The sequence below is a fragment of the Acinetobacter sp. UBA991 genome (assembly GCF_002292065.1).
In the GTDB taxonomy this organism is placed as follows: domain Bacteria; phylum Pseudomonadota; class Gammaproteobacteria; order Pseudomonadales; family Moraxellaceae; genus Acinetobacter; species Acinetobacter higginsii.
Window position 1 is genome coordinate 1 of record NZ_DBBF01000010.1, and the last position, 57671, is coordinate 57671.

Sequence of the window (57671 nt, forward strand, 5' to 3'; positions counted from 1 at the left end):
CGAATGATCTATCTGTATTTTGCTTCTGTGATTAGTGAACGGGAATATTATCTTTTTTTTGCTTTGATATAAGGAAGTTACCATACTTTTTATTCTGCTTAACTTCCTAAGCCCCTAAATTATTACGCGCGGAGTCACGTTTCCAAAACCAGTGGAACCATATGAACGAAGTGTCTGCTGATATCAGTATGCAGCAACGTAAGATTGTGGGGGTACTGACTGCGTGGACGCAAAAGATTCAGGGGCTAACTTATGCAGCTGTGATTCTAGTGGGTTGTTTTGCGGTGATGAAAGGCGATATGACCACAGGTGCTTTGGTGGCGTGTTCGATTTTATCTTCACGGATGTTGGCACCAATTTCACAAATCACGGGTATTTTGGGACGTTTGCAACAGGCAAAAGTGGCGAAGAAAAGCTTAGATGAGTTAATGCAGAAACCTGTCGATCAACCAGATCAAGCACATTTGGTACATAAAGAAGTGTTGCATGGCGATTATGAGTTGAAAAAAGTGGTGTTCCAATATACGGAAGATGACCCACGCCCAAGTTTGGTTATTCCACAACTTAAGATTCGTGCAGGTGAGCGTATTGCAATTCTAGGACGCAATGGTGCAGGTAAATCGACCTTATTACAGATTTTATCTGCGATGCAGTTTCCGAATTCTGGCTCAGTGTATTTAGATGATCTGGATATTAGTTTGATTGATCCTGCCGATGTGCGTCGTGATATGGGCTTACTTAATCAAAATGCACATCTATTTTATGGCACCATCCGTGAAAACTTAACCCTTGGCGCACCTCTAGCGCGTGACGAGGATATATTAAAGGTACTAAAAGTGACTGGTGCACTGAGTTTTGTGCATGAAAAGAAAGAAGGCCTAGATCATTTGGTATTAGAAGGTGGCGTTGGTTTCTCTGGGGGACAACGACAAGCCTTATTGTTGGCGCGTTTATTGATTCGTCAGCCGAATATCTTATTGCTAGATGAACCAACTGCTGCCATTGATGATGTGGCCGAAAAGCAATTGATTGATCACTTAAAAACTTGGCTTGGTTATCGAACTTTAGTTGTTGCAACGCATCGACGTGCAGTTTTGGAATTGGTTGACCGAATTATTGTCATGAATGAAGGCAAGATCGTCATGGATGGACCTGTAGATCAAGTTTTACAACAATCATCAATAAAACAAAAAATAGTTTAATACTTTGAGGAAATTTTATGAGTGAACAACAACAGAACAGCAGTCGTCCCATGAACGTAACTTATAATGAACCAAAGTTACCTCGTTCGACGCTTGTTGTTTGGATGATTGGGATTGGTTTACTTTCACTCTTAATCTGGGCATGGTTATTTAATCTAGAAGAGGTTTCAACGGGTACGGGGAAAGTGATTCCCTCTTCAAAAGAGCAGATTATTCAATCACTTGAAGGGGGAATTCTCACTAAACTTGATGTCAATGAAGGTGATGTGGTTGAAAAGGGGCAAATTCTTGCACAACTTGATCCAACCCGATTTGCATCGAATGTTGGAGAGTCAAAGTCTTTACTGACTTCAGCACAGGCAACTGCAGCACGTTTACGTGCTGAAGTGACGGGTTCACCATTAAGTTTTCCTGAAGACGTGCAAAAGAGTCCTAAATTGGTGCAAGAAGAAACAGCGCTATATTTGTCACGACGTGCTAATTTGGAACAGTCAATTGAAGGTTACGAGCAAGCAGCTAAGTTGGTAAGACAAGAACTGGCAATGACAGAACCATTGGTGGCAAAAGGGGCGGCCAGTGAGGTTGAAGTATTACGTTTAAAGCGTGAAGCCAATGATTTAAACAATAAAATCAATGATACGCGCAACCAGTACTATGTCAAAGCACGAGAAGAATTGTCTAAGGCGAATACCGATATTCAAACTCAGCAGCAGATTGTGAATGGTCGAAATGACAGTTTAGAACGTGCGGTATTTAAAGCACCTGTACGTGGCGTAGTGAAAGAAATTGATGTTACGACCCTAGGTGGTGTTATTCCTCAGAATGGTAAGTTGATGACCATTGTTCCTTTAGAGGATAAATTGCTGATTGAAGCGCGTATCTCACCGCGTGATATTGCGTTTATTCGCCCGGGGCAAGAAGCTTTAGTCAAAATTACCGCCTATGATTACTCAATTTATGGCGGGTTAGACGGTAAAGTGACTGTGATATCCCCAGATACCATTCGTGATGAGGTCAAGCAAGATCAGTTCTATTATCGTGTATACATTCGTACTGATTCTGACCGTTTATATAACAAAGCGGGTAAGGCATTCAGTATTACTCCAGGGATGGTAGCGACAGTGGATATTCGTACTGGACAAAAAACCATTATGGATTACTTGTTGAAACCGTTTAATAAAGCCAAAGAAGCATTGCGTGAACGCTAACTTGTGCTGATTGAAAACCTCGCTTGATGCGAGGTTTTTTATTTGTGCTGTAAAAAGCTATAATCGCGTTTTAAATTTTTAATCATGTTCTATGCCATTCACCCTTGCCAGTTCGGTAACTTTTGAAGAAGACATTAAAAAAAGTCGTTTCCAAGCGATTGCAGCAGTTGTTGAAAATGAACAACAAGTGAAAATTTTTTTAGAACAAAACAAAGACTTATCCACCACGCATCAATGCTGGGCATGGAAGATCGGCCATCATGTTCGTTTTAATGATGATGGCGAACCTTCAGGAACAGCAGGGCGGCCAATACTTGCCACCATTGAAGGTAATGATTTAACCAATGTGATTGTATTAGTGAATCGTTGGTATGGTGGAATTAAACTGGGTACAGGTGGTTTGGTTCGTGCCTACGGTGGTTGCGCAGGACAATGTTTGCTCTTGGCAGAAAAAATCGAATTGATTGAAAAGCAAGAAATTCGTTTTGCGTGTTTGTTCAATGAATGGGCGATTATGCAATATGAGCTGATGCAGCAGCAGATCGAGTATCAAGAACAATATACCGAAACAGGTGTCGTGATTGAGGCACGAGTTCAAGTGCATCAAATTGAACCATTAAGGTTAAAACTGCAAGATGTGAGTAGAGGACGTGAGCAGCTGAAAGTCCTAGAGGAACACGCACATGATGAATGATCCTTTATTAAAATACCGAGAGCAGCATAAGCATCGTTTGAACTATATGCCATGGTTATATTGGACTTTAAAACCCAAACATCGCGAATGGGCTGAAGCATGGCAAGCCGAGTACCAAGCCTATTTGATGGATATGGAAACGGTTGAAATTGGTCAAAACTGCTTTATTTCACCCTTGGCCCATATCTTTGCTGAACGTGGTCGCAAGATCAGTATCGGAGATAATACCTTTATTGCTGCAGATTGTACTTTGCATGGCCCTTTAGAAATTGGCAATGAAGTGGCAATTAACCATCATTGTATTTTAGATGGCGGTCGTACAGGGATTAAGTTGCATGATCAAGTTCGAATTGCGGCTTATAGTCATCTATATGCATTTGATCATGGCATGGAAATGGATCGTCCGATCTATCAACAACCTGTTACGTCTAAAGGCATTGAGATTGGTCGAGATGTCTGGCTAGGAGCGCACGTCGGAATTAAAGATGGAGTCAAAATTGGCGATCATGCTGTGGTTGGAATGAACAGTATGGTGACCAAAAATGTTGAGGATTATGCAGTGGTTGCAGGGAACCCCGCAAAATTAATTCGTTACCGAAGCGAATAAAAAAGTGTATGAGATTCGATACATAAATTTAACCCACCATGCTTTTATCTATGTTAAGTTAAAAATAAGTAGAAGACCTAAGGTACATACCTAGAGAGAGGCGAAAATGAACCGTGTAATTGCATGTATTGATTCTTCACCCTGCATTGATGCTGTTGCAGAAGCAGCAGTATGGGTTGCGAAACAAACGCAAAGAGAGTTGGTATTGTTGCAAATCCTGGACTATTACCCAGCTAGCTACCATTTAGGTGAAATCAGTGGCGTGATTGGCTTTGAAAGTAATGCCATGCTACTTAAAGAACTCGCAGAGTTGGAACAAAAACAGAGTGAGTTAGCACTCGATTATAGTAATAATTTGCTGAATCACATTTCTGAGTTGATCGAAAAACAGTACGGTCTAAGCAGTACCAAAATTCAGGAAAAAGGCGATTTTCTTGAGCAAAGCTTTAATCTTCTCAATGAAAATGATGTGGTGATTATCGGTCGAGTGGGTGAGCGAGCTGCTGAGAAGAACAAGCCGATTGGAAGTAATGTTGAAAACTTTATTCGTGGTGCAAATTGTACGGTTATTACCGTTGGGGAACATTTCCAGCCACCGAAACGCTTTATCTTTGCTTATGAATATTCACCGACCTGCCAAAAGATGTTGCAACGCATTGCTCAAAGTGACTTGTTGAAAACATTACAATGCCATTTGCTCTATGTAGGTGATCATCCGGAAATGTTGGCCGAACCTGAAAAGTATCTCACTGATGCAGGTCTGGAAGTGGTTTCAGTCTATCGTTATGGTGATGTAGCACAAAATATTCTTGAATATCAAAGAGAACATGATATTCAATTGATTGTATTAGGTGCATTTAGTCACAGTAAAATTCATCAATTCTTCTTGGGCAGTATCACGACGACGATCTTCCGAAATGCCATTGTTCCACTATTAGTTGCTAAGTGATTCATTTTATTCCATATAGTTATCCGCAATTCCTGTGGATAACTGTATGGAAAAGCACTGGAGATAAATATAATTTATTGATATTGCACAACTAAATTAAATAGGTTGTTTTTTAATCTCTATTTTACGATTGCAATGGCAAAACCATCATGGCCTTTTGAACCAACCGTTTGCAAAGCTGTGCAAGAAAGCAGCTGAGGATGATCTTTCAAAGCGGTGAATGCTTCACGGATTCCTTCAATACTTGGTTTCTTGTTATTTTCATCAATGATCGCACCTGCACGAATCACATTATCTAATACAATGATTGTGCCTGGATGAGACAGTTTTAGACTGAGTTCAAAATACTCTCGGTAGCTTTGCTTATCGGCATCAATAAAGATCAAATCAAATGCTTCGCTGTCTTCAGCAATCAGCTGATTCATAATATCGGCACCACGACCTTTTTTGAGTTCGATATTGGTCGGCATATTGGCATAATCAATATTTTCTTGAGCGATAACCACGTGAGTATCGCGTCCTTCAACCGTCAGTAGATAGCCATCTTCAGGAAGGGCCTTGGCTAGCCAAATGGTACTATAGGCACCGAATGTACCGAGTTCTAATACGCGTTTGCATTGATTCATTTGAATCAACATTTGCAAAAACATACCTTGATTAGGTGCAACAGCCAAATGATTAGAAAAGCCTTGAGTATCAGTATTATCTAATGCATGTTGAAGTCTAGGGTCTGTGGGAATTAAATGTGAATTGATATAGTCATCAATCTCGGTCCACATCTGTTGCATAATCAAGTTTACCTACCAATTTGTTAGCTCTGCATTTTAAACGTTTATGCTCAGAGTGCAATTTTATTGCGGCATGAATCCGCATGATTGAAACAAAAAAAGAGATCATTTTGATCTCTTTTTATTCAGATATCTGTTTTAGAAATTACACATTGAACTATTACGGGTCAAGTCAGGTCCCCATGTCCGATAGCCTTGAGTATCGATATGGATTTGACCAGAACTATATAAACCAATGCCTAAATCTAGGCTTTGACCATGCTGGGCCCAGAACTGACATAGCTTAAACTTGGTTTGTTCAATATAGGCATAGTCTTGCGGTTGAGGATATTCAGGTCCAATACGAAAATCGATGGCTGAATTGAATAAGTGTTTCGACGAGCCAGCACCACCTGCACATTGATTGAGTGGCAAGTCTCGATAGACAGAAGTCACCTCAAAATCGGTCAAGATTTTGGCTGCAATTAAGTATTTAAAGACACGTAAGGTCGAAAGGGAGTTGTTCCACAATTCACGGTTAGGCACCATATATTCAGTACGACCGCATTTTTGCCAGTCCCGAGCAGTACGTAATAATTCAAAACTTGGAATAATATGTGCCACATTATTACGGGTTAGAAATTGTTCATATTCTCGAACACGTGCATAGTTTTCACCTTGATTCAGCCATTGGCGATAAGAGGCAGGTTCAACTTTGTTTGGGATGGGGCGGGTAAAAGTGACTTGTTCTTGGGGAATGTAAATTCTTTTACCTTGCTGCTGATTTACTTTTGTCGTTGAGCTGGTACAGCCCGCCATCATCACAGGGATGATAAATAATGATAATAGACCCTGTAATTTATTTCGCATCATAAAAAGGCAGTTCAAAATCTGTAGGCGTACTATTTTAATGCAAAATAGCGCATGAATAATGATGTAATTGCAAAGAAATGTGTGGTTCAGGTATAAAAAAGACCAGTAAAACTGGCCTTTTGAATTATTTTTCTAAATATTGTAGCTTGTCTGGCTTACCATTCCATTCTTCACGGTCTGCTGGCTGTTCACCAATTTGCGTGATGTTATTACCCGCCCATTTTTCTGATAATTCAGCATTGAGTTCGATAAAGACTTCTTGACCTTCTGGTAATTCATCTTCAGAGAAAATTGCATTTGCTGGGCATTCTGGTTCACATAGAGCACAGTCGATACATTCATCTGGATTGATAACAAGGAAGTTAGGACCTTCGTAGAAACAGTCTACAGGGCAAACTTCAACACAATCTTGATATTTACATTTAATACAATTTTCAGTGACAACAAAGGTCATGGCGACAGCTACCTAAAAATACGGTTTTTTGTTTGGAATGAGGTATTGTAGGCAAAAAAGGGGTAAACAAACAATTGCTTTTATTGATATTGTTTATTTATACATATGAAAAATGAATTAATATATTGATAATAAAGAAAATATTATCGGGTGCTAAGATTTTTTGACTAAAAAATAAAGTGATGGTCAGCTCAATTGACCTAATCATTGCAACTGAATCTTATTTTTATTCTCAGTTAAAACAGCTAATTAACGAGGTTGAGCCATCTTCATGCTTTCATTTCTGCTTGGTTAGCACTTAAAGCGTGTAGAGCAAGTGAATGTCTTCTGGTTCTCGTTCAAACAACTGCTGATCAGGTTGTGCTAAAAGTTGGGCACTTTGTTTAAGATAAAAGTCTACAGTGCGCTTACTTGGGGTAGCCGAAATATAGAGTTGTTTTGCATTGAGTTGCTTTGCAGATGCGATAGCAGCTTGCATCAACTGAGTACCGATACCTAAACCTTGGTGATCGGCATCCACATAAAAATATTGCAGTAACTTTGCTTCAGGATAATCAGCAATGTGCTGATTGGAAACGACCTGTACAGCAATCAGTCGATTAGATTCGTCAAATCCACCTACGCATAAAGCTCCTTGTTGATGTAAATTTTTGAGTAAAGGGGGATCATTTTCCAAATGATAGGCATCCCAATTTTGCTCATCATAAAAACAATCAATTAATTGTAAATTTAAACTCTGCTGTATATACATTTGAGTGATCAGTTCACGCCGACTAATCTGTTGCCAGATTAAATCAATTTCTGAGTGTTCGAGTGGCTTAAACAGAATATTAATTGTGCTTTCCCTTAGTTGGATACTGAACAAAAATCTATTCAGTCTTTTTAGGTTGAGTGATATCAGTCAAAAATAAACAGAAAATGGTTCTGGAACAAGCTGTAATGATCAACTTGTTCCAGAAAGTACATTTAAGATTTCAGAGCAGCTTTTAGAGAATAAAGCTGCTCTAATGCCTGACGTGGTGTTAAATCATCGACATCGATTTGATGTAATAATTCTAAAGCAGGTGATGGTTTTTCAACCTCAATAACTCGCTCAATGACTTGAGTTTCGATCTCATGTTCAACTGCACTAAACAAATCATTCTGCACGCTACTTTGCAAATGTTGATGCTGTTGTTTTTCCAAGATCTTCAAACGTTTTTGTGCTTCTTTAATCACGTTGGCAGGGATACCAGCTAATTTGGCAACCTGTAAACCATGACTTTGGCTAGCCGGGCCATGTTGAACTTTATGCAGCAAAATCAAATTGCCATTGAGTTCTTGTGCGGTAACATGATAGTTATCAATGCCCGCTTCACCACCTAATTCTGTTAATTCAAAATAATGTGTTGCGAATAGGCACAGGCATTTCACCCGTTTGGTTAAATCAACCACACATGCCCAGGCCAAAGAAAGACCGTCATAAGTACTGGTACCACGACCAACCTCATCCATCAGCACTAAAGACTGACTGGTGGCATGGTGCAGGATCTGAGAGGTTTCGGTCATTTCCACCATGAAGGTCGATTTACCTGTCGATAAATCATCAGCAGAACCAATACGAGTAAAGATACGGTCAATCGAACCCAGTTTTGCTGATTTAGCTGGTACAAAACTACCGCAATAGGCAAGCAGACTAATCAAGGCGGTCTGACGCATAAAGGTCGATTTCCCCCCCATGTTTGGTCCTGTAATAATCGCCATACGATGTTGGCTATCTAGGAAGGTGTCATTTGGGGTGAATGGGGCTTTATTTAAAGCTTCAACAACAGGGTGGCGACCTGCCTGAATTTTGATACTGGTTTCAGGCGTATATTCAGGTCTAGCCCAATTGTTGAGTCGAGCTTGATGTGCAAAGTTTGCTAGCACATCAATATAGGCAATTGCAGCACTCATCATCTGTAAATGTGCAATATTTTGACGCAATTCATCGAGTAATGATTCAAACAAAAGCTTTTCACGAGCGAGGGCACGTGATTCGCTAGAAAGAACCTTATCTTCAAAACCTTTCAGTTCAGGTGTGATATAACGCTCTGCATTTTTGAGGGTTTGACGACGAATATAGTCCGCTGGAGCTTGTTCTGCCTGCGCACGGGTGAGTTCAATATAATAACCGCTGACACGATTGTATCCGATTTTAAGGGTATTGATCCCAGTACGTTCGCGCTCTTTTATTTCCAAGTCAATCAGGAATTGTCCAGCATGATCACGGATTTTACGTAACTCATCCAGTTCATCATCATAACCTTCTGCAATTACATTGCCATCACGTAGTAATACGGGTGGACTTTCAACAATTGCAGCCATCAAATGTTGATGCAGACTCTTAAAGTCACCAAGCTCTTCATCTAATTGAATTAATAACTTAGATTGCTGGGTCTTTAAAACAGGATCTAAGGCGTGGCGTAGGTAAGGGATTTGTGCACAAGCTTGACGCAGTTGTACTAAATCTCGTGGACGAGCACTGCCGAGTGCAACACGACTTAGCACACGTTCAATATCGCCAATCTCTTTTAAAACTAGACGAAGTGGCGATTCATGATAGCCCTTTAACAGTTGTTCGGTTGCATCAAGACGTGCATCTAAAACTGCCGTGTCACGAATAGGCTGCATTAACGTGCGGCTTAGTAAGCGTCCACCCATGGCAGTTTGGCAGTCATTAATCAATTGGAACAGCGATGTACCATGATCAAACAACGGTTCAATAATTTCTAAATTACGACGCGTGATTGGATCAAGTGCAATGAAGTCTGTGCTTTGTTCAATTTGAATTGAACGAATATGGGGTAAAGCTGTTTTTTGGGTTTCTTTCGCATAGTGAATCAACGCTGCGGCAGCAGCTTTCGCGAGTGGAATCGGATCTAATCCAAACCCAGATAACGTTGAAACACTCAACTGATCGCACAATGTTTTTTGTGCATTATTCAAATTAAAATCAACGTTTGGACGTTTGGTGATTGGACAGTCCAGATTTTTTTTAATCTGTTCAATAATATTCTTATCAATAAGATCTTCGTCAATGAGGATTTCGCTTGGCATTAAACGCGCCAGCTCAATTGCAAGTTGCTCTGGTTTATAGTCTTGTTGCTGAACTTTAAAAATACCTGCGCTCAAGTCGAGCAAAGCAAAACCAATTTGATTTTGTTGAATACACAGTGCGACTAGATTTGACGATTGATAGCTGCCAAGTAAGGCATCATCGGTTAAGGTTCCTGGCGTTAAAATACGGACAACTTTACGTTCTACAGGACCTTTGCCTGTGACTTCACCGACTTGTTCACAGATCGCGACAGTTCGCCCAGCTTTGACTAAACGCGCGAGATAACCTTCTGCTGCATGATAAGGAACGCCAGCCATAGGAATAGGTTGACCACTGGCTTTGCCACGATGAGTCAGGGTAATACCTAAAAGTTTGGCTGCTAGATGCGCATCTTCAAAGAATAGCTCGTAAAAGTCACCCATACGGTAGAACAGCAATGCATGCTGATAGTCTGTTTTGACTTTGAGATACTGCTGCATCATAGGGGTGTGGTTGGAAAAGTCTGCTATGCTATTATTATCTTTCATTGGTGTTAAATCCTTTACTTTCAATGTGTTTGATAGTGTGTAACATAAACAGAGTATCCGAGGGTGTTGGATGGAATCTAAGCAAATACGACCTAAGCCAAAACATTAGTATAGGTTTTAGTGTAGGTTGTTTTAGTTTAAACTAGTCATCATTCCTTATCAATATTGGAAAATGGACAGCTTGAAAGGATAACAAATAATTCAATCTTCTTGTGAGGTTTAAAGTGGTTCGTTCAATAGATCAACAAACGACAATAAAAAAAGCACTTTCAGCAAAAGCTATTGAGAAGATGAAAGTGGGTGATCCTGACAAGGCAGATATTGGGGAATATGTGGGGCTACGGGTACATTGTGGCAAAACTGGAATGAAGACTTTTTTCTACCGTTATCGTAGTCCTGTGGATGATTCCATTAAACAATATAAGATTGGAAATTTTCCCCAAGTTACATTGGCAGAGGCAAGGATAGAACTCACTCGTTTAAAGGCTGAAAGAAATCAGGGGATTTGTCCAAAACATAAAAAAGAGCAGGAAAAGCTTCATCAACAGATTGAGCAAGAGCTTGCACAAAAAGATATTTCTCAACTTACTGTACAAGACATGATTGAGATGTACTTGACCGAAGTGATTGAAGATCACTGGATTACTGACCCTCGAACAGGGGAAAGGAAAAAGGTCTTGGGTATGCGTAAGCCCAAAGGTCAATCTGAAACACGACGAACCCTGTATGGCGATGCGGTACGGGTTTTGGGAAATCGTATTGCTTTGGAAGTGACCAGAAAAGATGTGGTGGCTTTAACCAAGGAAATTATTGATCGAGGTTCTAATGTGCAGGCTGGACGGGTATTGTCCGAGTTGACATTGGCTTATGAATACGCCATTGGTCTAGAGCGATTCCCTGCCAATTTTGCCAATCCTGCCTTATTAGCCAAAATGAGTATTAAGCAGTCAAGGCTGAAAGTAACCTGTAAAAAAGGCACACGAGTTTTAAATGATCAGGAATTAAAACGTGTATTGGCTTGGTTGCCAACATCAGGATTTACAACACATCAAAAACATATCCTTTATTTAACGTTATGGACAGGTTGCCGTACGGGAGAATTGTGCGATGCTCAATGGAGGGATTTTGATTTGGATCAAGGAACATGGCATTTGAAAGCTTCAAAAAATAGCACTGAGCGTTATGTTCAATTATCAAGGCAGTGTGTCAATTTTTTACGGAATCTATATAAAACAGATCAGGAATATTTGTTTGCTTCAAATCGGACAGGGCTGCCTATTCAGCAAAAGTCTTTAAGTGAAATGAAATGGCAACTGAAAAATCCAGATAAAGTTCAAACCAAATATCGTCCTGAGCAACTTTGGTTGGAAAACATGGATGACTGGAATCCACATGATTTACGGCGGACGGTTAGAACAGGTTTATCCAGATTAGGTTGTCCTACAGATATTGCCGAAGCAGTTTTGGGGCATTCTAAAAAAGGGATTGAGGGGACATACAACCTGCATAATTATGAAGCGGAATGTGCAGAGTGGTTGCAGAAGTGGGCAGATTATTTGGATGGAATTATGAATAATAATTGTTGAGAGGAAGCTATTCACTACAGTTTAACTATCACCAATCACAAAAGATTTATCAGAGCCCTTGTTTGTACAAGGGCTTTTTTTGTCTAAAAATAAGCTATATAAATTTGCATGAATTTGGAAAATATTGATCATTTTAATTTGTTAAATATTGGATAAAAAAGATGTTTTAAATTTGATTTTTTTGGAAAAATTTTAAGTTCTAAACTTGTATTTAAAAATAATTGTAATATATTTAAATCAATTACTTATTTGAGTTTTTGTTATGGGATCTAATAAAAATACAGGAATTGAACATTCTAATTTTATTGAACAACTAAAAAATCTCTATGTAGGTACTAATATACTAAGTAGCAATGGTGAGCAATTTTTTAATTTTCATGACGCTCTGAATGTTTATCAGTTATTGGATATAACTATGCCTGTACTGGTTTCGAGTTATGATGGAAGTGATGAGAGCCTGGAGAAATGTTTTGAAGATGAGCGAGTAGAAAAGCTGATCAGTGCTATAAAAAATGTAAAAATCTTCCCAAATACGAATTTGTATAAGATCAATCAAAATTATTTCTATGAATATAAAACTTTTTTAGAATTCGCCTCTCAAGTGCGTTCTAAGAAAACTCTAAAAGTAGCGAATGGTAATATTCTTTTATTTGATGGAACAAAGGAGTGTTGGAATTTTTCGGAAGGAAACTATGCAAAAGAATTTTTAAAAGCATATATTTCTGAGCGGTATAAAAATCATCTTAAAGGATCAAATTCATCCAGCAATAGAAAAAGACTTCGTGATAAACAGGATGAGGAGATTGAAAAACTACAACTTAGATTTGAGCAAGATACTGCTTCACTACTTACCGCTACAGGCATGCTTTATGTTGTAGCTGTCAAAGTTAGCTTTAAAGATTTAACAGGTGATCCTGAAAAATTTAAGATGCTTAGTGAAGTTATAAATATTTTGATAGGAAATTTGGCAAATATAGAAAGTATTGTTCAGATACGCTACTTACCATTCTACAATGCAAATGGTCATTCAGAATATTTTGTGATTTTTTTGGTTCAATCACCAATACCGCTTGATGAAGAATATTTTATAAGACAAATAAAAAGTGACTTAGAAAAAGCGGTTGTGCTACTTGGAAAAAGGAATTTGATGCTAGGTGTAGACTGTCAAAATTTAAATGAAAGATTTCGACAAACCACCTTAACATCATTCAAAGAAAGGCATTTTATTCTTGTGAATGCTTTGTATGATTCAAATGAAATTGTAAAAAAATGGTTCTTTGATTTCCTATATCAATTAGTAAGATTTGGATGTTTATCAAATCAACATATATCCCCTACAAAGTTTGCTGAGTTGTACGTTGATCCAAGTTGTTCAAAAAGCAATTCTTCAGAAATAACATATATTTTGGACTCAAAGAATGATAGGTTTCAAACACTCTTATCTTTGGATCTAACAATCAGAATAAAGCATATCTGGAAGATAGACCATTTGTCTTTACAAGCTCAAGCCTATATTCAACATGTCGCAATGATATATCGAGAGCTGTTTGCTGTGTGGGGTGCGGAATATTATTGTGATTTGGCGATTCAAATTGAAATTTTTATCATGTCTTTACGAGAAAGCCCTTATGATGCTTTCAGCCCAATGCTTGAGGTGACACGGAAAAGAGCTAGGCAGGTGATAGATTTTGAACGAACAGTTACACGCCAACTTTTACAATTTTGTGAGATATTCAAAAATCGAATAGACTTAGATAATTTACAGCAGGGACTGAAAAATCACACTTTAACTCGAACACTGAACTTCTTTCTTAGGATTTATCAAAGCCAAAAACTGGATTATCGTGTTTCAGGAACGCTAGATTTATTTCTTGGGCAAGATATTGAAAATGAAAGATTTAGAGGTAAATTAGATAAGCTTGTAGGGGAATATAAATTTAAAGAACCGATATTTTATGGTTCCGATATTTTTAAACAAAAACTTACAACTAAAAATCAAAGAATGCCAATGGATGTGTTTCAAGATACTCACTTATCAAGTGAGGTATTGGAAAGAATTTCATCTGACCAAGTGATAGATGTTACAGAAGAAAAGCTAAATATTGAAAATCAGGATGATTCATTTGTTGAGCAATTGGATAAACAGAATATTGTTAAGTTACCTGAAAAAAAAGAAACACTTAGAAATTTTGATGATCAAGGTTATAGACTAATTCATATGCAACGTCATGGCAGTCGGCTTACAAAAGTTCAAATGATGCTTAAAAATGCCATGAAAACAGATGTAGTCATCCTACGCTGTATATTTTCTTGTGATTCCTCTAAAACTTTGGAACATGGAGAAATTAGTCGAATTTTCTCAAGTATGCTGCAATCCAATAAAAAGAATGCGCCATTTTCTTCCATAACTGCCTATTTAGGCTACTGGGAGGGAGCCAGAAGAACTTCTGATGGTAACCATATTAAAGACTACGCTGCAAATGTCATGTTCATGTTTAAGGCTCAAGTATTAATTGATTTCCCTGACATATTAAGTGAAATAGCTAATGCTTGGAGAACTGCTTGTAGACAGTACGAACGAGACTCAAATTTATTGGAATCTATTGTTGGGAATGTAGAACCGCATATTTTAGCCTATTCGATTGAGGGGTTGAATTGTGAGCAGTTGTTTGCTGAGACAACTGATAAGAAATTAGTAAAAGACATTATTCATCATTTCTCAAACTTTATGGTTTATCAAGATTTGTTGGATGATGAGATTTATCAACAATTGCCAAAATGGTTAATCAAGAAAACTGGTACAGCCAATAAACCGAAAGCAAGAAAATCAGCAATAAAAATAACTTAACTTTAGCTTCCATTTTCCTCTATAAAATCATGCGGATCAGTGTGATTTTACCCATTTGCTATAGAAGTAGAGATTACTGATTTTTAGGCATGGTGATGGATGTTTTGTAAGCTGGTTTTTACTAGGAATAATTTATAATATATTATTTATTAAATACTTAAATCTATATACACCATCATCATACCCAAGATGATGATGGATTATCATGAAAAGAATAACCTATGAATTGATCTGAATTATAAAAATACAGAACCAAAACTCTTATGAACGTTACCATAGGAGTACTCACATGAACGAAGCACAAACTTTACTTGATATTGAAAACTTCATGTTATCAGTAAGCAGAAGAAATTATCACTGGAAAGACTTTGCATCTGATTATGGACAGTGGCTAGATGATGCACGGTTTGTTTATGATGATGAGCTTGAATATAGCCCTTTGATTCAAGCCTATTTTGATCTGATGCCTGAGCGGATAGATTGGTGTAATCAGGATATTTTTGATGATCGTTGTACCTTCAAGAGTTTTCAGGGTAGTCTTAGAATGCGTCAGCAATATTTCCTCAATGATTTTACAGATAAGGTTGAGGATAATTTAGCTCAGTTCTCGTCCTATTTTGATCAACTGTTTCAGAAACATTGTAAGCTATTACTGGTGCGGGTAGATTTATACTATTTATTTGAACATAGTCCATCTATTCGGGAGTTTGATCGGGATATCAAAAAGCTGATCAATCGTATCCAAAATAAAGATACTATTTTTAAAGATCAAGTTGGCTATGCCTATCGATTGGAGCAAGGTGGCAAGAGCAAAGGATATCATTGCCATTTATTGGTTATTTATAATGGTTCTATTCGTCGTCGGGATAGTTATTATGGGCAGGCGATTGGTGAATTATGGCAGGATCACATTACACAGGGTTGTGGTTATTTTTATAATGGTAATCAAGAATCGCACAAGAAATATTATAAATCACAGGGTAAGTTGGGCATTGGCAAGCTTGAGCGCAAGGATGCAGAGGGTCTAGGGAATGTTCGCTTGACTAATGCCCTGAAAGCCATTCGATACTTGGCAGAGCCAGAAAAGAATCATCAATATCTACGAGTACGTCTGAACAAGATGAGAGCGTTTAGCAAAGCACTGTTCAAACCATCCGCTCGCCATAAATCCAAACACTGATCCCAAAAAATCATAGATATACATCATTAACATGAAGATTGAATGTTTTCTTTTTTCCTTACATTCAAAAACATAGGCTTATTAATCGATAAGCCTTTTTTCATTTAATGAGGATGATCTTATGAATATTACATGTCCATATTGCTATTCAGACAATGTCAGCCGTGCAAGCACACAACCATCTGGCAATAACAATTTTTCATCTATGGCAGGTGCAGGCATTGGTGCAAGCATTGCTAAAAGTTTGCCTACACCATTTTCACCATTGTTGGGTGGATTGGCAGGTGCAGTATTGGGTGAATTGCTAGATAGTCTGGTTCAACCATCTCAACCACAGCAGCCCACTGGCTATTTCCATTGCAACAATTGTCAGTGCAAATTCAACTAGGGACAGGAGAAATCATCATGGCACATCAACTTGAACAAATGGCATTTGTAGGACAAACCCCTTGGCATGGTCTAGGCAATCAACTGAGTCCACATCAACCTATTGAAGTTTGGGCACAGCAGGCAGGCATGGACTGGCGAATTGAATCATCTGATGTCAGTTACATGGCACAGAATGAAAAAGGTCAGAGTATTATTATGCCTTTTGAAGAGCAACGGGTTTTGTATCGATCAGATACCCATGCACCGTTATCTGTGGTTAGCCAACGCTTTCAGGAAGTACAACCGAGTTCTATCTTGGAATTCTATAGAGATTTAACAGAACAATCAGGCTTTGAGCTGGAAACTGCTGGTGTACTCAAAGGTGGTAAGAAATTCTGGGCATTGGCTCGAACAGGGCAAACTACAGCTTTAAAGGGCAAGGATGTCAGTAATGGTTATATCCTATTAGCAACGGCTTGTGACGGAACACTTGCTACAACGGCTCAATTCACTTCAATTCGAGTGGTCTGTAATAACACCTTAGCGATTGCACTGAAAGGACAACAAAGCAATGCTGGAGTAGTGAAAGTTCCACATAGCACCCGATTCGATGCAGAAAAAGTGAAGCAGCAACTGGGTATTTCAGTTCGTACATGGGATGAGCACATGTACGAGATGAAGCAGCTCAGTCAACGGAAAGTGACGCAGCAGGAGGCCGCAGCTTACTTTGATGCGGTGTTTAATAATACCAGTCTGAGTATTGCTGAACAGGATGAAAACATCATTCAGTTTTATCGCAATGTTGCAGTTCCCAATCAAACTAACTCATCTCGATCAGACAATAAAACTGAACCAAACGGACGAGCCATGTCTAAAGTCATGACCATGTTTAACGGACATGGGCGTGGGGCAGAACTCAGTTCAGCTAAAGATACAGCTTACGGTTTACTTTGTGCCATTACGGAGTTCTGTGACCACGAACGACGAGCGATGAGTACCGACCATCGACTGGATTCCGCTTGGTTTGGTATAGGGGCAGCAATTAAGCAACGAGGCTTGGAACAAGCGTTAAGAATGGTAGCTTAAATTCAACTCAGCATAAGTAAGGGGGAGGTTAAGTGAATAAATAGCCTAAGTTGAACTTTCCTAAATTAATCAATTTTAATGAGTCGTTTTTCCTTTTGCCGTACCTCCCCCAGGTGCGGCTTTTTTTATGCCCAAATTTTAATTTTTTACAGATATGGAGAATATGATGAATCCAAATACACAAACCCCGTCAAGTCATGCAGTCACTCATTTACCTTTAACCCTAAATCCACCACAAACAGCTTTGACTGCTAGATCACAGCAAAATTCAGCTAAACGTTTGGCTAAAACCAAAGGTATGAATCGAGAACAATGGTTACAGATAAGAAAACAAGGCATTGGAAGTAGTGATGCCGCAGCAGCATGTGGTTTAAATCCTCATATGTCGATGCTAGAACTGTGGATGATTAAAACAGGTCGGATGCAAGTCCCTCCAGATCAACCGCTTAAGAACCGTTATTCACCGCTGTATTGGGGGAATAAGCTTGAACCACTGATTGCAGACTACTATCGGCAGCGCACAGGTAATAAAGTTCGTCGGGTCAATGCTGTATTACAGCATCCTGATGAAGACAAAGCCTTTATGTTAGCCAATCTGGATTATGCGGTCGTAGGCAGTGATGAAGTACAGCTTCTGGAATGTAAATCTGTAGGAGAGTGGGGAACCAAACATTGGCGTGAAGGCGTACCTTTATACGTGATTATTCAGGTACAGCATCAATTGGCAGTGACAGGTAAACAAGCAGCACATGTCTGTGCCTTAGTCTGCGGACATGAAGCAAAAATATTTAAAGTTGAACGTAATGAAATTGTGATCAATCGACTGATTGCTTCAGAGAAAATCTTCTGGTCCTGTGTAGAAAACGATATACCACCGCATGTCGATGCCAGTGAATCAGCAGCAAAAGCCTTGCAGCTTTTATATCCGCAGCATATCCCTTTACAAACTGTGGATCTGTCTACATTGTCAGGAGCAGATCAACTATTTACTGATCTACTCACTGAGGAAAAGCATCTGGCACATCATCAAACCAAATATGACTATCTCAAACATCGTATTCAGATATTAATGAAGGATGCAGAAAAAGCCATATTTAGTCAGGGCAGTGTGACATGGAAGAAATCCAAGGATAGTGTGGTCTTAGACCAAAAAGCATTGCTCCAAGCGCAGCCCGAATTACTACAACAGTACCCCCAATCTCGTATTGGTAGCCGCAGATTTAACATTAATCCACGTCCCTGAACATCCCTAGTAAAACCCCTTAAACCTAAAAAAGCGCAAAGCCACCCCACTTGCCCTCCCTCCATGTAACAGAGAAAGGGCGTTGGAGCAGCTTTGCGTAAATCTTTGATGCACTCAATCTCTTATGACCGAAGAATAACGATAGGTGATTGATCAGGCTGAACAGAAATAGGTGAAGAGGCGGTGCTTTACGGTAAATACCGTGACTTCGTAAATATTTAACAAAACAAGGATTCATCCCATGATTAAAGGCCTAGCAATCACTCCGCCTGTACTTGGACGTATCAGTATCGGCAAGATCGTTGAAAAGAATGGCAAACGGCTCCCTGAAAAGGATGACCAATTTACCATTACCAGCCAAATCCAAAATAAGGATGGTTGGGTTAAACACCCTCTCGATGAACAACTTCGTGCCAAAGCTCCCAATCAAAACCAGAAATTGAGGACCATTCCAGTACGCATGATCTTTAATGATCCCGATCTAAATCTAAGAGCAGAATACACTTTATTTGACCGACAGACAGGACGACCATTGTGTACAGGCAACGGTGAAACTTGTCAGCGACTTGGGCAGAATGGTATTGAGCAACATCCATGCCCATCTCCTGACTTATGTCCACTGGCACACGGCGGACTATGTAAACCCTATGGCAGACTCTACGTCAACTTAGATGAATCCGATGAATTTGGCACATTTATCTTTAGAACCACAGGTTTTAATAGTATTCGTACTTTGGCGGCACGACTACGTTATTACCATGCAGCTTCGGGTGATCTACTTTCATGTCTGCCAATGCAACTCACTTTGAGAGGCAAGAGCACCACACAAAGTTATCGAACTCCTATCTACTACGTGGACTTAACTTTACGGGATGGTGTGAATTTACAGGATGCCATTACCTCAGCCCATCAGATTGATCAGCAAAGCAAGGCAGCAGGGTTTTATCAAGAAGCTTTAGATCATGTCGCGCGGCAGGGTTATGGTAATGCGAGTTTTGAAGTAGGTGGAGAAGAGGGATTGGATATTGTTGAGGAGTTTTATAATGATCAGCAAAATGCGGTTGAGGTACAGCCCAATGTGGAATCGACCGTCTCAATTGCTCAAACTGCCAATGATATAAAACAAGGGCTTAGACAAAGTGTACGGGCAGTAAATTAGCTCTGAGTCATTGGTAGAAAAATACAGAACTCAAGTTTGTATTGAGAGAACGACCTCTCAATCACAAACTGGGAGTAACAAAATAATGTCATCCAATAAATACCCATATCAGATTTTTAAGATCGAAACAGTGAGTAAAATTATTGATTTAAGTCGTTCAACGATTTATGAGCTGATCAATCCTAAATCCAAATATTACGATCCAAGTTTTCCTAAACCTCTCCATTTGACCCAGAATCGGATTGGTTGGATTTCGCAGGAAATTTACGATTGGTTGGAGCTGAAAATCGCTCAGCGAGAAAAGTAAGGGGAAAATGATCCCCTTATTTTTTGCATGATACTCACTCAACTTAAAGATAGTCAGTCACGATGGTTATTGTTTCTGGTTTTTTAGTGCTCGAGCAAGTTCAGGCAATTCATGGGATTCTAAAATTACAGCAAGTTGTTCCAACACAGATTGTGCTTCTTTTTCATCTAGATTAAACGCATCTCGATATATTTCATTGACGCTATCACCAATATGATTGATAAGTTGCCCAACAATTGAAGGACGCATTGCGCCCAAATGACCGTCTGAATTGAAAATATCTAAAATACTTTTTTCTGGGTTCTGCATAGTTTTATTGGCAGTGATCAATTTTGCTTTTTCAAATAAAGGATTTAATTCAGTCAGTATATGTTCTGGCAAGACATCTCGAAGCTCTTTATTGACCAGATGTAGAATAACTGCTTGGGGAAGGCTTAGACCTTTTATGGTGGTTTCAACTTTTTTCCAACGCCAGTTATGTGGCATACAGTCACGGCGGCACTCTAAAGGAAATAATTTTTCTAGTAAATTTAGATCACGTTGGACAGTACGTTGTGTAGTTTCTATCCCTTGTTGATATAAATGTTCTTCAACTTCGGTAGTAGTGACATAGGTATTACTTAATAGGAATTGAATAATTTTCCATTGCCGAGTGATGACCTTTGATGATTGTTGGCTCATGATTTGCTCAAATAGTTTTTACTAAGTGTAATTATTTTTTTAAATAAGATTAATAGGATAACGTGTTGAGTAGGTCATAGTTTGACGTACTTGAATCATTGAGTTGATCTATAATTATTAAGTGTTGAGAAAAAGCATTATTTTTAAAGTTATTTTGAAATAGGGACACGACCTGTCCCTAGTAGGGGTTAGGATATCGCGGAATCTAATTTTTTTGAGATTGGTTAGCAAGAGAATGTTTAAGAATTAAATCAATACCTAAATGGGGATCAATGCCGAGTTCAGTGCAATACCAGACAAATTCAACAACATCTAATCGACGTTCACCATCTTCAATCCGTTGAATAAATGAATGTGGTTTTTTAATGCGGTGAGCAAGGCTACGCATTGTTAGGTTCTGCGCTTTACGCTGGCTTTTGAGCCAGTCTCGTAAAGCAATCATTTCGTCTGTATGAATGCTTTTAGTCATTGTACCTATTTATGATACATTGACCTTTGTACTCAAATTGGGTACATTGATGTATTGTTTTTGTTGTGTTTGTAAAATGTTCATTTTATGTTAATTTGTGTGCAGTTATACAAATAACTAAAAAATAGACTTTGAAATGAAAAAGGGACATAACCTGTCTATTTGATCAACATAATGATTAAAAGATAGGAAAAGATAGATTTATATATGCAAGTAATCATGCAAAATAAAAATGAGACTTTAGCCAACCGTTTGATCGATATTCTTACAAGGCTAAACTCAGGGGAAAAACTGACCATCAATATGTTGGCAGAAAGCTATGATGCGCATCCTAAAACGATTCGACGTGATCTGGTTCGCCTAGAAAGCTGTAATTTACCTATCCAAAAAGAGGGCAAATATTTTTATTTAGACCCGACTTATTTAGGTAAGTTGAAATTAAAAGATATTCAGTCATTTGCTCGTATATCTGGGATTCGACATCTATATCCTAAGCTTGATGTTTCGTTTATACGTGAGCTTTTGGATAGTCGTGTTTATGATGCCAAAGGTTATTTTGTTGAAGATGCCTCACAGTTTAAAACCTTATTTAAAGTATTTGGTGAAGCTATTCGTAAGCATCAACAAATAGGTTTTATTTATAAAGGTGAACCTCGTGTCGTTGAACCTTATAAATTAGTTCATCATCACGGTTGTTGGTATCTGGCAGCAGTGCGTAAAGATATTTTGCGTGCCTATCGTTTAAGTCGCATTGAATTATCAGCACATCCACATGATCTTTTAGGCTTTGAACCTAATGCAAAAATTTTGACTCAACTAGAAGATGAAGAAAGTATTTGGTTTGGTCAGGAGAAGCAGGAAATTATTTTAACTGTTCATGTCGATGTCGCTTTGCACTTTCAGCAAAGGCAACTTTTGCCTGAACAGCAGATCATTAAAAAACTGGATGATGGTGGATTATTGTTGTCTAGTCGGATTACGCATATTACCCAAATTTTGCCATTAGTTCGTTATTGGATTCCTCATCTTAAAATTGTAAATCCAGAGGGTTTGCAGGATGAGATAGAAATGGGGCTCAAAGAATATTTAGATATTAAATATTAGAAGAATAAGCCTGCACGACCACAAACGATGAAAGTGTTACGGCGATTCTGATAGACCGAAGTTTTGTTTTTGTACCAAGAGGGATGACATTCTATATTTTCCAATATGTAAAAAGTGTGATGTAAAGATGTAAGTTGATGGATTTATGGATATTTTAGACATATTTAAAAATATAAAGAGATGATTTTAATGAAGATCAGATTTTTTAAAGGATTCTGGAAAATGAGCAATAATAAAGTTGAGCTATTGACTGTTGTTGATGAACAAACAGATTTGGAAAAAGCTAGACAGCGTTTAAAACAGTTTCAATCTGAACGTGAGCAAAAGGTGGATCAAAATATAGAAAATGTTGTCTCAGAAGATAAAATTCAAGACTTTTTTGCAATAACAGAACCTACTGTAACCTTAGATAATGACGTGATTTTATCGGCTACAACTCGTGTTCAGTTGGATGAGGGTATTGCTAAATTAAAATTTCATAAAACTATATATGAAGAATGGAACTTTGGTTCAGTTGATAAGCAAGGCCGCAGTGTTATTTTAAACTTTTTTGGTGCGCCAGGGACAGGAAAAACTCTAACAGCAGAAGCCTTTGCTGGAAGTTTAAAGCAAAATATTATTAAGTTGGGAATAGCTGAACTCGAAAGTAAGTTTATGGGCGAAACTTCAAAAAATATTCAAGCTGTTTTCAAGGCTGCAACAGAAGCAAATGCGGTTCTATTTTTTGATGAAGCTGATACGTTATTAGGAAAGCGGTTATCTGCGGTAACGCAAGGGATTGACAATGAGGTGAATGCTATGCGTTCAACTTTATTAATTGAATTGGAGAAATTTAACGGAATCGCTATTTTTGCTACTAACTTTGCTAAAAATTATGATGAAGCTTTCAGAAGTAGAATTAGTCATCATATACATTTTGATTTACCTGATTTAGATGCACGTAAACATTTATGGTCAAAAATGCTAGTGGAACAAATTCCATTAGATGGAACACGAGAAGAACTTATTAGTTGGGCAGCTGAATTATCAGAAGGTTTTTCTGGTCGTGAGATTCGTACTTGTATGCGATTGGTATTACCAAAAGCACTGTTAGAAGCAGAGCTTGGACAAGAAGAGCCTAGGTTAAAGCTGGGACAGTTAAAAGAAGTCATCCATCGTGTTAATCATGCTAAGTCAGAAGTTGCAAGTAAAAATAATGCAATAAGTGGTGATGAAGTACGGTCAGCAAAATCGTTACTAGGTATTAAAAATTAATTTTATAGAAATAGAAGGGGGTAATTATGGGGTTCTTTAGTTCTATTGGTTCAGCATTTTCTTCGGTTGCTTCAAGTGTTAGTTCAGCAGTTTCGTCTGTAGGACGGGGTATAACATCAGTTGCAAGTAAGGTTTGGGATACAGCCAAAAGTGCTGCTAGTAGTGCGGTAGGTTGGCTCGCTGATAAAGCTGAGAATTTCGTTGGTACAGTTAAAGATATCTGGAAAACTGCAAAACCTTGGGTCGAAATGCTAGCGCCTTATATTGCTAAAGGGATTGCCTTATTACCTTTTCCTTGGGCTGAAGGAGTTGCAAAGGCTGTCGAAAAAGGCATTCAAGATTTACTAGCTTTAGAAAATAGCCCAATTCTAAAAAAAGTCGAACAAGCGATCATATGGGCATCTAAGGCCGCTCAAAATTTTCGTGAGAAATTCTTAGTTAAAGAAGAAGTTGAAGAAGCAGAACAACGTAAACGTGACATGCAAGAAGCAATGGATGCAATGACTAACGAAGAGCAACGACAGTCTATTCGGTTTGCTGCGGTCATTAATGATTATATTTTAGTCCAAACGCGCATTCAGGGTATTTTAGCTCAAGATGGAATTAGTGATTTTGAACATTATCTACGGTTACGTGCAACCCAAAAATTACTTAAAGCAGCGGAAAAAACTTTAAGTACTGCACAAAATTTAAGTGAAATTACAGCTGATGATTCATTTTTACTAACTGTTGGGGCAGATCTGCTAGCAGATAATCCACAATTATCGGATGCAAATGCCGAACGCCTAGACAAGATTATTAAGCGACGTTTTAATGGTAAGTCATTAATTCCTTTTGTCTTTGAGGAGTTAATCCGTGCATGGGAAACCAAATATCAAAACATGGAAGCCAAATGGGAGAAACTTAATAGGGATACAGCGGCTTTAAAACGAGAAATGAAACAATTGGAAGTAAAACTGAAAATTGAACCGTTGACTTCTGAAGAGGAAATTAAATTAACTGACTTTAAAAATGATCTTGCAATAGCAAACAATAATTTAAAGTATCAAGCCCAAGAAAACCGTGCTATGCAAAGCTATGTGCATGCTGCTGAAGGGTTTTTACAAGTCTTAGAAAAATCAGTAGAGGAATTTGAAGCTGAAGGAAGGGATTACATTGTTGAAGATGTTGCAGAGGTAGGTAAATTATTAATCGACTGTGCTCAAAATAATAAACAGTGGGATGAATTAACAGAAGATGAGCAAATGCTAATTACTGATTATGCTAATATTTTTGCAGAAGATAGTAAAAAACGTAATCAAGATTTGATAGAAGCTGAGGTTGCGTAATGGATATTCTAAGTATTTTAAATTTTTTATTACCAATTCATGTATCACCAATAAAAGTAGAAACTTTACCTATTTTATTTTTTATCATAATTTGGTCTTTGTTTATTTGGACCGTATTCCATGTCTATAAAAAGGCTAAACCTGAGAACTGGGAAAATAACTGGTATGGCGGAAATAAAGGTGATAAAGGGAAAAAACTAGATGCTGAACATAGTTCGGTAATGGAAATCAGTGAAGCAGTAGCGACTTCTTCAGAAAAATTGGCTGATATTATGCCTGGTATGATTTTAATTATTGGTTTGCTTGGAACTTTTTTAGGCCTAGGTTTAGCCCTTGATAAGGCATCTTCAATTTTAACAAATGCTAATGCCATTAGTAATATGGATGCATCAATGGCACAGCTGATGGGTATGCTTGAAGGCCTGGGAACAAAATTTAAAACATCAACATGGGGGCTGTTAGCTTTTATTTTATTAAAAGTCATCTTATCTAAAAATGGCTATGAAGAGCGCAGATTGCGCTGGTCAATTGAAAAAGTTAAAAGCGAACTAGACGTTGTTCGTGAGCAAAAAGTACAAGAAGATAGGGCAAATAATCAAAAAATTATTGATTGTATGCAAACACTTGCTATGCAATTTGAAAAAACGGTGGAAATTAATCAGGATTCCAATAAAGAGCAACTGAAACAGTTATCACAGTTTAGCCAAGATACTGTTTCGGCTATTCGATTAAGCCATGAAGATCAATCAAAATTACTTAATCAGACTCAGAGCAATCAGATTGAACATATTAAGCTTATTAAATATCAAGCATTATCATTTGAAAAAATTCTAAATAGTTTATCTGAAAAATATGATCAAATGATTAAAAGTATAGATTTACAACATCACGAAAATAAATGCTTTTTTAAGGATTTAGTTCAACAAGGTAAAGATACTCGAGATGCTATGGTGGGATTTATTGAAAAAAATGAATTGACTGTTGATAAGTTGGGATTGGCAGCATCAGGTATGTCTAAGGCAGCATCAGACATGGGCGTTTCTGCAACACATCTACAGGATGTGATTAGTTCTTTCCGTACTAATATGGAAGATGTAGTTGACCTAATGAAAAAAGACCTAAATGCAACTATTGCAGGCATGAATACGAGTTTTAGTAAAAACATGGCGGAGATGTCAAATGGGCTAAGTACAGCAACTAAAGATATTTCAATGGCAGTTGATAGTTTGTCGGTTAGTGTTGATAAAACTATGATGGATGTAACTAGCACAATTAATACATCGATGGATATTCAGAAAAAATCATATGCAACTTTTATTGAAACTAGTGAGCATTTAAATGAAAATGTAATTGGCATGACTCAGCTTGTTGAGAGACTCTCAGGTGATATTACTGGCGGGTTAAAAGCAGTGTCTGAAAGTAATCGTAATATGATTAGTCTAGCAAAGAAAACAGATAGTATTTTAGAGTCTATAGAAAGTATTGAGGTACTTGCAGAATTAAAACCAACTTTGGATAATTTGGCGAAAAGTCTAGAAATACAAAAAGATGTATTACAACGATTAGGCAATAATACAGCTCTTTCAACGTTAGCTAATCAGAAAAATAAATCCTTAAACAAATCTAACCGTTCTACTAATATAACTAAAAGCTTATTTGGTATAAAAGGAGAAAATGGTGAAGGATAAGCCTAATGAATGGATTTCTATATCCGATTTGATGGCTGGAGTGATGGCAGTAGTGATGTTACTGCTCGTTATGTCGGTGCTTCAAAAGTCGTATGCTGAGTTAAAGCACAAACAAGAACTTGAGCAGGGTGGGGCAGCACAACAAAAACGTATTGCTGAAATGTTAAATGAACTCAAAAAATCTGTTGAAGAAAATGGTGCTAGCAATCTAATTTTATTTGATATTGCAGATGGTCGCATAACTTTGAAAGATAACATTTTTGAAAAAGGCAGTGCTTGTATTACCCCTTTAGCGGCACAAGCTTTTAAGAATATTGATGTAAAAATATCAACATTTTTAAAAGAAAATCCTTATGCTGCAATTTATGTTGAAGGACATACAGATAGTCTTCCAGTATCTCGTCCAGTAACTGACTTTGCTCGCTTTTGTACAGTTTATGATGATAACTTTACTTTATCAGCCGCAAGGGCAAGAGAGGCACGGAAATTGTTAATTTCACAGCTTGATGAGACTCAGTCAAGAAAGCTAATCGTTGCTGGATTTGGAGATTCACATCCTTTGCAAGGAGTGGATTCCACTGATGGGCGAAATCGGCGAGTCGAAATTCAGTTTAGTGTGGTTGCTAAAAATTAAGTGCGGTTTATATCCGTTATAACGAGCGGACTAAATTGATTGATCATTTTAATAGCCAAGGATACTTATATCAGTCTTAAACCACTGAAAAGTATTGAGTCTTAACTTGAAAAAAGAAAGCAGAGCTACAGGTGCAATTAGAGCCATTTTCAAATATTGATTTTTAACTTTTATATTAATTAGATTGTCAGATGAAGTGCAACAGAGATTAACTTATTGGGAAGAAGCACACATCAATCAAGAGCTATATCAATATCTAGGAAAGTCCATACCATTTAAAAATGAAAAAAAGTTTGATGATTTCATGATGGATAGTACGGATTTTATACTTTAAAATTTTTTATGGAGTTAAATATGTCAAATGAAGAATTTGAACAAGCAAAAGCTGAAGCTAAAGTACTAGCACGTAAAGTGCACGATGCGGCTCGAATTATTGCAATGGATGGGCGACCAATTAATAAAAATTGGATAGAGGAAGGAAGTTATGTAGACATGAATGAAGCTACAAAAAAGTGGGAGAAATGTACGATTAACCTCAAAGTTAAGGATGCTCGCAGTTACAATGAGTGGATTGATATAACATTAGATGATGGTACTGTTATTTTGGATACGGATTATTATATTAGTGGAAGTGGTAATAGTGAATTTGAGGTAAAGACTTTCCGTAACGGAGCTTGGGCTGAGCGTTTTATTTCTTATTCTACGGAGGGCGTTCAGGCTGAACTCGAAAAACAAAAGAAAGTAGAGTTACAAGAACGATTAAAACCATTTTCAGAAATTGATTTCTAAATGCAATATAAGTAATGAATTGAAATTCATTACTTATTTTTTATAAAGGGACACAACCTGTCCATTCCATATTCAATAATAAAGCCTTATCAAAATGATAATTCAATAAGGGGCTTATTCAATGAAAATATCAAAATCTGTCTTGTTCGCAAGTTTACTTGCTGCAACTACATCTGTTTTTGCAGATGACTTTATTTCTGCCAATGGGGTGAAGCTTACAGTAGGTGATTCACTAAAAACAGTTACAAGCAAACTAGGGAAACCTTCAGAGAAAGCAGCAGGGTTGATTATCTGGAAACTAAAAAATGGTAATAAAGTTGCAGCTAGTTTTGACCAATATGGTCTAAGCAATGCAACATTAAGTGGAAAAGTGTCTACTGATTATTTATATACGGATGGCATTAAGGTTTTCCTCAATAAAGAAAGCATCAACAGCATTGAGAAAAAACTTAAGTATGGTTGCTATCATGAGGGATGGGGTGAAGGTGCAATTGCAGACTATGTAGTGAGAAGTGGTCCAGAGGGTTCAATCAATTTGATTTTTAATACTTGGGGTGGAGATATCACAACCAAGCAATTAAAAAGCCAGAAAGTATCAGCACTGAGCTTGGGTGATGATGAACCATTTGGTGAACAAAAATATTGCCACTATCGATAAATGGCTAAAAGGACTTTAAAAATGAAAAAATTAATCATCGGATTTACTGTTGCTGTCTGTAGCCATTCATTATTCGCAGCTTGTCCAAGCCAGAGCAAAATGGTATTCAACTGTGCAACGACCAATAACAAAGTGATTCAGGTCTGTGATGCGGGCAATACGATCAGCTATTCATTTGGTAAAGCAAATACTAAACCTGAGTTGGCGATCACAGTTCCTCGCAATAAAGTCACCACTTTTCAATGGCAGGGTATTGGGCGCTATGAAAATTATGCGATTAATATCCCGAATGGAAAAACCATCTATCGGGTAAATGAAAGTCTTGATAAAATGACGAGAGAATATACGGCTGGTGTTGAGGTCAGCAATAATGACAAATTGCTCGCTACAGTAGAATGTGCAGCCAATAAAAAAGTAACCAGTAAAATTCAGGGCATCAAACTTCGTCCTGAAATGTAATTCCTGTTTAATTTTTCTATGAGTTCTTATTTCATTTTCTCGAAATAAGAACTCTAATTCTCTTTAAAAATAAAAGGTGATCCAATGAGATTGTACTATCTTATCGGGAGTCTGTTGCTTATCGCTGGGTGTCAGGATGCCTCAAACAATAAGCCAAATGTAGAATCCACTGAAAAAGCTGAAGTGATTCAGGAAACACAACCTGTTAATGATACCGATGATCAATATAGTGCAGACGGCTTAACCCGTTATGAAAATGAAAGTGTAGAGGAAATGGAAACACCACAAATTCCCGAAGAAGCACCTGTACGAATCGACTTACAATTAAACCCTGTATGGGCTGAATATGGTTTGGGTATGATTGATGTGCAGTCCACAACCGATCAGGTGATGATTGAGAAAGTTATTCTCAATCGGGGACAGTGTAGTGCAATTGATAATTCAATTAAAATGCCTGTTACTTTGAGTTTTGGTCATACTTATCGAGGCTATATCAATAACTGTAGCTTGGATAAAATCATTGAAATTCAGATTAATACAAATTTAGGTAACTGGACATTCAAAAGATAAAAAAGGGGGAAATACCAATATTGGCATTCCCCCTTTTTTTTAATTATGGATTGGCAAGTAAAGCTAGCTTTTTGCCAACCAAGGCATAGGATTGGGTATTAATAATTGATGGACAGCAAGAGGGATCATCCTCTGCATATTCATGATTCTCAATCGTAATAATACCATCTTTACTAATGTTAGTTACTTTGGCATCCAAACCCAGATTGAGATCAGTAATAAAATTAATCTGATCTTGTTGGTTCGTGGTAAAAATAAAAACTTCGTAGGTCATGGTTGTCGAATGGCAGTTTGTTTCCTCACAGAAACTAGCCTCAACAACGTAATCAATCTTTCCATCCTGATTGAGATCAGACTTGATAATATTTTTTGAATTTAAGGCATATTTATAATAATCATCGTCAGAAGCAGAACGTCGGGATTCTTCATTTAGGAATTTGATAGATTCAGTAACCTTATTGTCAACCAAAGTTTCAATGCCTTGAAGAGGGGACTTATTCTGAATAGCCATTTCTGCTTGAACTTTAACTGATTGTTCATTTTCAGCTTGTGGCAGAACTTTTTTAATATTGTCACATGCTGTTAAGAGCGTTGCGCTGCTGAGTAGCACCAGAGTAAAAATTAAAGGCTTCATGTAGGATTCCATTAAAATGACCTATATCATTTAAAATATCGTGATATGTCATTGGTAAATATTTAGTTTTTTGGAGGGTGAATGGTTCTAATGACACGTTTGTTATGTTGCCGTAAAGGTAACGGGGCTAATCGTGAAATGATTAAAAGGGCGATAAAACCAATAAAAGGTGTAAATATTGCTGATACCAAAAACCAGAATAAAAAAGATCGACCTTGACTATTGGCATACAAAGCAATCAGTGCTGAAAAGAACAATAAAATGATAAAAGCCATAGATTCACCTTTAAGATATAGCCCTTACGCCAATATCTCTTGATAGAAAAGAATTGGCGTTATTTGTGATTATTTTGTTGGTTCACCATATTGATTATTATTGCTTTCCCCAGATTGAGCCCACCAAATGATTAAAGGAATGATTCCAATAATTGTTAGACTAATAAGATACCACCATCCAGAGCGGTTTGTGTCATGGAGTCTACGAGCAGAAACGGCTAAAAATGGAATAGTTAATGCTAGGGTTGTAATGACATAAAATAAAATTTCTGTTCCTAAAATAGCATCAATGATCATTGATAGAACATTACATATCACCAAACCCAGATAAAAAAACCAAAATTCTTTTCGTCTCGCACGACCATTAAAATTGGCATAATTTTTTAAACACTTTATAAACCAGTCAAAAAGATTAAAACATTCTTCAGATTTTTCTGAGTAAGACGTGCTTAAATTAGTGGGGTTATTTGTTCCCAAAGCTTTATAAATGGCAGTAGCTTGATTCAAACTGTTGACATCGAAATCTACTTTCATACCACGTTGAGGTAATGCTGATTCTTTCCACTCACTACCGAGGAAATGATATCGAGCAGCATCATCCCCTGAAATAACCCCAGTATTGGTTTGAACTGAAAAATCTAAAATTGTACCTTTCATGTTTGACTCCACGTTGAACAAGTATGTTTTGTTTTTTTATGGAGTTATGATGCAGAGTCAGTAGGACAGGTGATGTCCCATATTGAAAAATAAATAAAAATTTTAAGAAACTGAGCTTAAATTCTGTTTTTGAGAGGCTCATTTAATAAGGCCCTAAAAACCTTACACCATTAAAATGAATCAAATGAGTTGGGGCATCTGCAACCCAGACTTCCGTTTCCCACGCAATATCACCTAAATATTTACGCATAATAGCACGGTCAGGGAAGGCAGTGACATACACTAAACCAGCAGATGAATTTGCAAATAACTGAGCGAGTTCCTCATGACGTTTGCCATCTACAGGACCATGACTGGTAACTGACTCAATGAGAATTAACCAATCTTTTTCAGAAAAATATAGAACGACATCTGGCATTTTACCATGTTTGTTGATTGTTACTCCTAGCTCTGCTAATAAGGCTTCATTAAAATGCCCGACTTTTGAGCCTGTATCACCAGCATAGATCAGCGTTGAGTTAGGTGCAAAGCGAGGTGCAAAATCCTCAATAATGTTTTTTATTAACTCACTATGAGCACCAGGTGTAAGAAGAATTTCAGTGCTGCTGTCAATCTGTACAGGAACTAATAAATGTTCTCTTTCCTTTGCGTATTTAGAAACCAATGTATCTCGATCTGCCAAATATTTTTCAAGGTTGTTTTCCCACTGATCTGTACCAAAGTTTTGCAATAAGGCTTTGGCACTAGGCTCAATTTGATAAACTGTTTTTCCACTATTAACAGGGCGATTAGGCTCATCTGGATTATAAAGAATTAATCCAGCACTAACGAACTGATGTAAAGTTTGTCTTCTTACTGTTTCCCTAGAATTAGGTGCGTACTGCTTTTGATAGTTCAAATTCATCCAGTCCATGATAGGCGTGACACCCATCAATGGAGCTTTTAAATCATGCCATTTTCCATCTGGTTGTAAATCTAAAAGAGCCAAGAGCGTTAAAGCTGAACGCTCTTGCTGCTGTTTAGGTGGAAAGCCCAATTGTTTTAAAATGGAAATTGCATCAGAAATATATTGGTGGCTTTCAGACATTTTGAACTAACTCCATGACTTTCTGATCAATTTGATCTTGCTGTATCTGCTTGTATTCTTGTGCCCACAATCCCAATGTTTTTAACTGTTCAAGATTAGGATAGGGAAGTTTTTTTAGGTCACCGACATTAATTTGTGTATGTCCGCTAAACTGGCGGAAATATTGGTCTACGATATTGCTGTTTAGGTAAATAGTTAGACCTAGGGCAATTTTAGCATTTAAGCCCGATTTCTTGATATGAAACACGTTGAGGTGGTTTTCAAAAGCGAAATGTGAATAATCTGTTAAGAGGTTTTGATCAAGGAAATGAGCAACAATACGATGCTTTTGTTCCTTTGGTGAAAAACGTCTAACAATACAATAGTCACCAGCTTGGTAAACCATTTTCATTGTTTGCTCATTGAGTCTAAGTGCGTTCGGTTTTTTATGCTGAGGATATATCCAGACCAGAGATGAAATACCATCAAAGTGGCTAGGGTAAAATAGGGGTACATGCTGATCCTTAGGAAGATCGAAACATAACTCCTCTTTAACCCTGAAATCTACAACTGGACCTGTAGAGACCTGTAAACCTAATTCTTCCAAACTGGAAGAAAATAGCTGGTTGAGTTGAGTATCAGGTTGGGCTGTGGTGGGGATATGAATAAATTTATCCTTATCATCAGGGTATATAATTTTAGAAAATGGATAAGATTCTTTCTTTAAGTTTTTAAAACTGGAATTAGTAGAATGGCTTATGCACACGTCAATATTTTGACCAGATCCTTTTTGTAAATGCAGAATGATATTTTCTTGCAAGATACTCTCATCTTGGAAAACATCTTGTCGAGATTCAAATGTATGAATGGCTTTAATTGCGGAACGTTCTAAAATGAATTCTCTAAAGGGTCTAAAGTATGTTCCATTACAAAAGCTACGGGGTAAAATGACAACAAGTTCACCTTGCTCTGCCAGCAATTCCAAAGACAAGGCAACAAAAGCAGCATAGAGATTGACGACCTCAATGCCTAATTTCCGTAATAATAAACGCTCTTTAGATTGGGCATTGATTTTTTTATAGGGCGGGTTAAGGATAATTAGATCATAACGCTGTCTTTTTTCTAAAAGGTTTAGAAAAGCAAAATCTATAAAATTTTCATTACAAACTTCAAGTTTTGCTGGTTCAAACATTTCTAAATTATGCTGAAGTGTAGCAACGAGTTGTTTATCTAACTCCACTGCGGTTACATTACAAGAGCGGTTAGGGTAGGTGTCCTGAATTCTTTGGAGTAAAGCACTACTTAGACAACCGATACCTGCACCTGCATCTAAAATTTCGTACTGTTCTTTGTCTTTAAGCTCGAATAGTGATGCCATGAAGACAGCAATGTCAGTGGGCGTAAAATACTGTCCCAAGTTTGCTTTATGCTGGGAAGTAGTCTGTGTGGAGTATGATTGTCGAATCTGATCAATATTCGCAAGTACGCTATTCATGAAATGAGTATAAGTGTCGATGCAGTTTTGAGTAGTCTATCATTGATTGAAAAGCTCTATCGATATTTTTGGTTGAGTACGTCAGTTTATGTCGCAAATTCTGTTGGTGGTTTTATATTTAATAGGGTATTCGTTGAAATAATTCAATTTATGCTGAAAAATTAGTGGTATTCGCAATAAGTTCCTTTTTTTTTATTGCTAGTAAGTGTATAAAAGATGGAATTTAAAATTTATTAAAATGAGGATAACGTGTCAAATTTGAATGTCTTTCTTAGCTATTGTCATGAAGATGAACAATTCAAGTTAAAATTACTGAAATATTTGAAACCGGTCTTGAAAGGGTTTAACGCTTCACTTTGGCATGATGGAAATATTTTGACAGGACAGTCTTTAGAAGATTCAATTCAAGAGGCTCTTGAACAAAGTACAATATTTATTTGCTTAATTAGCTCGGATTATTTAGCTTCAGATTATTGTATTGACAAAGAATTAGAATATGCACTTGATAAGCAAAAAATTGGTAAGGCAAATATATTCCCAGTAGTTTTAAGAAAATGTAACTGGACTCATACGATTTTTTCTGATTTGAAATGTCAACCGAAAGATGCGAAGCCAGTAATTAAGTGGGACGATGAAGATGATGTTTATACAGAAATTTCTGATGAACTAGCAAAGGTTTTAAAAAGTTTGACTACTAATAATGTTAAAAAAAAAGTGAATTAACAATATCTAGTTGCTCTTCGAGTGGGTTGATCTCTTTTGATAAATATTTGAATGATTTAGGGGTTACAATAAAACACTCTAAGAAAGATTTTATAACGATAGATGATATTTTTGTTTATCCTGATATTAAATGTGTTGATGATAATTTAACAATTAAAAAATATAAGTGGACAGTTGGTGAAGTTTTAGATAAATATAATTATATTTATTTTTTAGGTAGTGAAGAGTCTGGAAAAACAACATTAATGAAAAGATTGGCTAAAGATTATCTATGTCAAGGATATAGTCCAATTGTTGTTAATGCAGAGAATCTTAAAAACATAGACGAAAAACAAATATTACAGGATTTTAATGAAAGATTCGGTTTGAGTTTTTCCATGGATTCAAGCAAAACAATTTTACTGATTGATAACTTTTCAAAACAACGTTTAAAAGATAATGTTTTAGATAAATTTTTAAGTAAAATTACCGAAAAGTTCTTTAAAGTTTTTATTTTTGTTGATAAGAATAATTTTTTTATGAATAGTAATAAATATTTAAAATATAAATTTAAAGAGGTTGAAATATTAAACTTTGGATATGCGAAGAGGAATGAGCTTTATAAAAAATGGTATAGTGTTGGTGAGGATATAGAAGTTTTAAAAACTGATAATGAAATGTATGGTAAAATAGATACACTGGCAAATCACTTTGACATCTTAATGAAGAAGAATATAATGGATTCTAGGCCGATTTATATTCTAACTATCATTCAAACATTAGAAAATATGAGTACAAATAATAATTATCAGCTAACCTCTTATGGGCAATGCTATTATGTATTGCTAACAGGGATGCTTAAAAAAGCAAATATATCTTTAACGAATGATCTAGATGGTTTCTTAAATTTCTTGTCATTTTTAGCTTATTATTTGTATGCTCATAATCTAGAGGAAATTTGTGATGAAGAGTTAAATCAAATTATAGTTGAGTATTCTAGTAAATATATTGCCCCAAGAGATATTAAAAAAGTTTTATTAAATTCAGGTGTTTTTGTCACTCCAGATGATGATTCAATGCGTTTCTCACAAAAGTATTTATATTATTTTTGTTGTGCTAAACACTTAGCTGATAATGCTATTGAATTAGCTGATGAAATTACTCTGCTTTGTAAAAATATGCATAATGAAAATAAAGCTAATATATTAATTTTTTTGGTTCATCATTTAAGATCAACTAATATTTTACAAGAAATTCTTAATCATGCCATATGTTTAATGGATGGTATTTCTGTTTTTAATATGAACCTTGAGCAATGTAAGGAGTTTAAAGGACTATTAGGAGAAGAAATCCATAAAGTTGTTTATGAAGATAAGAACTCTGAGGAACAAAGAGAACTTTATTATAGGAATAAAGAAAAAATAGAGGATTCGAATGAAAATTCTGACTTGTTCGATCTTTCTGTTGATGAGAAAGAATTAGATATTAAAAAAAGTGAGCTTGAAGCAAAAGTAGATTTTAGTTTATTTCAACAAGCAACTTCATCTATTAGAAGCATTGAAGTTCTTGGTCAGATAGCAAAAAATAGACACTCTTCAATTAATAGAAATGATTTAAGTGACATACTAATGGTTGCCTATGATAATGGCCTTAAAGTTTTGAATTTCTATTTGAATATATTTAAAGATACAGAAAATGATCTAAAAGAGTTTATTAAGTCAATTGTTTCAGATAAAGGAGAAATATCTACTGAAGAAGCAAAAAAAGTTGCAGAGAAAATTATACATCAAATTTGTTTTAGTATTTGTATGTATATTATACAACTTATTTCCAAGTCTACTGCACATAGCCAATTATTGGAAATATCAGAAAAATTAACAGAACAAAGAGATACACCAGCTTATTTTCTTGTTGACTTATATTCACGACTAATAATTCAGAAAGAATTGCCCAAATCTTTGATTAAGAAGATTAAAAAAGAGAATGAAAATAATCCATTAGTATATTCATTGTTAAAACAGTTAGTTGTTGGTCATCTATATCTTCATAATGTTGATTATAGAGAAAAACAATGGATTCAGGACAACATCAATGTTAAGGTTGCCGATCAACTCAGGGCTACAAGTAATCAAGCATTGAAACAATTGAATTAAATTTTATTTTTTACACATTCTATAGGTTTACTATAGAATGTGTTTGTTATTTTGTAATATATACTATTAAGAAAGAGATAATTTTAATATTTATAAAGAAATATACTTGAGTTTATAAATTTTAATTTGATACCGCGTATTCCTTCCACCACCATCAAGTTTCACAATACAGCCTTTTTCTAATAAATCAGTGAGATGGCGAGTTGCTGTCGCTCGACTGACTTTCGCTACTTTCTGATACTGGGATGCACTTATCCCATGCTCAAAATCATTCTCCCCACCATCAAGCAGCCGATTTAAAACCTTGCGCTGTCCTTCATGCAAATCCAATTCTGAAAAAAACTGCCAAAATTTACTTTTTAAAAGAGTCCTTTCAATACGCTCTAATGTCTGCTCAAGGCTTTCATAGAGTGCGTGTAAAAACCAAAGCAACCAATCCGTAATATCAGAACCGCCTTTTTGAGTAGCTTCAAGAATTTCATAATAGCTCTTACGCTTATTTAAAATTATAGGTGACATCGCATATAGACGAATACTTTGCTGATCCATTTGAGCTAAAGCTAAGTCTGTCAGTGTACGTGTAATACGTCCATTACCATCATCAAAAGGATGTAGTGTCACAAACCATAGGTGAGTAATACCAGCTCGGATTAACGGGTCAAGTAAGTTATCGGTTTTACTCTGATTAAACCACTGGATAAAATCATTTAAGCGTTGCTCCAGTCCATCTCTTGGGGGGGCTTCAAAATGCACGGTAGGATAGTCCATGCGACCTGAAACAACCTGCATGGGTTCATGTCCACGTAATTGTCCAATACGAATACGCTGCATCGTCCAGTCAGTTTCATTGAACAACCATTGATGCCATTGAAACAACCTTTCAACAGTTAAGTCCTGCTCAAAATTATTTAAGGCATCGAGCATGATGTTGGCTAGACCATCTGAGCGTTCTGAGCTTGGATAGGGTTGCTCCAGTGATACACCTAGACGTTTTGCCAGAGATGAACGAAGCGAATAAACATTGAGAGTTTCATTTTCGATAGCTGATGATGAGACAAGATTGGCAATTAGGTTGTCTAGGGTAAGGTATTCTTTTTCAGGGGTATGCTGGCTTTGCCCAAGCAGGATTCCAATTTTCTGATGAATGTGTCTAGTGAGTGGAAGAATGTTTTCATCTTTCCATATAAAGGTTGTCCAGTTAGGCTGTTTCCAAATCCAGTCATCATACATGATGGTCATTCCTTTAGAGAACATGGAGAAGTGAGTAGATTGTAGTCTATATTCGACTCACTAAATGAGTCAAATAAATCTTTGAATCAACTCATCCTGATTATTAAATCTGATCGCTTATTAGATAGACATAAAAAAAGGTGGTATAGGTTGTTTTAATGATTTTGAAAAAGTGTAGGTTATTGTGTAGGTTTTAAGAATTTAATAAAAAATTATTTTACAAATCAGTATAAAGGTACTTATGCATCATCGGCGTATGAGATGAAAGGTCAGCCATGATTTCAGCGCTATTCATGTATGTTAAATCCTTAAATTTAAATAATAAATAAGTTTAGTTTGAACGTTTGGCTGTCTCGCCAATTCTAACAACCACTGTAAAATTCGACTTAATTGCCAAGAAAGTATACCTTTGAAAGGCCTTCTTTTCTGTCAAAATTAAGTCAACAGGGTATGAGAAATTAAATGACTTCCTCAGTCGCTCATCTTAACAAATTGAGAAAGATTCACAAAAAGGAATCCGCGATGTGTGAAGAAATAAACAGCAAAAGAATGGTACTCGATGAACTAGAGCAATCGGCCAAGTGTCGCTATAGCATTAAAATTGGTAAGCAAAAATAGCTTAGATTATTTGCTTAGGTCTCTTTTAAATCTGAAAAATAATGTCCTTAATTGTTTGGTTTAATGGGTTTTATTGTGAATCTCATTGCTTAAAATATGTAACAAATTATTCAAAATATAATTAAAATATGAGCTTTAATTCTATATATCATATTGATATTTAATTGATTTGTTCATATTTGTTTAGCTTGTATATGATTTTTAAAAAAATAAACTCAATTCTGAAAGATTAGGCATAATCAGAGCAACTATTGTCAAAAAGGTTAACATAAATGGATCCCTCGCCGGGTACAAAGTTAAAATACAATTTCATGACTCCTTGTTTTTATGTAAGGAGTAAATAATGGAATTTTTATTAGATCCAGGGATTTGGGTAGGTTTGCTTACTCTGATCGTTTTAGAGATTGTTTTAGGGATTGATAATCTCGTCTTTATTGCCATTTTGGCAGATAAACTTCCTCCTTCCCAACGTGATAAAGCCAGAGTCATTGGTTTATCGCTCGCCTTGATTATGCGCTTGGGCTTACTGTTCGCCATTTCTTGGTTAGTCACCTTAACCAAACCGCTTATTTTTATTTTTGACTGGTCTTTTTCGGGCCGAGATCTGATTCTTTTATTCGGTGGTTTATTCTTACTGTATAAAGCGGTAAGTGAATTACATGAACGGATGGAAGGCAAAGCAGAAGTCAAAATTACCACCAATGTGGTCTATGCAAGCTTTACTGCAGTTGTCGCCCAGATTGTGGTATTGGATGCCGTATTCTCATTAGACTCGGTGATTACCGCCATTGGTATGGTGGATAATATCTACGTCATGATGGTGGCAATGGTTGTGGCCATGTTGGTGATGTTGCTGGCTTCTAAACCCTTAACAGAGTTCGTCAATCGACATCCAACCGTTATCATTCTCTGCTTAAGTTTCTTACTGTTAATTGGTATTAGCTTGATTGCTGAAGGCTTTGGTTTCCATATTCCTAAAGGCTATATCTACTCGGGTATTGGTGTTGCGATTGTGATTGAGGCATTCAACCAGTTTACGCAACGTAACCGTTCAAAGCATGAGTCGAAGATTCCGCTACGTAATCGAACTGCGGATACGATTTTAAAGCTTATGGGTGGCAAGGCCGAAACCACTGCGACCAATCCGCTGCAACATTTGCAAGCACAACAAACATTTGATGACCAAGAACGTTATATGATCGGGGGCGTATTAACACTGGCAGAACGATCTGTGGCTTCAATTATGACGCCACGTAGTCAAATTTCTTGGATTAACATCAACGAAACGCCTGAAAAAATACGCGAACAGATTTTATCTGTACCGCATAGTTTATTTCCTGTATGTCGTGGCAGTTTGGATAAAGTATTAAGTGTGGTTCGCGCCAAGGAAATCTTGGATGTACTGGATGATGAAGCGCAATTAAAATCTTTGATCAAAGCACAACGTCCGATCTTTATTTTTGAAAAAATGAAAGTGATTGATGTGATCAATACATTGCGGACTTCTAAAGGCTCATTGGTACTGGTTAATGATGAATTTGGAAATGTGCAGGGATTAATTTCACCGTTGGATGTTTTTGAAGCCATTGCCGGTGAGTTTCCAGATGCAGATGAGCAGCTTGATTTGATTCAAGTTGATCAACGTACTTGGAAAGCTGCAGGCACGTTAGATTTGTATCAACTTGAATTACAGTTAGGCGTCGATTTAGTCGATGAAGAGACCGCTTATATTACCGTGTCGGGACTTATTCTCGATAAAAGTAACGGCCTAGTGGAAGTTGGCTCAATGCTGGACTATCAAGACTTACAATTTGAAGTGGTCGAGATGGAGAGCAATCGGATTAAAACGGTAATGATTCGATTAAAGTAAATCATCTTGCTAAAAGCAGCGTTCAGGGTTTGATAAAATTTTGAACTTGAATATAAAAGTTTGAATCAGGGGAGTAGTTTGTGATCAACAGACTGCTCCTTTTTTAAATGTACAATAAGTAAAAAAGTAAACATATGCGCCTTTAAGCCGCTATGATTGATCCTGATAATGACAGTCTTAAATTGGACACTTAAAAATGAAAAAAATCATCTTGGCATGTTCTATTTTGCTGCAAATACCGACCTATAGCCTAGCTAATGATTCAACAGGCTATGTGGGAACGGGCGGAGTGGCCTATCTTAAAAATGAGCATGTTGCGATGCAAAGTGAAGACTTATTTATTAGCAAAAAACTGATTAAAGTGAATTATCTTTATAAAAACTTAAGCAATAAAGATGTGACGGAAACCATTTTGTTTCCCTTACCACGTATCGATAACTTCTTTGAAGCGGATTTTGCCCATACCGAAGCATTGCTAAAAAGCTTTAAAATTATTGTTGATGGTCAAAATATTCAGCCAGAAATGCATGTGCGTACTTTTATCCAAAAGGATGAAAAGTCGCCGTTGATTGATGCAACAGATCTATTTAAACAATGTGGTTTTAGTCAAACCGACATGCTTAATCCTTGGATGCGTAACAATGATGACGATCGCTATTTTGTCGATAAATTAAAGCAATGTAAGCAGCCACAAATGCAGAAGATATTGGCGAACTTTAAAAAAGATGATGAAATTCCATGGTCGTCTCAAGTGATTTATAGTTGGAAGCAAACCTTTAAAGCCAATGCTCTGACCAAAATTCAGCATCAATATCAACCTTTGGTGGGTGGCGCGGTTGCTCTATATCCTGATGAATATAATCAAAACTTTTGTATGGATGCGCAATTTAAACAGGGCTTAAAAAAAGCCAAAGCAGAGAATTCACCGTTTAATGCTTTAAGCTATATTCTGACCACGGGGGCAAACTGGGCTAAACCGATTGAAAATTTTAAATTGACGATTGAGCGTGATAAGAATGAATTGGTCTCATTTTGTTGGAATGGCAAAGTCGAAAAAATTAGTCCAACGCAATTTCAGATGACCAAGCGCAACTTCGTTCCCAAACAGGATTTAGATATCATCTTTGTGAGTGTGAAATAAGTCGGTTTGCAAATGACTGCAACAAAAATCAATAAATAGGTAGCTTAATCAGGCGGATCACTCCCATACTATATAGTGAGAAAAGGATAGCGAGCTTTGGTTTAAAGTGAATTTAAAGAATCTAGAAGCATTTTACTGGGTGGTGACGCTGAATAGTTTTAATAAGGCAGCGACAAAATTACAAACTACTCAGCCAGCGGTATCACAGAAAATCACCGCGATTGAAAATGACCTTGGATTTAAAGTTTTAGATCGAAGTTTTCGCCAACTGAAACCGACGCACAAGGGGATGACCTTATTTAAATATGCTGAAAAGTTGATGCGTTTAGAAACAGAACTGATCGCAGAATTAACTGAAAATCAGCATTTGACTGGCACAATTCGTTTGGGCGTTTCGGAAACCATTGTCTACACATGGTTGGTGGAATATATCGAGAAAGTTCAGCAAGAATTCCCTAAAGTTTCTGTAGAAATCGTGGTTGATCTAACCCCAAATTTACAAGAAGGCGTCCGCACAGGTGATCTCGATATGGCCTTTTTACTCGGACCAACGCTGGCTTTTGAATGTATTGAACAGGCACTGTGTGATTTTGAACTTAGCTTCTTGGCTTCACCTTCATTTAAAGGAGGGATTGCTCAAATGTCATTTAAGACATTAATGTCTCATACCATTTTGACCTATCCAAAAATTACCTACCCCTATAAAGAGCTGAAAGCCAAAATGAAGGAACAAGGACTGGATGAGCCGCTTTCGATCACCAGTTATTCTTTGGCAACCTTATTACGTCTTGCCGAGCAAGGCTTGGGGATCGCTGTGGTGCCGACTTTAACCGCTTTAAAAGAAATTACCGATGGCCGATTAGAAATATTAAATACGCCAATCAAGTTAAAGACCTTTCACTTTACCTCGATTTATATTCAAGGCAATGATGCTGCATTGAAAGAAAAATTAACCGATGTCGCCGTGATGGTTTCTGAGAGCGCGATGAAAAGCTTGAATGAGAAAATAAAAATTTGAGGTACTTAAAGTAAGCTTCTGTAAGAGCCGTGTATGTGGGAATCCAACAGCTGCTGAGTTAAAAAATTATAAAAGCAGCTTATCAGGAGTGATAAGTAAAATTTATCTTCGAACTAATCATAAATAAAAAGTAATTAAATTCAATGGATTGGTTATAATTTTATATCTAAAAAGTCGTATTGTTCAGTTGGCTTGCATATGTTTTTATTTGAACGAGAAGATTTGATTACCCATCGCTGAGTGGGAGAACAGGGAATCTTTGTGATTTAAAAAGGGTTAAAGAAGATCGTTTATAAACAAAATGATGCTCTTGGATCAAGTCAAAAATCGCGTTATTGAGCTCAAATGGATGAGGAACGCATCAATATGTCTTTACTGAAATCTTCTTTGCTATCAGATCGCCAATGGGCCATTGTCGCCTCGATCTTTATGATGGCAACCTCTGCCATGGGACCCGGGTTTTTAACCCAAACTGCTGTATTTACAGTGAAACTAGGGGCTGCATTTGGTTTTGCCATTTTAGTTTCAATTTTGATTGATTATGTGGTACAGCAGAATATTTGGCGTGTAGTGACACTGACGCAAATGCGTGCATCCGATATTGCCAATAAGGCCTTACCAGGCAGTGGCTATTTACTTGCATTTCTGGTGATTCTAGGCGGTTTCTTCTTTAGTATCGGAAATATTGCAGGTGCTGCATTAGGTTTGAATGCATTGTTTGGTCTGGATATCAAATGGGGCGGTATCCTCAGTGGTGCATTGGCGATTTTGATTTTCGCTTCCAGAAAAGCCACGCTTGCGATGGATAAAAGCATGATCGTATTGGGATTGTTGAAAATCATCCTGATCATCATTGTGGCTGTGATTGTGATGCCGCCTGTTGGACAAGCGGTACAGCAAACCTTTGCGCCAGATCAGATTGACTTTGCCATTATTACCACCATTGTTGGTGGCACGGTGGGGGGCTATATCTGCTATGCAGGCGCGCATCGTCTACTCGATAAAGGTGCAGTTGGCCCTGAAAATATTGATGAAGTAGCAAAAGCTGCGACCAAGGGCATTGTCGTGGTTGGGATCATGCGCTATGTCTTATTTTTAGCCTTCTTGGGTGTGGTGGTGAGCGGTGCAAGCATAGATCTCGCTAGTCATAATGCCAATCCAGCGGCACAAGCATTCCAGTATGCTGCGGGCACATTTGGTTATAAATTATTTGGCCTGATCTTTTGGGCAGCGGGTATTAGTAGCACCATTGGTGCAGCCTATACCTCGGTTTCATTCTTTAGTGCATTTAAAAAGAATTTAACCCCAAAACAAAGCAACTATACCACCATCACTTTTATTGCCTTAGCCTTATTACTCTATGTGGTATTGGGGGCAACGCCAGCAGGTCTACTCATTTTTGTCGGTGGTTTTAATGGTTTAGTGTTGCCGATTGGCCTTACAATTTTTGTGTATGTTGCAGCTTGCCGTAGAGACTTGATGGGCAATTATAATTATCCAAAATGGTTAATTGTTTTAGGTGCACTCACCTGTGTATTGACGTGGTGGATGGGCTATATGTCATTTACGACCGTGTTTAACTATTTGACCAAACTTTAAGCCAGATAATCGTACAGCGAAAAAGGAATGATGCCATGTTTGTAGATTTAAACAGTGATTTGGGCGAAAGCTTTGGCTCATGGAAAATGGGCAATGATGACCAGATTTTACCTGTGGTGACCAGTGCTAATATCGCATGTGGTTTTCATGCAGGCGATCCTTTGGGGATTTTAAAAACGGTTGGTAAAGCCGTTGAATTGGGCGTCAAGATTGGGGCGCATGTGTCTTATCCCGATCTGGTTGGTTTTGGCCGCCGTAATATGGATGTGTCACGTGACGAACTGATTGCCGATGTGCTGTATCAAATTTCTGCACTGGATGGTTTGGCAAAAGTGGCAGGCTCAAAAGTGCAATATGTAAAACCGCATGGTGCACTCTACAACACCATTGCCCATGACCAAGCTCAGGCAGCCGCAGTGATTGATGCGATTAAAATGTACAATCCTGAACTGGTTTTAGTGGCTTTGGCGGGGTCGAACTTGGTCGAGCAGGCACGTGCTGCTGGTTTAAACGTGGTGTCTGAAGCATTTGCAGATCGTGCATATAACAGCGATGGCTCATTGGTATCTCGTCGTCTAGAAGGGGCGGTTTTACATGACTCGGCATTTGTTGCCAGTCGTGTAGTTTCAATGCTTAAAAATGGTGGGGTCGAGTCAATTGACGGTGTCTTTACCCCAATTCAAGCCGACACGATTTGCCTACATGGTGACACCGACGGTGCACTAGAAATGTCGGCAGCCATTAAAGCTGAGCTTGTGAAAAACAAGATTGAAATTCGCCCATTTGTAAACAAAGCATAAGGATGAGCACCATGTATAAGGATATTAAAGTCGATCCAGTTCAGCTTGAAGCCGCTTTAGATGCGCGTTTAAAAGTCCGTGCAGGTTTCGATAAACCGACAGCAGGGATGGCCGCGGGCATGACACAGGTGAATATGATTTCAGTGCCAAAAGCGTGGGCCTATGACTTTTTACTCTATGCGCATCGTAACCCGCAAAGCTGCCCAGTACTTGATGTGCTCGAAGAAGGTATCTATGCAACTCAGCTTGCAGCAGACTCAGACATTCGAACTGATTTCCCGCGCTATCGCATTTGGAAAGAGGGTGAAATGGTTGAAGAAGTGACTGATGCCAGCGAGATTTATAATGCCCATCCTGATTTGGTGACTTTCCTGATTGGTTGCAGTTTTTCGTTTGAAACCGCTTTGCAAGAAGCGGGGATTGAAGTTCGTCATATTCATGACAACACCAATGTGCCGATGTATCTCAGTAATATTCCATGCCAACCAGCAGGGCGTATTTCAGGCAATATGGTGGTTTCCATGCGACCAATTCCATCGCATCAAATTAGTGAAGCGGTAAAAATTACATCACGTATGCCAAGCGTGCATGGCGCACCTGTACATATTGGGCATCCTGAAAGCTTAGGAATTTTAGATGTAAATCAGCCTGACTTTGGCGATGCCTCTCGTATCGAAGCAGGTGAGATTCCTGTGTTTTGGGCATGTGGGGTAACACCGCAAGCCGCTGTTATGAACTCGAAAATTCCTTTTGCGATTAGTCATGCACCAGGTCATATGTTGATTACCGACATCCCTGACCGTGCTTGGATGGGCTAATTGGGCTAAAGAACCTTTAAAAAGGATAAGCAAATGCGTTTTTTATCGGTAAACGCCGATTGTTTTCTGATTGAGCTTGCGAGCCTCGAAGAAACATTGGCGTTGTACAATAAATTGCAACATACGCCATTGAATGGAATTAAAGACTTAGTCCCTGCTGCAAAAACAATTTTGGTTTTCTTTAATGAGATCGAAACTAATTTTAAAACGCTGGTTGCTTCAATTCAGAACCTCAAAATTGATGTTGGATTTGAGCGTAACAACCAAGAAGTGATTGTGCCGATTCGCTACGATGGCGAAGACCTTGCTCAGGTGGCAGAGTTGCAAGGGTTATCGATCTCGGATGTGATTAGAACGCATCAGCAAAGCATCTGGAATGTGGCTTTTATTGGTTTTGCGCCGGGCTTTGCCTATATGAGCAGTCCCGATCAACCATTTACCGATATCCCACGCTTAACGGTTCCGCGTAAAAAAATACCCTCAGGCTCTTTGGGTTTGGCTGGAAAATACTCTGGTATTTACCCCAAAGACAGCCCAGGTGGCTGGCAGTTGATTGGGAGCACATCGGAAAAAATGTGGGATTTAGAGCGTAAAAACCCTGCTTTGCTGTTACCAGGTATGACCGTACATTTTGAAGATGTCACGCATCGTCCAACCACAGTGACTGTACCACAGCAAATCACCCATACAGTTGAACCTCAACAATCGATACCGCTGTTTACGATCACTGCACCAAGTTTACAGATGCTGATTCAAGATGAAGGGCGCTTAAATCAGACCAAGATTGGTGTTGGAATGGCAGGTGCAATGGATTTATCTGCCATGCACAGTGCTAACCGTATTGTGGGGAATCCAACCGATACACCCGTTATTGAAGTTTTAAATGGTGGCTTAAAAGCCAAAATGCAGTCTGCGGGTGTTATTGCAATTGCAGGTGCTATTTCAAATATTCGTGTGAAATTTGCCGATGGTCAAAGCGCAGATTTTGCAAGCGATCAACCGATTGATCTGGACGCAGGCGATGAGTTTCAAATTCAGCCACCGACAGCAGGCTTACGAAACTATCTGGCAGTTCGTGGTGGTATCGATGTTCAGCCTGTACTGAATAGTGCTTCATTTGACAGTTTAGCGGTATTAGGGCCAGAGCCGTTAAAGCTCGGAGATACCATTTACCAAGGACAGATAAAGGCAGCCAACATTAGTGTCAATGAAGTAGGCAAAAGCGATTTGCCCAAAGCTGGCGAAGTGGTTGAGCTAGATATTGTGATGGGGCCGCGTACTGACTGGTTTGAACAAGATAGTATTGAACTGCTCTGTCAGCAAGAATGGTTGGTAACGAACGAAAGCAACCGAGTTGGGCTCAGATTGTCAGGTGAGCAGTCTCTAACTCGCAAAATTACACATGAACTGGAAAGTGAAGGCACATGTATTGGTGCTTTGCAGATTCCACCGAGTGGCCAACCTGTTTTGTTTATGAATGATCATCCTTTAACGGGCGGATATCCTGTTATTGGCTCTGTTGCTAAACACCATTGGGACTTGGTGGCACAGATTCCAGCAGGTTGTCACATCAAATTTAAAAAAATTGCCGAATTTACAGATTTTGAGAATGAAAGATGAAAAATGAAAAATTACTGATTGCCAATCGTGGTGAAATTGCCGTTCGTATTATCCATGCTTGCCGTGATATGGGAATTGCATCGGTCGCGTTATATGCTGATGACGACATTGGCAATATGCATGTGGAACTTGCAGATGAAGCATGGGGTTTGGCTGGTGCTAACGCCAGTGAAACCTATTTAAATATTGCTGCCATTATCGAGATTGCAAAGAAATCCAAGGCAACCATGGTGCATCCCGGTTATGGTTTTTTATCTGAACGTGCTGAGTTTGCCCAAGCCGTGATTGAGGCAGGTTTAAAATGGGTCGGGCCATCACCGAGTGCCATTGAAAAATTAGGCGATAAAATCGAAGCGCGTAAAATTGCGGCTTCAGTGGGCGCACCGTTGGTGCAGGGGACCCAAGACCCACTCAATAATGCAGAAGAAGCTTTGGATTTTGCTAAACAGTTTGGTTTACCAATTGCCATCAAAGCGGCATTTGGTGGTGGTGGCCGTGGCTTAAAAGTGGCATGGAAACTCGAAGAAGTTCAAGAGCTTTATGAGTCGGCAGTAAGGGAAGCAAAAGCTGCCTTTGGTCGTGGTGAATGTTTTGTTGAGCAATATCTAGATCAACCGCGCCATGTCGAAGCACAGGTGATAGCTGACCAACATGGCAATATTGTGGTACTTGGAACGCGTGATTGCTCGTTGCAACGTCGTAACCAAAAGTTAGTCGAAGAAGCGCCAGCGCCATTTATTAGCGATGAGATTTATCAGCAAATTTTAAGCTCGGCAAAAAACATTTGTCAGGCTGCAAACTATGTGGGTGCAGGAACAGTTGAATACTTACTGAGTCGTGACGGCAAGCTTTCATTCTTAGAAGTAAACACCCGTTTGCAAGTCGAGCATCCTGTTACTGAAGAAACAGCAAAATTTGATTTGGTGGTAGAACAAATCCGTGTCGCACAAGGGCATACCTTGTCGATTCAAGAAACTCCAAAAGCACAAGGCCATGCGATTGAGTTTCGTATCAATGCCGAAGACCCAGCACGTGGGTTCATTCCTGCATTTGGTGTGCTGAGCTTATTTGAAGCGCCGTTTGGTCATGGTGTACGCGTCGATACAGGGGTCCGAACTGGGTCATTGGTCTCCAGTCATTTTGACTCACTGATGGCAAAACTGATTGTGACGGGCCCAACCCGTGAAGTGGCAATTGCCCGTGCTAAACGTGCGTTAAAGCAATTTAGAATTGAAGGTGTAGCTTCGGTTTTAGACTTCCACCGTGCTGTACTCAATGAACCTGACTTTACCGATGAATTTAATGTACACACGCGTTGGATCGAAAATGACTTTAAACAAGATTTAAAGCCAACTAAACGTGGTATTCCAAACCATCAACAACCCATGTTGCTGAGCTATATTGAAATTGATGGCAAGTTACACCGTTTAGGTCTACCTGCGGGCATGTTTGCACAAGGCCCAGCAACCGCAATCCAAGCACAAACTGCCGAGCTTGAAGTGAGTGCAGAGCATTTACTGGCACCGATTAATGGTGTGATGAGTGCATGGAAAGTTACACAGGGTGAGCAGGTGACCGAAGGTCAGGTTGTCGCAATTATGGAAGCCATGAAAATGGAAGTGCCTGTGCTTGCACATCGAAGTGGGGTCATTCAAATCGTGGCAGAACAGGGAAACAGTTATCAGGTAGAATCGATTATTGGCATGATCGAATGATACTCGACACCAGTCGGTATGCTTGAAATTGAAGCGATGAAAAGAGGCAATTGATTGCCTCTTTTCATTTTCGTTCGTGAATATTTATCTCAGTTCATAGTCAGCTAAAATACCTTCCTGGTTATAGTGCAGTACAATGTTTTTTGAGCGTTGAATTTTGGATAGTTCATCCTTTGGAATCAAAAATCCCTCAGCAAGAATGGAATGGCTCACGTTAACCACTGTCGTTTTTTCCGTGTTTCGGTATCGCAACCAGTTATAGCTCGCCCATAACAACAAAGAGGCACAACAGATCATCACCATCAAGGCGAGCCAAAAGAAATTGTGGATCTGTACGCTCATCTGTTCTGCAAAAATATAGTTTTTGATCAGTTTACCTTGGTATAGCCATAAAAATATCGCCAATAACGGTAAAAATAGCAGTGTCCAGAGTGCCCAACCGATCCCTTGCAGCAAATAATGCGCGCCTTTGTTTTTTACATACCGATGTTGGTCGATATATTCAGGAATATCTAGCTGTGAAACATCCTCAATGATATTTAAATGTGATTTGTTCATTCGGCCTCACCTTTAAAACCACGATCTGGGCTGACCCATCTCGCTCTTTTGTTACGTGTAAATAAAGCTTTGGGAACAGCAAACACAGTTGTTGCTGCACCGAGCATCCAAAAAAACAGGGGATACCAAATCACCCAAAAGTAATTTCTAAGGAAACGGTTTCCGTCATATCGTTTGTCAATGAACAAGCTCACAAAAAATTGAATCAGACAGGTAATGGCTAGAATTACGCCGTACCACTGTGGAAATAATGATTTGATGTGCCATTCTGCGGATAGCGGAACAAACAACCCAAGGAAAAACAGGACAATGATCAGCAAAATGACATAGGCCCAGACCATGCTGATGATCGCTTCAAGCGCGACAGGCCACATTTTGAGTGCTGAAATCTTAAAGAGTTTGGGAAAATAGGTTTTAATGACTTCGACACCACCTTGAGCCCAGCGCAATCTTTGTTTCCACAGCCCCTTAAATGTTTCAGGCATATAGATGTAGCACAGCGCATTGGGAACATAGTGAATATCCCATTCAGCGAGCTGAAGTTTCCATGAGATATCAATGTCTTCAGTGATCTTATCTTCTGACCATAATCCTACTTGCATGAGTGCCGTTTTTCTAAAGCCTGCAATCACACCTGAGACTGTAAAAATACGTCCATAAGTCCGTTGGGCACGTTTAATTAAACCAATAATGGATGAAAACTCACCGACCTGTAGTTTTCCTAAAATACTGGAGCGATTTAAAATCCGAGGATTACCAGTCACGGCGCCGACCTGATTAAAAGCTGTGAGTTGATGCATCATCCAAATCGCAGCATGGGGATGCAGCAAGGCATCTCCATCAATACAAATCAAGTATTCATATTGGCTGACCATCATGCCTGAACGTAAGGCAAAAGCTTTGCCTTGATTTTCTGCCAGATGCACAACCCGTAAATCTGGATGTTCAAGCGCCAACTCATCTAAAATTTTTGCGGTATCGTCTGAACTGCCATCATTGACGGCAATAACTTCAAATTTTGGATATTGTGTTTGTAGTGCAAACCGTATGGTTTCTCGAACTTGAGCTTGTTCATTAAAACAAGGAATGATAATGCTGCATCCTTGTTCTGAAATCTCGGGTAATTGGTTTTGCTTATATTCGCGTTTAAAGTAGAACCATAAACCACCAACCATCCATGTCCATGCCATGACTAAGGGATAGATAAAGGCAAATAGGAAAAGAATTTCCATTAAGGTCATGGTTGTTCTCCATTTACGTGCTGCTGGATAAATGGATTGCGATAACTCATTGGACTGTCATTTAAACTGAGTGGTGTAAATAGTTGTTCATGTACCGCTTTTGCATTATCAAAACGGTAATTGCTTAAAACCAATTTTTGAATTCCATGTCTTTGTAAATTTAAATAGTGTTGCTGCAAGCGTTGTAGTTGCTTTGGCGAAGATGGATTGTGATTCACTAAAGTCACCATCAGTCTGGCTTTTTGTGAAGCAGTTAAATGACCCACTTGTTGTATAAATTTTTGATAGCTATTGATATTGTCTAGACTATCAATTTCAATATTCAATAAAGATACGAAGGGTAGATAGGTGTTAACAATTTGCTTTAGTCCCTGATCTGCTAAATCAGTCAGAGAGAGCTGTAAGATTAACTGGAAGGTATTACTTTGATTGAGATAAGGTGCGACAGCCACTTTTAGTTGTTGTGTTAATTCTACGATTTGAGCCTCTTTTTCCAGACAAGCTGTATTCACAACAGAGCTATAACGACAAGCCAGTTGCTGGTCTGTTTTTAAAATAATGCCATCCAGATTGGGATTATTTCGAATCAGATCTTTGCTTAAATCGATAACTAAATGCGCTTGTTCTGGGTCTGGGGCAATCGGCATCTGGGTATAAACTCGATGAAAAACCCGTGTTCGTGTCTGCCATTGGGTGCGGCTTAATATATCTTGAGCCAGTTTTAGATGAGTTGTTGGAAAGTAGCTCTGAGCATATGCAGCATTCTTTTGATCAGTGAATGCATTAACGATTAAAGTATTGGTTTTTAAGGCACTTAAATTATTTAATAAACTGCCTAACTGCTGATTAAACTGTGTATTGTCTTGTGAGAATTGAGCTAGGTCAAATTGTACAGCTCGAATAGGTTCATAATCTTGTAGTTGAGCGTATTCCATAAAACCAGTGAGTTGTTCACGTAGATTTTCAGCTGTTGGGTTATTTGAGATAATACCGCGTTGAAAGGTTGCGTCATTGCTGTCATTTAACTTTTCCGTCCCTAAACTAAAAGACAGAGGAAAACCTGCTTGATTGGCAATTTTAGTGACTTGTTGATTGACCGCACCATAGGGCCAAATGATTGCAAGCGGATCTATTCCTAATTTTTGCTGTAACACCTGCTTGGATTTCACCAGATCAGTGTAGATCCGTTGGCTATATTCTGACTCAGTTTCATAGCGTTTTTGAATCGGATCGTATTGTCGAGTCAAGGCGGCAGGCTTTTCATTTTTCTGCATATTGGCCAATAGGCCTTTATGCAAATCATGGCTATGGCTGGCAAACTCAACTAAACCTGATTTTTGGATATCTTGGAGTTGTTTCCAACTCATCAAATTATTTTGACCATAGGCTTCATAAGCTGCTTGAGTATTGCCTTCGGTCCAACTGGTCACCAAAGCAAAGACCACAGGGATTTGATATTGTTTTACTAAAGGATAAACATGGCTGTATCCGCTTAGGGCACCATCATCAAAACTAATTAAAACTGCATTTTTCGGTAATGGAACACCATGTTCCCGAGATGCCATAATTTGTTTGAGGGTAATTGGAGTCCATTCAGAACGTTTCAGCCATTCAAAAAACTGCACTAAGTTTTGGGTATTAATTGCATAGACATCTCGGTCGCCATTCTTCAAAACATCATCACGCACATCATGAAAGGTCAAACTGACAAAATGATGAGCGTCGAATTTAGCAGGTTCCGCTGCAACAAGATGAACTGGAAGCAGAACTGCACAAGCGGAGAGTATTTTAAAAATATTCAAAAAATTCATTAGAATCGCCCTCCAAAACCGAATAGGGCATAACTTTGTTTTTCATTGATGCCATCATAGGGATGTAGTTTCCAACCAACGCCATAATGCAATGCCCAGATCCGTGACAATTGCCATTCATGTCGATATTGCACATCAAAAATCGGTTTGGCAGCGTAATCCTGCTGCTGGAACAGTCCTGCATCAATAGAAATATTTTGATTAAAATGACGTTCATAACTTCGCCAAGTTAACCAGTCATGACTCATGTTAATCGCAAGGCTATAACTTTGTTTAGGGCTAAAATAAGCAACATTATCTAAACGATTTTTTCCTAGAAATGCAGAAAAGCCTGCTTGTGTGGTGTGATGAGCAGCTTGGAAAATACGTTGCTGGTAGTTTGCAAAAAAGTCTTGGCGTGTGTTGCCGTCACTGATCTTGGTATAGCTATATCCTGCATCGACTTGCCGGGATTCATGTTGTTGCCATCGAATTGCTGCGCCGTAAGACTGGCCATTTTCGTCTTGTTCAATGGCTTGTAACGGAATATTGGCTTGGGTGTTGATGGATAATGCGTACTGCCAATAATCATTGAGTTGGTGTGACCAATCTGCTCTTAGGCCTTGACGCTGACCCTCAGTATTTTGAGAGGCAAGCAGCACCAAATTTTTACCTTTGTCTTGCCATTGCAGGCCTAAACCAAAGCGTTGTTCTTGTAAATCACCATCGGCGTATTTTCCCCAAATATCTTGATGCTCAACCAAGAGGCGATAATTGTCTGTGAGCCAAGGTGAATATAAGGTGGTGTTGGATTCACGATCACCCGTTCCTTTGAGTGATTGGAGTAATTGGTTTTGCTCAGAGCGGCTACGTGAAAAGCGGCTTTCATGGCTCATACTGGCGTGATTACGATCATTCAATTCTTTACGACTTTTTATGACGCTGCTATCGTTTGGGTAGTCTTCAATAAGTGCTTGAGTTTGTTGCTGCCAAGCTTGGATATCGCCAAGTGCTTGAGTGTTTTGCATGACATTAATGCGTGTGTATTTTGATTGAGGTTGTAAACCATTTAAACGCTCAATCGTTTGTTGAGCTTGACGAGGTTTTTCGCGCCAACGTTGGATTTTGGCCAGGTCATTTAAAAATTGCGCATTATTCGGAGCTTTGGCTACGGTGTTATTTAGATATTGTTCTGATAAATCCAGGCGGTTGCGATAAGCCATATTTAAAGCCAGCAAAGACAAATATTCATTTCGATCTGCATGTACACTTTTGTCGACACCTTTCGCTTCACTGTATTCATATGTGGGAATCAGGTCATCAATGACGTGAATCAAGGTATTTGCATCTTTATATTTTTCTTGTTCGATTAATGCATAATAAAGTGATGTATACAGGCTGATATCGGGATAGTTTTTCTCCGTGAGCAAGCTGCGGTAGATTCTCTCGGCTTCGGCAGGTTGTTGATTTGCAAGGTATGTATTTGCAATCGCATGCCGTGTATAGGCAGGCATTTGTTCAACTGGTGGTACGGTGACTTGATTTAATAGGCTCAAAAGCTGTTGTGTTTTGCCTCGATAACTTAAGGCGTAGAGATAGTCATAATAGAAGCGATTAAACATGGCTTGATCAGCTGGAATCTGTTGCGCGATTTGTTCTGACTGCTTCAAGACTTGATCGAGTTGGGCAAAGCTTTTACGGTCACTTTCCGCACGGGAGGATAAATATTTCTGTTGTTTAATCGCTTCATTCACATGCTGTGAAAAGCCTCCGATTTTATTCTGCCAAATAAAATTCTGGTTTTTATCAGATAGGTGGTGCTTTGCAGAAAAAGCAGCTGTCATTTCATAGCTCCCCAGTGCCACCAAAATATTCAAATACTCATGTTGAATGGCTTCATTATTCGGTTGTTGGGTATAGGCCAACTGAATGGCTTGTAATGCATAAGTGTATTGTTGCAATAACCGATAAACATAAGCGGCTAAGACCAACTGTTCAGCATTCATTTGCGTTGTATCAAGATTCTTTAATTGCTGTGCTGCTTCAGTCGGTTGTTTATTTTCTGCAAATAGCGCCGCTTTAAGAATTGTGACCTGCATGCTGTTATGTATTTGATAAGGTTCAAATTTATCTAATAGTGCCAATGCTGCAGCAAATTGCTTTTGATCCCGTAAAAGTTTAACTGTTGCGAGTTGAGCATATTCTGGGAAGTGCCTTGGCTGAATACGTTGGGTTAAATCAGTTAGGGTCACTTGTGGCAGAGCTTGAATGCGTGAGGCAGATAATAAGTAGTCAGCTAGGATGTACTGTTGATCTGGGTACTGCCGCAATAAAGATTCAAGTGCTGTTAACCCTTGTATAGGTTGTCCATTCTTAATTTGCGAAACTGCTTTTTCTCTTAAAAAATCAGATGGATGTGCATGTGAAATATTAGACATAAAAAAAAATAACAGGCTGGCTGGAAAGAGAGTGTGAAAATTTTGCATAAAGTGTTTAAAGCGTATGTTAATTATCTTTTTTATTTTAATATGTGATTTAAATCACATATTGTTTTGCTTGTGTACGGCAATGTTGATTGGTTTTATTTAAATAAATATATATTAATCAGTATTTTATTTATTCATTGGTTTTCAAGATCTAGATTTTCACAGGGCTTTTATGTTTTTTCTGTCCATGCGTTTGTGTATTTTATGTTTTGTATTTGAGTCGTGTAGATTGAACAAAAAATATGAATAACTGAGTGGGAAAATAAGTTAAATAATAATATTTAAGATATATAGTTAAGTTTTAATAAATATATTTTTAAGTAAAATCATGTGATTGTATCATTTATTTGACATGTACATGTTTGCTCTAGATGAAGTATTGAGCCGACGAAAATCATAAATATAAATTAACTTTGCTTTTGCATTATAATTACAAAAAATAAACCTATTCTATTTTTAATTTAACTGCCTTTAACACTTTAAATATTTGTATTTTATATTTATTTAAGTTTTTTTATAAATTTTATTTTCAAAAAGTTAGCTACTTTGATGGGCTTTGTTGAAGACTTTTCTCAATAGTTGTTTTTGTATCTAATTGAATTTATATAATAAATATTATTTTGCTAAAGACGTTGGTAAACTGTTTTTTGAAAAAATGATAACTTTTGTGTATTAAATGCTAATTATTTTATGAGCAAAGGCGTTATTTTAACTTTTATATTATATAGCCAAGGTGTAAATGTGGTATATAAAAAAATTACAGTATCCGATTATCGGAAGATAAATAAAGGAAGTGAAGTTAAAGTAAGTAAAAAATATCTGAATTATAATTTGTTTTTTTTACTGGTCATGTGCTTGTGGAATTCAAATATTGGCTATGTTTTTCTGTTTTTGTATTTTGTGAATTATATTTTTGAGAAAATGAGTGATTACTACTTTTTGGTTGGATTTTCTTTGTTATTTAGCTTTGGCTTGATTGTTTCTATTTCCTTTTTAATGTTTATTGTTGAGCTTTTTTTTTCGTCAAAATAATTTTGAATTTATCGTATAGGGGAATAAACAGGACTTTAATCGGTCTTGATATGTTATAAATTTTTGCACCAAATTGAGGCGGTGTGTCGTCATTTTAGCGCTTTAAAATAATTAAAAATTTTTTGAAAATAGTCAGTATTCATAAATATGAAATAATGTAGATGATAAAAATGAAATATAAAAAATATAAAAATCTAATTGTTGAATAAAAAATCACTTTTAACTCTCCCTTTCGTGAAGAGACTTTTGCAATCTTGAAACTTTCCTTTAAATGATAAGTTTTTTTATAGAAATGATAATTTTTTTATTGAATTTTAAAGTAGATTTTGAGCATTATCTGTGATTGATATCACAAAAAATGGATTTTTTGCCGCATTAGTATGAAAAATGGAAAACTGGATTATCGTTAATTTTTAAGGTCGATTAAATAATGTACTTGTGTAACTGGTTTTTTGATTCCTTCTCTGAGGTGGGCTTTTAGATATGATATGAGTGGGGAGCAATGGTTTTGAGTCATCCTAATCAGGTTAAATTAATATCAAGTTCGATGCTTAATTTGTTGATTAATTTTTGTGTAAAAAATAATCTTAAAAATGTAAAATATTTGAGTGATTATAAAACAAGTGAACTGATTCCAATCGGGGAATGGATTGAACTATTAGAGGAAATTAATCAAAAACAGACTAAACCAACACTTGGACTAGAAATATAAAAATATACTCAACCTAAACATCTTGGTATTTTAGGATATATTGCTTCATCATGTGAAAATATATTAGATGTATTAAATGTATTTATAAAATACCAAAGGCTCTTTTGTGAGGCTAAGCCTGCAAAGATGTCTATTTCCGATCAGTTTATTGTCATTCGGTGGGGATTTGACCCTTATCTTAAAAATAATCATTTGGTAGATGAATTATTAATGGGGGTTTTTTATAAACTTTTAGATCAATTAGTACATCCGAATAGAATAGAAGTGAAAAAAGTCAGTTTTAGTACAGAGAAAACCAAATTTTTTTATAACTACGAAAATTTTTTTGGCTGTCCTATCGAGTTTGAAAGTGAAGATGTTGAAATATATATTTCCATGACCAGCCTTGATTTAGAGGTTTTTAATGCTGATCCTGTGTTAAATGATATTTTAATTAAGCAGGCAAATGTATTGTTGTCAAAACGTCCTAAGCTTGATCTTTTTGATGAGTTAATACAGAAAACAATTATTCAAGCTATAAGTAAGGGGAATATCAGCGTGGAGGAGGTTGCAAATAAATTGGGCTTACCAGCTCGGATATTTCAACTGAAATTAAAGCAGCAAGGATATACCTTCAAAGAAAGATTGAATCAGGTTCGTAGAGATTTGGCTTTTGATTATCTTGCCGAT

At 37.7% G+C, this 57671-nt stretch carries 49 protein-coding genes and 2 pseudogenes (1 of these 51 running past the window's edge); 34 read left to right on the forward strand and 17 right to left on the reverse strand.

Features of this window, described 5'->3' with window-relative positions:
* Positions 1 to 116: 116 nt before the first annotated feature.
* The 5 genes and pseudogenes from B2727_RS03255 to B2727_RS03275 form a co-directional block, all read left to right on the forward strand.
* Positions 117 to 1202: pseudogene (locus B2727_RS03255) on the forward strand (ATP-binding cassette domain-containing protein); the annotation flags it as partial.
* A 17-nt stretch (positions 1203 to 1219) separates the two neighbouring features.
* Entirely contained in the window at positions 1220 to 2410 is a 1191-nt protein-coding gene (locus tag B2727_RS03260) for an HlyD family type I secretion periplasmic adaptor subunit (RefSeq protein ID WP_005202510.1), read from the forward strand.
* A gap of 91 nt (positions 2411 to 2501) precedes the next feature.
* Positions 2502 to 3104 (forward strand): IMPACT family protein, encoded by a 603-nt coding sequence (locus tag B2727_RS03265; RefSeq protein WP_005202511.1) that lies wholly within the window; start codon positions 2502 to 2504, stop codon positions 3102 to 3104.
* Positions 3094 to 3711, forward strand: a complete 618-nt coding sequence (locus tag B2727_RS03270; protein WP_005202512.1) for a chloramphenicol acetyltransferase CAT — start codon at positions 3094 to 3096, stop codon at positions 3709 to 3711. The genes B2727_RS03265 and B2727_RS03270 overlap by 11 nt, the downstream gene beginning before the upstream one ends.
* Before the next feature lie 106 nt (positions 3712 to 3817).
* On the forward strand, positions 3818 to 4660 hold the full coding sequence (locus tag B2727_RS03275; protein ID WP_005314330.1) for a universal stress protein: 843 nt from the start codon (positions 3818 to 3820) through the stop codon (positions 4658 to 4660).
* A gap of 119 nt (positions 4661 to 4779) precedes the next feature.
* Here the strand turns inward: B2727_RS03275 and B2727_RS03280 are convergent, their stop codons facing one another.
* The 5 genes from B2727_RS03280 to mutS all read right to left on the reverse strand — a co-directional run bounded on the left by B2727_RS03280 (position 4780) and on the right by mutS (position 10360).
* On the reverse strand, positions 4780 to 5448 hold the full coding sequence (locus B2727_RS03280) for an O-methyltransferase (protein WP_005202514.1): 669 nt from the start codon (positions 5446 to 5448) through the stop codon (positions 4780 to 4782).
* Between the two features lie 138 nt (positions 5449 to 5586).
* Positions 5587 to 6300, reverse strand: coding sequence for a D-Ala-D-Ala carboxypeptidase family metallohydrolase (locus B2727_RS03285; RefSeq protein ID WP_004808415.1), 714 nt, complete (start codon positions 6298 to 6300; stop codon positions 5587 to 5589).
* Between the two features lie 124 nt (positions 6301 to 6424).
* Positions 6425 to 6754 (reverse strand): ferredoxin FdxA, encoded by a 330-nt coding sequence (gene fdxA / locus B2727_RS03290; protein ID WP_004652744.1) that lies wholly within the window; start codon positions 6752 to 6754, stop codon positions 6425 to 6427.
* Positions 6755 to 7052: 298 nt separating this feature from the next.
* The gene (locus B2727_RS03295) at positions 7053 to 7619 is read right to left on the reverse strand and encodes a GNAT family N-acetyltransferase (RefSeq protein WP_005202516.1); all 567 of its coding nucleotides are present in this window, start codon (positions 7617 to 7619) and stop codon (positions 7053 to 7055) included.
* Between the two features lie 101 nt (positions 7620 to 7720).
* Positions 7721 to 10360 carry a DNA mismatch repair protein MutS gene (gene mutS / locus B2727_RS03300; protein WP_291347902.1) on the reverse strand — a complete coding sequence of 880 codons (2640 nt, stop codon included), beginning with the start codon at positions 10358 to 10360 and terminating at the stop codon, positions 7721 to 7723.
* A 224-nt stretch (positions 10361 to 10584) separates the two neighbouring features.
* Between mutS and B2727_RS03305 the strand changes: the two genes are divergently transcribed.
* The 8 genes from B2727_RS03305 (at position 10585) to B2727_RS03340 (ending at position 20138) form a co-directional block, all read left to right on the forward strand.
* Positions 10585 to 11946: a tyrosine-type recombinase/integrase gene (locus B2727_RS03305; RefSeq protein ID WP_245106868.1), complete on the forward strand. Its 1362-nt coding sequence runs from the start codon at positions 10585 to 10587 to the stop codon at positions 11944 to 11946.
* Positions 11947 to 12208: 262 nt separating this feature from the next.
* Entirely contained in the window at positions 12209 to 14794 is a 2586-nt protein-coding gene (locus B2727_RS03310) for a hypothetical protein (protein WP_291347905.1), read from the forward strand.
* Positions 14795 to 15083: 289 nt separating this feature from the next.
* Entirely contained in the window at positions 15084 to 15974 is an 891-nt protein-coding gene (locus tag B2727_RS03315; RefSeq protein ID WP_245107173.1) for an inovirus-type Gp2 protein, read from the forward strand.
* A 121-nt stretch (positions 15975 to 16095) separates the two neighbouring features.
* Positions 16096 to 16362 carry a hypothetical protein gene (locus tag B2727_RS03320; RefSeq protein WP_245107176.1) on the forward strand — a complete coding sequence of 89 codons (267 nt, stop codon included), beginning with the start codon at positions 16096 to 16098 and terminating at the stop codon, positions 16360 to 16362.
* A 17-nt stretch (positions 16363 to 16379) separates the two neighbouring features.
* Complete coding sequence (locus tag B2727_RS03325) at positions 16380 to 17429, forward strand: DUF932 domain-containing protein (protein WP_245107180.1); 1050 nt, start codon at positions 16380 to 16382, stop codon at positions 17427 to 17429.
* Positions 17430 to 17595: 166 nt separating this feature from the next.
* Positions 17596 to 18672, forward strand: a complete 1077-nt coding sequence (locus tag B2727_RS03330) for a YqaJ viral recombinase family protein (RefSeq protein ID WP_245107235.1) — start codon at positions 17596 to 17598, stop codon at positions 18670 to 18672.
* 241 nt (positions 18673 to 18913) lie between these two features.
* Positions 18914 to 19831: a hydrolase or metal-binding protein gene (locus B2727_RS03335; protein WP_245107184.1), complete on the forward strand. Its 918-nt coding sequence runs from the start codon at positions 18914 to 18916 to the stop codon at positions 19829 to 19831.
* 85 nt (positions 19832 to 19916) lie between these two features.
* On the forward strand, positions 19917 to 20138 hold the full coding sequence (locus B2727_RS03340; protein ID WP_245107187.1) for a helix-turn-helix transcriptional regulator: 222 nt from the start codon (positions 19917 to 19919) through the stop codon (positions 20136 to 20138).
* A gap of 66 nt (positions 20139 to 20204) precedes the next feature.
* Here B2727_RS03340 and B2727_RS03345 read toward each other — a convergent pair whose 3' ends face one another.
* Together B2727_RS03345 and B2727_RS03350 are read right to left on the reverse strand one after the other, a co-directional pair.
* Positions 20205 to 20819: a hypothetical protein gene (locus B2727_RS03345; RefSeq protein WP_245107190.1), complete on the reverse strand. Its 615-nt coding sequence runs from the start codon at positions 20817 to 20819 to the stop codon at positions 20205 to 20207.
* Between the two features lie 205 nt (positions 20820 to 21024).
* Positions 21025 to 21288, reverse strand: a complete 264-nt coding sequence (locus tag B2727_RS03350; protein WP_245107193.1) for a helix-turn-helix domain-containing protein — start codon at positions 21286 to 21288, stop codon at positions 21025 to 21027.
* A gap of 207 nt (positions 21289 to 21495) precedes the next feature.
* Between B2727_RS03350 and B2727_RS03355 the strand changes: the two genes are divergently transcribed.
* The 9 genes from B2727_RS03355 to B2727_RS03395 all read left to right on the forward strand — a co-directional run bounded on the left by B2727_RS03355 (position 21496) and on the right by B2727_RS03395 (position 29772).
* Positions 21496 to 22392 carry a helix-turn-helix transcriptional regulator gene (locus B2727_RS03355; protein WP_245107213.1) on the forward strand — a complete coding sequence of 299 codons (897 nt, stop codon included), beginning with the start codon at positions 21496 to 21498 and terminating at the stop codon, positions 22390 to 22392.
* Between the two features lie 222 nt (positions 22393 to 22614).
* Positions 22615 to 23646: an ATP-binding protein gene (locus tag B2727_RS03360; protein ID WP_245107218.1), complete on the forward strand. Its 1032-nt coding sequence runs from the start codon at positions 22615 to 22617 to the stop codon at positions 23644 to 23646.
* Positions 23647 to 23672: 26 nt separating this feature from the next.
* Complete coding sequence (locus tag B2727_RS03365; protein ID WP_245107222.1) at positions 23673 to 24974, forward strand: hypothetical protein; 1302 nt, start codon at positions 23673 to 23675, stop codon at positions 24972 to 24974.
* Positions 24974 to 26662 (forward strand): hypothetical protein, encoded by a 1689-nt coding sequence (locus B2727_RS03370; RefSeq protein ID WP_245107225.1) that lies wholly within the window; start codon positions 24974 to 24976, stop codon positions 26660 to 26662. The genes B2727_RS03365 and B2727_RS03370 overlap by 1 nt, the downstream gene beginning before the upstream one ends.
* Positions 26649 to 27296 carry an OmpA/MotB family protein gene (locus tag B2727_RS03375; protein ID WP_245107228.1) on the forward strand — a complete coding sequence of 216 codons (648 nt, stop codon included), beginning with the start codon at positions 26649 to 26651 and terminating at the stop codon, positions 27294 to 27296. The genes B2727_RS03370 and B2727_RS03375 overlap by 14 nt, the downstream gene beginning before the upstream one ends.
* Positions 27297 to 27650: 354 nt before the next feature.
* Positions 27651 to 28085, forward strand: a complete 435-nt coding sequence (locus B2727_RS03380) for a hypothetical protein (protein WP_291347919.1) — start codon at positions 27651 to 27653, stop codon at positions 28083 to 28085.
* Positions 28086 to 28206: 121 nt separating this feature from the next.
* On the forward strand, positions 28207 to 28743 hold the full coding sequence (locus B2727_RS03385) for a hypothetical protein (protein WP_245107353.1): 537 nt from the start codon (positions 28207 to 28209) through the stop codon (positions 28741 to 28743).
* Positions 28744 to 28764: 21 nt separating this feature from the next.
* On the forward strand, positions 28765 to 29202 hold the full coding sequence (locus tag B2727_RS03390; RefSeq protein ID WP_245107351.1) for a hypothetical protein: 438 nt from the start codon (positions 28765 to 28767) through the stop codon (positions 29200 to 29202).
* Positions 29203 to 29286: 84 nt separating this feature from the next.
* Complete coding sequence (locus B2727_RS03395; protein ID WP_245107342.1) at positions 29287 to 29772, forward strand: hypothetical protein; 486 nt, start codon at positions 29287 to 29289, stop codon at positions 29770 to 29772.
* 43 nt (positions 29773 to 29815) lie between these two features.
* Here B2727_RS03395 and B2727_RS03400 read toward each other — a convergent pair whose 3' ends face one another.
* From B2727_RS03400 to B2727_RS03420, 5 genes are all read right to left on the reverse strand, one after another.
* Complete coding sequence (locus tag B2727_RS03400) at positions 29816 to 30406, reverse strand: hypothetical protein (protein ID WP_245107340.1); 591 nt, start codon at positions 30404 to 30406, stop codon at positions 29816 to 29818.
* Positions 30407 to 30468: 62 nt separating this feature from the next.
* Entirely contained in the window at positions 30469 to 30681 is a 213-nt protein-coding gene (locus B2727_RS03405; RefSeq protein ID WP_245107338.1) for a hypothetical protein, read from the reverse strand.
* A gap of 69 nt (positions 30682 to 30750) precedes the next feature.
* Complete coding sequence (locus B2727_RS03410; RefSeq protein WP_245107336.1) at positions 30751 to 31338, reverse strand: DUF805 domain-containing protein; 588 nt, start codon at positions 31336 to 31338, stop codon at positions 30751 to 30753.
* Between the two features lie 142 nt (positions 31339 to 31480).
* Positions 31481 to 32425, reverse strand: coding sequence for a BsuBI/PstI family type II restriction endonuclease (locus B2727_RS03415; protein ID WP_245107334.1), 945 nt, complete (start codon positions 32423 to 32425; stop codon positions 31481 to 31483).
* Entirely contained in the window at positions 32418 to 33899 is a 1482-nt protein-coding gene (locus B2727_RS03420) for an Eco57I restriction-modification methylase domain-containing protein (RefSeq protein WP_280638709.1), read from the reverse strand. The genes B2727_RS03415 and B2727_RS03420 overlap by 8 nt, the downstream gene beginning before the upstream one ends.
* Before the next feature lie 249 nt (positions 33900 to 34148).
* Between B2727_RS03420 and B2727_RS03425 the strand changes: the two genes are divergently transcribed.
* On the forward strand, positions 34149 to 34622 hold the full coding sequence (locus B2727_RS03425; RefSeq protein ID WP_291347928.1) for a toll/interleukin-1 receptor domain-containing protein: 474 nt from the start codon (positions 34149 to 34151) through the stop codon (positions 34620 to 34622).
* A gap of 47 nt (positions 34623 to 34669) precedes the next feature.
* Positions 34670 to 36754, forward strand: a complete 2085-nt coding sequence (locus B2727_RS03430; protein ID WP_245106896.1) for an NACHT domain-containing protein — start codon at positions 34670 to 34672, stop codon at positions 36752 to 36754.
* 90 nt (positions 36755 to 36844) lie between these two features.
* Here the strand turns inward: B2727_RS03430 and B2727_RS03435 are convergent, their stop codons facing one another.
* Complete coding sequence (locus tag B2727_RS03435; RefSeq protein ID WP_245106893.1) at positions 36845 to 37984, reverse strand: Fic family protein; 1140 nt, start codon at positions 37982 to 37984, stop codon at positions 36845 to 36847.
* A gap of 961 nt (positions 37985 to 38945) precedes the next feature.
* On the opposite strand from B2727_RS03435, the gene B2727_RS03440 reads away from it, so the two are divergent.
* From B2727_RS03440 to B2727_RS03475, 8 genes are all read left to right on the forward strand, one after another.
* A complete protein-coding gene (locus tag B2727_RS03440) occupies positions 38946 to 40472 on the forward strand; it encodes a TerC family protein (RefSeq protein WP_005202529.1) in 1527 nt (508 codons plus the stop codon).
* Positions 40473 to 40668: 196 nt separating this feature from the next.
* Complete coding sequence (locus B2727_RS03445; RefSeq protein WP_005202532.1) at positions 40669 to 41613, forward strand: DUF4424 family protein; 945 nt, start codon at positions 40669 to 40671, stop codon at positions 41611 to 41613.
* Between the two features lie 106 nt (positions 41614 to 41719).
* Positions 41720 to 42631 (forward strand): LysR family transcriptional regulator MumR, encoded by a 912-nt coding sequence (mumR, locus tag B2727_RS03450; RefSeq protein ID WP_005183446.1) that lies wholly within the window; start codon positions 41720 to 41722, stop codon positions 42629 to 42631.
* Between the two features lie 345 nt (positions 42632 to 42976).
* Complete coding sequence (locus B2727_RS03455; protein ID WP_005202535.1) at positions 42977 to 44230, forward strand: NRAMP family divalent metal transporter; 1254 nt, start codon at positions 42977 to 42979, stop codon at positions 44228 to 44230.
* A gap of 35 nt (positions 44231 to 44265) precedes the next feature.
* Complete coding sequence (locus B2727_RS03460; protein ID WP_005202537.1) at positions 44266 to 45030, forward strand: LamB/YcsF family protein; 765 nt, start codon at positions 44266 to 44268, stop codon at positions 45028 to 45030.
* A 2-nt stretch (positions 45031 to 45032) separates the two neighbouring features.
* Positions 45033 to 45848 carry a putative hydro-lyase gene (locus B2727_RS03465; protein WP_085942817.1) on the forward strand — a complete coding sequence of 272 codons (816 nt, stop codon included), beginning with the start codon at positions 45033 to 45035 and terminating at the stop codon, positions 45846 to 45848.
* 33 nt (positions 45849 to 45881) lie between these two features.
* Positions 45882 to 47468: an urea amidolyase family protein gene (locus tag B2727_RS03470; protein WP_005202541.1), complete on the forward strand. Its 1587-nt coding sequence runs from the start codon at positions 45882 to 45884 to the stop codon at positions 47466 to 47468.
* Positions 47465 to 49183 carry an acetyl/propionyl/methylcrotonyl-CoA carboxylase subunit alpha gene (locus tag B2727_RS03475; protein ID WP_005202544.1) on the forward strand — a complete coding sequence of 573 codons (1719 nt, stop codon included), beginning with the start codon at positions 47465 to 47467 and terminating at the stop codon, positions 49181 to 49183. Before B2727_RS03470 ends, B2727_RS03475 begins: the two co-directional genes overlap by 4 nt.
* 84 nt (positions 49184 to 49267) lie before the next feature.
* On the opposite strand, the gene pgaD is transcribed toward B2727_RS03475, so the two are convergent.
* The 4 genes from pgaD to pgaA are packed head-to-tail and all read right to left on the reverse strand — an operon-like array spanning position 49268 to position 55258.
* Complete coding sequence (pgaD, locus tag B2727_RS03480; protein WP_005202546.1) at positions 49268 to 49741, reverse strand: poly-beta-1,6-N-acetyl-D-glucosamine biosynthesis protein PgaD; 474 nt, start codon at positions 49739 to 49741, stop codon at positions 49268 to 49270.
* Positions 49738 to 50982 (reverse strand): poly-beta-1,6-N-acetyl-D-glucosamine synthase, encoded by a 1245-nt coding sequence (pgaC, locus tag B2727_RS03485; RefSeq protein WP_005314404.1) that lies wholly within the window; start codon positions 50980 to 50982, stop codon positions 49738 to 49740. Before pgaC ends, pgaD begins: the two co-directional genes overlap by 4 nt.
* On the reverse strand, positions 50979 to 52793 hold the full coding sequence (gene pgaB / locus B2727_RS03490) for a poly-beta-1,6-N-acetyl-D-glucosamine N-deacetylase PgaB (protein ID WP_005202549.1): 1815 nt from the start codon (positions 52791 to 52793) through the stop codon (positions 50979 to 50981). Before pgaB ends, pgaC begins: the two co-directional genes overlap by 4 nt.
* On the reverse strand, positions 52793 to 55258 hold the full coding sequence (gene pgaA / locus B2727_RS03495) for a poly-beta-1,6 N-acetyl-D-glucosamine export porin PgaA (RefSeq protein ID WP_005202550.1): 2466 nt from the start codon (positions 55256 to 55258) through the stop codon (positions 52793 to 52795). Before pgaA ends, pgaB begins: the two co-directional genes overlap by 1 nt.
* A gap of 690 nt (positions 55259 to 55948) precedes the next feature.
* Here pgaA and B2727_RS03500 point away from each other — a divergent pair.
* Both B2727_RS03500 and B2727_RS19980 read left to right on the forward strand, forming a co-directional pair.
* Positions 55949 to 56290: a hypothetical protein gene (locus B2727_RS03500; protein WP_005202551.1), complete on the forward strand. Its 342-nt coding sequence runs from the start codon at positions 55949 to 55951 to the stop codon at positions 56288 to 56290.
* A 502-nt stretch (positions 56291 to 56792) separates the two neighbouring features.
* Positions 56793 to 57671: pseudogene (locus tag B2727_RS19980) on the forward strand (AraC family transcriptional regulator ligand-binding domain-containing protein); it runs 138 nt beyond the window's last position.

Bases quoted from the DNA above. Each gene is read 5' to 3' on its own strand.
- B2727_RS03360 (WP_245107218.1), top strand. From the start codon at position 22,615: ATGAGCAATAATAAAGTTGAGCTATTGACTGTTGTTGATGAACAAACA.
- B2727_RS03420 (WP_280638709.1), bottom strand. From the start codon at position 33,899: ATGAATAGCGTACTTGCGAATATTGATCAGATTCGACAATCATACTCC.
- B2727_RS03375 (WP_245107228.1), top strand. From the start codon at position 26,649: ATGGTGAAGGATAAGCCTAATGAATGGATTTCTATATCCGATTTGATG.
- pgaB (WP_005202549.1), bottom strand. From the start codon at position 52,793: ATGAATTTTTTGAATATTTTTAAAATACTCTCCGCTTGTGCAGTTCTG.
- B2727_RS03365 (WP_245107222.1), top strand. From the start codon at position 23,673: ATGGGGTTCTTTAGTTCTATTGGTTCAGCATTTTCTTCGGTTGCTTCA.
- B2727_RS03275 (WP_005314330.1), top strand. From the start codon at position 3,818: ATGAACCGTGTAATTGCATGTATTGATTCTTCACCCTGCATTGATGCT.
- B2727_RS03500 (WP_005202551.1), top strand. From the start codon at position 55,949: ATGAGCAAAGGCGTTATTTTAACTTTTATATTATATAGCCAAGGTGTA.
- B2727_RS03310 (WP_291347905.1), top strand. From the start codon at position 12,209: ATGGGATCTAATAAAAATACAGGAATTGAACATTCTAATTTTATTGAA.
- pgaC (WP_005314404.1), bottom strand. From the start codon at position 50,982: ATGACCTTAATGGAAATTCTTTTCCTATTTGCCTTTATCTATCCCTTA.
- B2727_RS03340 (WP_245107187.1), top strand. From the start codon at position 19,917: ATGTCATCCAATAAATACCCATATCAGATTTTTAAGATCGAAACAGTG.
- B2727_RS03285 (WP_004808415.1), bottom strand. From the start codon at position 6,300: ATGATGCGAAATAAATTACAGGGTCTATTATCATTATTTATCATCCCT.
- B2727_RS03440 (WP_005202529.1), top strand. From the start codon at position 38,946: ATGGAATTTTTATTAGATCCAGGGATTTGGGTAGGTTTGCTTACTCTG.
- B2727_RS03445 (WP_005202532.1), top strand. From the start codon at position 40,669: ATGAAAAAAATCATCTTGGCATGTTCTATTTTGCTGCAAATACCGACC.
- pgaA (WP_005202550.1), bottom strand. From the start codon at position 55,258: ATGCAAAATTTTCACACTCTCTTTCCAGCCAGCCTGTTATTTTTTTTT.
- fdxA (WP_004652744.1), bottom strand. From the start codon at position 6,754: ATGACCTTTGTTGTCACTGAAAATTGTATTAAATGTAAATATCAAGAT.
- B2727_RS03405 (WP_245107338.1), bottom strand. From the start codon at position 30,681: ATGGCTTTTATCATTTTATTGTTCTTTTCAGCACTGATTGCTTTGTAT.
- B2727_RS03355 (WP_245107213.1), top strand. From the start codon at position 21,496: ATGCAAGTAATCATGCAAAATAAAAATGAGACTTTAGCCAACCGTTTG.
- B2727_RS03410 (WP_245107336.1), bottom strand. From the start codon at position 31,338: ATGAAAGGTACAATTTTAGATTTTTCAGTTCAAACCAATACTGGGGTT.
- B2727_RS03390 (WP_245107351.1), top strand. From the start codon at position 28,765: ATGAAAAAATTAATCATCGGATTTACTGTTGCTGTCTGTAGCCATTCA.
- B2727_RS03385 (WP_245107353.1), top strand. From the start codon at position 28,207: ATGAAAATATCAAAATCTGTCTTGTTCGCAAGTTTACTTGCTGCAACT.
- B2727_RS03435 (WP_245106893.1), bottom strand. From the start codon at position 37,984: ATGTATGATGACTGGATTTGGAAACAGCCTAACTGGACAACCTTTATA.
- pgaD (WP_005202546.1), bottom strand. From the start codon at position 49,741: ATGAACAAATCACATTTAAATATCATTGAGGATGTTTCACAGCTAGAT.
- B2727_RS03470 (WP_005202541.1), top strand. From the start codon at position 45,882: ATGCGTTTTTTATCGGTAAACGCCGATTGTTTTCTGATTGAGCTTGCG.
- B2727_RS03325 (WP_245107180.1), top strand. From the start codon at position 16,380: ATGGCACATCAACTTGAACAAATGGCATTTGTAGGACAAACCCCTTGG.
- B2727_RS03415 (WP_245107334.1), bottom strand. From the start codon at position 32,425: ATGTCTGAAAGCCACCAATATATTTCTGATGCAATTTCCATTTTAAAA.
- B2727_RS03460 (WP_005202537.1), top strand. From the start codon at position 44,266: ATGTTTGTAGATTTAAACAGTGATTTGGGCGAAAGCTTTGGCTCATGG.
- B2727_RS03465 (WP_085942817.1), top strand. From the start codon at position 45,033: ATGAGCACCATGTATAAGGATATTAAAGTCGATCCAGTTCAGCTTGAA.
- B2727_RS03330 (WP_245107235.1), top strand. From the start codon at position 17,596: ATGAATCCAAATACACAAACCCCGTCAAGTCATGCAGTCACTCATTTA.
- B2727_RS03475 (WP_005202544.1), top strand. From the start codon at position 47,465: ATGAAAAATGAAAAATTACTGATTGCCAATCGTGGTGAAATTGCCGTT.
- B2727_RS03315 (WP_245107173.1), top strand. From the start codon at position 15,084: ATGAACGAAGCACAAACTTTACTTGATATTGAAAACTTCATGTTATCA.
- B2727_RS03395 (WP_245107342.1), top strand. From the start codon at position 29,287: ATGAGATTGTACTATCTTATCGGGAGTCTGTTGCTTATCGCTGGGTGT.
- B2727_RS03270 (WP_005202512.1), top strand. From the start codon at position 3,094: ATGATGAATGATCCTTTATTAAAATACCGAGAGCAGCATAAGCATCGT.
- B2727_RS03260 (WP_005202510.1), top strand. From the start codon at position 1,220: ATGAGTGAACAACAACAGAACAGCAGTCGTCCCATGAACGTAACTTAT.
- B2727_RS03280 (WP_005202514.1), bottom strand. From the start codon at position 5,448: ATGCAACAGATGTGGACCGAGATTGATGACTATATCAATTCACATTTA.
- mutS (WP_291347902.1), bottom strand. From the start codon at position 10,360: ATGAAAGATAATAATAGCATAGCAGACTTTTCCAACCACACCCCTATG.
- B2727_RS03370 (WP_245107225.1), top strand. From the start codon at position 24,974: ATGGATATTCTAAGTATTTTAAATTTTTTATTACCAATTCATGTATCA.
- B2727_RS03400 (WP_245107340.1), bottom strand. From the start codon at position 30,406: ATGAAGCCTTTAATTTTTACTCTGGTGCTACTCAGCAGCGCAACGCTC.
- B2727_RS03335 (WP_245107184.1), top strand. From the start codon at position 18,914: ATGATTAAAGGCCTAGCAATCACTCCGCCTGTACTTGGACGTATCAGT.
- B2727_RS03345 (WP_245107190.1), bottom strand. From the start codon at position 20,819: ATGAGCCAACAATCATCAAAGGTCATCACTCGGCAATGGAAAATTATT.
- B2727_RS03265 (WP_005202511.1), top strand. From the start codon at position 2,502: ATGCCATTCACCCTTGCCAGTTCGGTAACTTTTGAAGAAGACATTAAA.
- B2727_RS03455 (WP_005202535.1), top strand. From the start codon at position 42,977: ATGGATGAGGAACGCATCAATATGTCTTTACTGAAATCTTCTTTGCTA.
- B2727_RS03320 (WP_245107176.1), top strand. From the start codon at position 16,096: ATGAATATTACATGTCCATATTGCTATTCAGACAATGTCAGCCGTGCA.
- B2727_RS03380 (WP_291347919.1), top strand. From the start codon at position 27,651: ATGTCAAATGAAGAATTTGAACAAGCAAAAGCTGAAGCTAAAGTACTA.
- B2727_RS03350 (WP_245107193.1), bottom strand. From the start codon at position 21,288: ATGACTAAAAGCATTCATACAGACGAAATGATTGCTTTACGAGACTGG.